Raw genomic sequence first — 57529 nt, 5'->3', positions numbered from 1 at the left:
GTCGCGGTCGGGAAACGTCAGCGGGTCGGCCGTCGTGGGCTCCAGCTCGATGTCCCTGCGCCCGGGAAAGAGCATCCGGTCTCCCGCATGGGCGGTGTGCACCACGAAGTCCACCAGTCTTCGCAACGCCTCGCCGAGATCCGGTGGTGCGGCGTGCTCCTGGCCGTACAAGCGCACGAGGTCGTGCATCGACCAGCGGTCGGGCGCGTGTTCCTCGATGAGCGAGACCCGTTCCAGCGCACGGAGAGCGCTGCGAGCCTCCACTGTGGACGTTCCGATGAGTGCTGCGGCACAGGTCGTGTCGAGGTCTTCGCCCGGCACCGCGGCGAGCAGTCCGAACGCGCGGGCGTGCGCCGGTTCCAGCGTGCGGTGTGACGATGCGAGCACCGCTGTCAGCGATGCGCCGGGAGAGCCGAGATCCAGGGCACGGAGCCGGGTCGACGTGTCGCGCAGTTCCTCCGCGAGCGACGACAACGGGAAATCCGGCCGTGCCTGTGCCTGCCCGGCGATCACCGCGAGTGCGAGCGGCAGGCCCGCGCACGCCGTGACGAGCGTTGTGACCGCGTCTGGTTCGGCGGCCACTCGCACCGCGCCGATTCGGTCGGCCAGAAGTCGGCGGGCGTCCTGCGGGGCGAGCTCGGCCAGCGGAACCGTGCGGGCGCCGCTCGTGGTGATGAGGCTGTGCAGGCGGTTCCTGCTGGTGATCACGACCGCGCACGACGGAGTGCCCGGCAGCAACGGGGTGACCTGATCGGCGCTGATCGCGTTGTCCAGCACGAGCAGCATGCGGCGGCCGGCGATGGTGCTGCGGAACAACGCGGCCCGCGCCTCGACGGCGTCCGGCACTTTGGTGACACCGAGCCCGCTCAGCAGCCGGTGCAGTGCCTCGGCGGAAGACACGGGTTCACCTGATGGTGTGAACCCCATCAGGTCGACGTGCAGCTGTCCGTCCGGGAAGAAGCGCGCGTCACGGTGTGCCCAATGCAGTGCGAGCGCGGTCTTGCCGATGCCGCCGGGGCCGCTGATCACCACCTGGCGCGGGCCGTCGGCGGTGAGCACCGCGGTCAGCGTGGCCAGTTCCTCGCTGCGGGCGCTGAACGACCACGGTGCGGCAGGCAGCTCGCGTGGCCGTTCGAGCTGGGCGAGCAGCCGTTGGTACAGCTGCCTGGTTTCCGGATCTGGATCGACACCGAGTTCGTCGGCGAGGCGTCGCCGCAACGTCGCGTACACCCGCAGGGCCTCGCTTTGCCTGCCATCTGCCGCGAGCGCGCGCATGAGCTGCCTGGTCACGCGCTCGTCATGCGGGTGTTGCTCGGTCAGCTCACGCGCAGATGCCAGCACGGGTGCGTGCTCGCCCTTCCCGAGCTGTGCCTCGTTCAGGTCGAGTACGACCGCGAGGCGCTCGGCGGCCAGTGCGGTCCGTTCGTGTTCGAGCCCTGCCACTCCGGCGAACGGCTCACCTCGCCACAGCGCCAGAGCCTCCTCCGGCCGGCCATCGGCGACGAGCGCACGGAACTGGTGCACGTCGACGGACTCGGGCGCGACCTCCAGCACGTACCCGTTCAAGCGCCGGGTGATCAGCACGTCGTCGGGAAGGGTCGGCCGCAGCCGGTACACGTAGTTCTGGAGAGCCGCGTTGGGCTTCCTCGGTAGTCGTTCGCCCCAGATGGCGTCAATCAGCACGTCTGTGTGCACGACGCGGTTGGCGTTCAACAGCAGCAGCGACAACACAACGAGTGCACGTCCGTGCCTCACGACCAACGGAGAGCCGTCGACCGAGATCTCACCGAGTACCTGGAAGCGCGTCACGTCCCTATGGTCGCCTGGCATCCAGTTCGGTTGCCTCTTCGGGCGTCGGCGCGGTGCCACCGAGGTGCGCCGGGACCCACCAGGCACCGGGCTCGTTGGGATAGTCGGCCTGTGCCTTGTCCAGCAGGTCCTGCATCCGCTTGCGCAGCAACGCGTCGCCGGAGTCACCGGGGGAGGCCTCGAACGGCTCGCCGATGAGGATGGTGATCGGCACGTGCCGCTGTGTGAGGTCCTTGGGCCGGCCCTTGGTCCACAGGCGCTGGGTGCCCCACAGCGCGACGGGGATGAGCGGCACGCCGGCCTCGTGCGCCAGGCGGTTCGCGCCGGACTTGATGTCCTTGACCGTGAACGAGCGGCTGATGGTGGCCTCGGGGAAGATCCCGACGACCTCGCCGGTGCGGAGCGCGGACAGGGCCTGCTGGAAGGAGGCCTGGCCCGCGCTCCGGTCGACGGGGATGTGGTGCATGCCGCGCATGAGCGGCCCTGCGATCTTGTTGGCGAAGATCTCGTGCTTCGCCATGAACCGCGTGAGGCGCCCCGAGGGACGTGCGCCGTAGCCCGCGAAGATGAAGTCGAGGTAGCTGACGTGGTTCGACGCCAGCACGGCTCCACCGGTGCGCGGGACGTGGTGCGCCCCTTCGACGGTGATCCGCAGGTCGAGCAGCTTGAACGCGAGCTTCGCTGCGGCGATCACCGGGGGATATACGCGATCCGACATGCTCCGAACGGTAGCTGGCAGGGGCTACTGACCGGTAGCGGCCCTTTCGTTGTCTCGGATGACCCTCGGCACACCCGCGAGGTCCTCGTCGTTGCACAGCAACTTGAGGTCGTAGTACGGGTTGCCCTTGGTGTCGTCGTAGTCGAGATGAACTGCGATGACGTCCACGGGCTCACCCAGCCACTCCTGCGTCTGCCGCAGCCAGGCGGCGGCACGTTCGAGGGCAGTGGGCAGATCATCGTCACGGAATTCGACCGGCCGGTACGGAACGCCCTGGACCTGGTCCCGGTTGTTCGTCGGCAAGGGCAGGTCGACGGCCACCCCGGATTCGTTGAGATCGAGTTGGATCGTTTCCTCACTCACTGTAGAAGAGTCCCCCACCCTCACCAGCCCTGCAAGCCCGAATCTGGGTTGCGCCCCGGCTGCCACTCCCGAGTGTGAGGCGTACCTCAGGTTGATCTCTTCAGGAAGGCTATGTCGCGCTTCAGCTTGGTGATCCGGTCGTGGGTGGGCATGAGGGTGCGCAACAGTGCCGCTTGGAGCTGCTCCAGCTCGTTGATCGCGCCCTCGACGTCACCCGTCTTGTAGCGCAGATTGGCCAGCAGTTCACGGGTCTCCAACGTGTCGGCGTGGTCTGGGCCGAGCACGCGGATCTGGTCTCGCAGCAGGGGCTCGCAGACGCGGATGGCCTTGCCGAACTGAGACGCGGTGCCGAGCAGCATCGCTAGGCTCAGGCGGACGCGGAGGGTTTGGCGATGGTCCGCGCCGGCCACTTCCGTGTGGTCTTCCACGAGTGCTTTGAACTCGGTGATCGCTCGCGTGAAATCGCCCGCGTGTGCCCTGGCGTTGGCCAGATCGATCCGAGTCAGGAGCGTGTCCGGGTGCCGGGCACCCAGCACTCGGCTCTGATCCTTGGCGAGCAGTTCGAACTCGCGGATGGATCCGGGCAGGTCACCTGTGTCCTGAAGGCTCCCCGCCAGGCTGTTCCGGGTGGACAGGGTGTCGGGATGGTCGGCACCAAGCACTGCCTGCTGGTCAGCCACGAGCTTCTCCAGTTCTTGTGAGGCACCGAGAGGATCACCTGCTGTTCCACGCAGGCATGCGAGACTGTTGCGGCTGGAGAACGTGATCGGGTGCAGCGGCCCCAACGCCTCCAAGCAGTCGTGCAGTACGAGTTCCCTCTCCTCCAAGGCTCTTTTCACGTCGCCGGCTTTTGCCAGCCAGTGGGCAAGATTGCTCCGAGTCAGCAAGGTGCGGGGGTGAACCGGGCCGAGGATTCTGCTCAGATCGTCCGCGAGTTCCTGGAACTCGCTGATGGCTGCTCGTACGTCCTCGACCGATCCGCGCAACCCTGCGAGATTGTTGCGGGTGGTGAGCGTGGTCGGATGCTCAGGCCCGAGCACCCGGATCTGGTCAGCGACCAGCGCTTCGCAGTCCGCCAAGGCTCCTTCCTCGTCCATTCCGTCGCGCCTGCAGCCTGCCAGGTTGTTCCGAGCGAGCAGAGTATCCGGATGATCTTTGCCCTGAACGGCGATCAGGTCGGACAGCAGTTGCTCATAGCCGCTGGCCGCTGCGGCGAAGTCGCCTGCTGTACGTGCGCAGTGAGCCAGATTTGCGCGGGTGCCAAACGTTTGGCGCGCGTTTGGACCCAGGATTCGTGTCTGATCTTTGAGCAGGTCCTCGAATTCCTTCGTCGCGCCATCGATGTCACCTGCCTCCAACCGCCACACAGCTCTGCTGCCCCGTGCCCACAGCGTCTGGATGTGATCCACACCCAGCACCCGGATGCAGTCGTCCCGCAGCCGATCGAACTCCTCGATGGCTCCGATCGCATCCCCGGCCTCCCCGCGCCAGTTGGTCATGTGGTTGCGGATGGCAAGGATGCTGGGATGGTCGCTGCCCAACAGCGGCATTGCGCGATCGAGCAGGCGCTCGTAGTGCTTGTGTGCCTCGGTGACGAAACCGGTCTTGCCCAGATGCTCTCCGTAGGCGAACAGCAGAGGGTGGCAGCCGGTTTCGACGACTTCGGACAGTGCCACTTCTCCGAGCGCGCACGCGTTGGCGTGCAACGAAGACAACAAAGGGGCATTGCCTTCGTGGTTCGGCCACAGAGCGTGGAGAGCGTCAGCCGCAGTCTGGGCGCTTGCTCGAAAATCGTCTGCTGTCAGGTCGTCACGGGTGGCACGCTGGATGAGAGCGTGCATGGCACCTGATTCCATGAGGCTGAGCCGTTGCAGGCAGTGCAGCGCGTCCGCGGCGGCTTCGGCGTCGACTTCGTGTCCGGACACTTCGGCCAGCCGCGCGGTGACCGGCGGGCTCGTCAGCACTTCCACGGGAATGCCGTTGGGGTCGAGCAGCGAGGCGATCTGCAGCAGCGGCCGAGCGAGTCCGACCGGCTTGAGCGAGTTCGCCAGCTCGATCGACAGCGACCACGTGACGTCGATCGTAGCCTGGTGGTCGTCCGGCAGAGCCGACGGCTCCGGCACGAGCGCGCTGAGTTTCCGGCGCTGGTCGCGGAATCGGGCGACGTAAGCGGCGCAGGTCAGGTCGCGGTCGACGAGGTACGCCACTGCCTGGGCGAGGGCCAGCGGGAGGTGCCCGAGGGCCTGCGCCAGCTCTGCGCTGCCCTCGCGCAGATGGGGGTGGGCGGCCAGTTTGGCGTCGAGGTAGGCCTGGGCCTGCTCGCGCGTGAAGACCTTGACGTCGACGAGCGTCGAGTCGGTGCGAGCGAGTGCGGAATCCGTGCGGCGGGTGGTCACCACGATCTGGCCGGTGTCGGTGACGGGTGGCCACAGGTCGCGCAGCATGGACGGGTCGGCGACGTCGTCCAAGACGATCAGCCATCGTCGTGGCGTGGTCTGGAGCCACGACAGGATTACGGTGTCCGCGTCGGAGGTCGCGATCTGGAGGAGCGCGGCGGCGTCGGCGTAGCCCGCCAGGACGGCCTCGCGGCTGGTGGCGGTGATCCACACGACGAGGTCGACTTCAGGGTCCTGCTGGGCAGCGCGCGCGTGGTGGGCGGCCGTTTGGGTTTTGCCGACGCCTCCCATGCCTCGGAACACGGTGAGACCGGGCGAGACGGGCGCCGGGCGGTCCTGGTAGCAGTCGGCCTGGCGGGGGACGACGCCCACGTGCACGGGCCAGGAAACGCCTGGTGACGTGCTGGTATGCGTGTCGGGGAGCAGGTTGCCGAGCCGGTTGGCCGCACCGCGGATCTCGGCGGAGATCAGCGGGCGTGAGGGCTCGGACATCCGCGCCATTTTACGCGACCGAAAACTCCCTCGCGTCCGGACGGCGTGGGAGCAACCATTCCTTCCATGTACGACATCCGTTTCGCCGAACCTGGCGACCTCGGCGCCACGATGGCGCTCCTGGTCCGGCTCCAGGCCGACTCAGCGCACCACATCGGCTACCTCGGTGAGACAGTCGAAGAGCTCCGCGCGGAGCTCGCCGAGTTCGAGCCCAGCTGGGCCGACTGCACGGTGGTGGCCGTCGACGCCGACGACAACATCACCGGCATGCTCAGCGTGGAGATCGACCCGGAGCTGGGCCGCGCGTGGCTGCACGGGCCGTTCGTCGACGTACCGGTCAACCACCCGGCGGGCAGCCGCATCTGGGACCAGACCGCCGACGCGATGTTCCGGCGCGCCGCCGAGCTCCTCACCGGCATCACCGATCTCGAGTTGTACGGGCACACCGCCCACCGGCGGCTGGCGGCGTTCGCCGAGCGGCACGCCTTCAGCGCCGGCAAGGCGAGCGCCATCCACATACTGGACAACGGGGAGTTGCGCACGTTGTTGCTGCGGGACGCGAAGTGTCCCAGCGAACGCGAGATGCGCGTCCTGCCCACCGACAAACACGTGCACGAGGCCGTGGCCGTGCTGCACGAGCGATGTTTTCCGCGGACGTACCTGTCCGGCAAGCAGCTCGTCGAGTCCAAACCGGAGACGCGCACGGTCGTCGTCGCGATGGACGGTGAACGCGTCATCGGGTACGCGGCGGGCAAGGCCCAGCCCGAGGAGTACTACGTCGACTTCGTGGCCGTGGAACCCGATGTTCGCGGCCAAGGTGTCGGCGCGGCGCTCGTCACCGAGCTGCTGTGGAAGCTCGCGGCCGAGCACGGGGCTCGACCGCAGGCAGCCGCGTCGATCTACTCGGGCAACGAGTCGTCGCAGAACATGTTCGCCCGCCTAGGCTTTCGACTTCACATCGAGCTCGTCGCCTACCGCCACACCGCGTGAATGCCGCAATGACAGCAATCCACCCACCAGCAACGTGACCGCCACCCCCAGGGGCGTGTTCCACCAGCTCGTCAACGATTTCAGGTCACCTGTCGCCTTGCCGAAGTTCACCTGAGGCGTGCTGCCGGCGAACTTGACGCCGAGGATGACGAAACCGACGACCAGCACTGTCGTCACAAATGCGATGATCGCGTCCGCCTGCGTGACGCGCTTGAAGATGAGGCCGAGGAGGAAGGCCCCGAGCAGCGCGCCGTAGGTGTAGCCGGCGATGCCGAGCGCCTGTACCACGATCGGGTCAGCCGTGGTCTTGTTCGAGGAGGCGAACAGGCCCGCGCAGACGATCAGCAGTCCCGCCCACACCAGGGTCCAGATCCGGCCGTGGCGCAGGCGTTCGTCGTCCGTCATCGGGGTCTTGCGGACGCGTTCGTAGACGTCCGTCACGGTCGAGGAGGCCAAGGCGCCCAGCGACGACGACAGCGCGGCCGCGAGGATGCCGGCGATCACGAAGCCGGAGAGTCCCGACGGCAGGTCGTTGACGATGAAGTGGGCGAAGAGCTCGTCCTTGTTGCTGAGCTTCAGGTCCTTCACCGGGTCGACGCCGTTGTAGAACGCCCACATCATCACGCCGATGAAGAGGAAGAACGCGAACTGCAGGAACACTACGACACCGGAGGCGATCAACGCCTTCTGCGCGGACTTCACGTCACGCGTGGCCATCAACCGCTGCACGATCATCTGATCCGCGCCGTGCGAGGCCATCGACAGCAACGCGCCACCGAAGAACGCCGCGATGAACGGGAACGAGCCCGTCAGCGGTGACGAGGCGAAGTCGAAGAGCTGGAACTTGTTGGCGTCCGCGGCCTTCGAGAACCAGCCGTCCGGCAGCTGACCGGCCAGCACCCAGATCACCACGACGCCGCCGAGGACGTACCAGAGCATCTGGATGGCGTCGACCCACACGACCGCGCGGGCGCCGCCGAAGAAGCTGTAGAAGACCATCGCGATGCCGAGCGCGAGCACGATGGCCCAGTACGAGACCGTGATCCCGTACTGCGCCAGCACGACCTTGATCGGGATGGCCGTCGCGAAGAGCCGGATGCCGTCCGCGAGCAGCCGCGTGAAGAGGAACGTCACGGACGCGGTGGCGCGCATGCCGTTGCCGTACCGCTTGCCCAGGAACGCGTACGCCGTCACGAGATCACCGGCGACGTACTTCGGCAGCAGCACGAAGCTGACGATGATGCGGCCGACGATGTACCCGAGCGCGAGCGTCAGGTACGTCATGCCGCCCTGCGCGGGCGTCGCCATGTAGGCGATCACCGGCACGCTCAGCACGGTGAGCGTCGACGTCTCCGCGGACACCACCGACAGGCAGACGACCCACCACGAGATGCGGCTCTCGCTGACGAAGTAGTCGGTGGACGACTTCTGCCTGCCGCCGATCCACGTGCCGAGCAACGGCATGCCGACGAGGAACAGGGCGATGATCGCGAGATCTAGTCCAGCCACTTCGGTTCCCCCACTTTCAGCTTGGACACCGGACCGGTGACGGGCTCCGGCAGCCGCAGCGGCCCGTTGCCGGGCGTGATGCTGCCGAGCAGCCGCGGTCCGGACGCGCCGGTCGCGGACGGCGTGTTGCTCGCGATCCCGTGCCACGTCAGGAATCCGAGCAGTGCGGCGAGGTAGGCCTCCTTGCCGTCGCGCGGCAGGCCCAGCGAGTCGCTGATCTTGAGCGGGATCGGGTCCAGCGCCTTCGTGAGCGCCTCGACGAGCACCGGGTTGCGCATGCCACCGCCGGACGCGACGACGGTGCTCGCGTCGTGCGCGCGGCAGGCGTCCGCGATGGTGCGGGCGGTCAGCTCGGCGAGGGTGCGCAGCATGTCCTCGGCCGGCACCGTCGGAAATCCGTGCAGGTACTCGGCGTTGAAGAGCTCCTTGCCCGTCGACTTGGGCCAGGGCTTCGAGTAGTACGGGTCGGCGAGCAGCTTCTTGAGGATGTCCTCGCGAACGATCCCTCTTCGCGCGAACTCGCCGTTGGTGTCCTGGCGCTGCTGGCCGTTGGAGATGACCTCCATGACGGCGTCCATCAACGCGTTGCCGGGCCCCGTGTCGTAGGCGATCGGCGGGCTGTCCGGCCGCACCACGGTGATGTTCGCGATGCCGCCGATGTTCAGTGCGATCGAGGTGGTGTCACCGGCCAGCCACAACGCGTCCAACGTCGAAGCCAGCGGAGCCCCTTGACCGCCCGCCGCGACGTCGCGCACCCGGAGATCGGCGATGACGGGCACGCCGGTCCGCTCGGCGATCCACGCCGGCTGTCCGAGCTGCAACGTGCCGAGGCAGTCGCCGTCCTGCACCTCGTGGTGCACGGTCTGGCCGAGTGAGGAGATCAGGTCCGCCGGCAGGTACCCGGCGGCGACTTCGCCGAAAGCCTGCCCGAGCGACGTGTCGAAGGCGCACACTTCAGCGAGGTCCCTCGGCCTCTCCAAGAGGTCCTTCGGGAACGGGTGCTCGGCGCACTGCACCGGCACGAGCTCGACGACGTCGCCGTGGATCGACAGGTCGGCGACGGCGACGTCGATGCCGTCCATCGACGTGCCGGAAATCAGTCCGATCACCCTCACGACGTGTGGTCTATTCCACACTCTGGTCGGATGCAAGTGCTTCGGTGAAATCTTCGCCTAATTGAGCAGTAGATGGTTTACAGGTCACATGCGGCCTTGTGAAACCATGAGCCCGTGTCGACGTCTTCCCTTGTCCTGATCCTCGTCGTCGTGGCGGTCGTGCTGATCGCCGCGCTGGTGACCGGTGTGGTGCTGACGCGTCGCCGTCGCATCAGCCTGACCCAGAAGGAGGAGGCGCCGAAGCCCGGCGGCTACCAGGCTTCGTCCGGTATCTCGCTGGCGCCGGCCGCGCCCGACGCCACCGAAGCGGAGGCGGTCACCGCGGCCGAGGCGGACACCGCGCCGGTCGAACACCCGGTGGCCGAACGGACCGAGGTCGACGGCCAGCCGGGCGTGGGCGACGACGCCTCCGTGCCGCGCGACTCGGTGAAGCGCGGCTTCGTCGAGGTCGACCTGCCGGAGGAAGCCTCAGAGGTCGAGGAGATCGAGCCCACGGCCGGTCGTCTCGAACGGCTGCGCGGCAAGCTCTCGAAGTCGCGCAACGCGTTCGGCTCCTCGTTGCTGGGTCTGCTGGGCGCGGGCGACCTGGACGAGGACTCGTGGCAGGACGTCGAGGACACGCTGCTGATCGCCGACCTGGGCGCGGCCACGACCACCGAGATCGTCGACACGCTGCGGACGAAGATCGCCGGCTCCGCGGTCCGTACCGAGGCCGAGGCCCAGGCGTTGCTGCGTTCGGTCCTGGTCGACGCGCTGCACCCCTCGATGGACCGCTCGCTGAAGGCGCTGCCGCACTCCGGCAAGCCCGCCGTGCTGCTCGTCGTCGGCGTCAACGGCGTCGGCAAGACCACCACCACCGGCAAGCTCGCACGTGTGCTCGTGGCGGACGGGCGCACCGTGCTGCTGGGTGCTGCTGACACGTTCCGTGCTGCTGCTGCCGACCAGTTGGAGACCTGGGGCAAGCGGGTCGGTGCGGAGACGGTGCGCGGTCCCGAGGGCGGCGACCCGGCTTCGGTGGCGTTCGACGCGGTCAAGCGCGGCATGGACGCCGGGGTCGACACGGTGCTGATCGACACGGCCGGGCGGCTGCACACCAAGGTCGGCTTGATGGACGAGCTCGGCAAGGTGAAGCGCGTGGTCGAGAAGCAGGCCGTGGTGGACGAGGTGCTGCTGGTGCTGGACGCGACGACGGGTCAGAACGGGCTCACGCAGGCGCGGGTGTTCGCCGAGCAGGTCGACATCACCGGCATCGTGCTGACCAAGCTGGACGGCACGGCGAAGGGCGGCATCGTGTTCCAGGTGCAGCGCGAGCTGGGCGTGCCGGTGAAGCTGGTCGGTCTCGGCGAGGGTGCCGACCACCTGGCGCCGTTCGAGCCGGGCGCCTTCGTGGACGCGCTGCTCGGCTGACCTACATCCGCTCGGCGAGGTCGCGCGCGACCTCGACGGCGATCTCCCGCGTCCGGAGCGCGAGCGGGGACTCGGTGCGGCCGGCGGGCCAGTACAGCGACAGCTCGCGAGTGGGCGCCGGCTTCAGCGGGTGGATGCTGAGCCGATCGTCGGACCAGGCGTCGTGTGCGTGCAGGGCGAGCCACGGCAACACCGCCCAGCCGATGCCTGCCCGCACCATCGACAGGATGGTCTCGTGGCCCGTGGTGCGGAACACGAACCGCGGCTGCGCGCCGGCTTGCGCGAGTGTCCGCTCCAGCCAGCGCTGGTAGTAGGTGGGCGGCCAGGCGACCATCGGAGCGTCGTCGAGCAGCTTCGTCCGCACCGGGCCGGCCGGGACCGTGCCCGCGCCCGTCACCAGCAGGTACTGCTCGTCGAAGAGCTTCACCTGCTCGACGTCGCCTTCGACCGGGCCGTCGTGGAACAGCAGGTCGAGATCCCTGAGCCGAGGCTCCTCCGCGTTCACGTCGGACAGCCTGATGTCGCAGCCGGGATGTTCTTCCAGCAGCCGGCGGATGACGACCGGCAGGATCAGGGTGGTCACGCCCTGGAAGGTGCCGATGTCGATCCGGCCGTTGCCCGCCAGGAAGCGGTCGACGGCGTCGGTCAGCGCCTCCGCCCTCTGCAGCAGCTCGCGACCGTGGGCCAGGACCACCTCGCCCAGAGGCGTGATCCGGACGGGTTTCGGCCCGCCGGGCCGGTCGAACACCGGGCCGCCGACGGTCTTCTCCAGCGCGGCGATCTGCTGGCTCACCGACGACTGGGTGTAGCCGAGCCGGGCCGCCGCCTGGCCGAACGTTCCTTCCTCGGCGATCACGACCATGGCCCGCAGGTGTCGCAGTTCGACGTCCGCCATGTGATCGAGCATAAGTGATGGCGATTGAGTCCATCGGAAGTCATCGCTTTTCGTGATGCACTTGCGGACCTAGCGTGATTGCCATGACGACCTCGATGAAGATTCGCCCGAGCCGCCCGGACCTGGGGTTGCCCGACCTGGTCTGGGCACTGGCGGCCACGCACTTCGTCGGCAGGGCCGGTGGTGTGGTGCGGTCGTTCCTGGTGCTCTACCTGACACAGGCGCAGCACCTCTCGCCCACGACCGCGGGCGCGGTGGTCGCGGCTGTCGGCGTGGGCGACATCGGCTCCCAGTTGCTCGGTGGCTGGCTGGGAGACCGGATCGGCCGGCGCAACACGATGCTCGTGGGGTTCGTGGGAGCCGCGGTGGCGCTCGCCGCACTCGGCTCGGCGGACTCGATGCCCGAGATCTGGGTGGCCGCCGTCGCCGTCGGGCTGACCGTCGAGCTGCACCGCCCGGCGGGATCGGCCGCGGTGGCCGATCTGCCCGCGCAGCAACGGATCCGCGCGTTCGGGTTGCTCTACTGGGCGGCCAACCTCGGCTTCTCCGTCGCCACGGTGGCTGCCGGGATCCTGGCCAGGCACGGCTACGGGCTGCTGTTCTGGATCAACGTGCTGGCCTCGCTGGTCGCGGCGCTGATCGTCTGGCGTCAGGTGCCGGAAACCCGTCCGGCGGGATCAACGCGGACCCGGCAGGCGCTGTTGCCGCACGTGCTCCGGGACCGGCGGATGATCGCGATGATGGCGGTGCACGTCGGCTACTTCACGTTGTTCCTGCAGACGTTCACGACGTTGCCGCTGCTGATGACGGCCGATGGTCTTGGTCCCGCAACCTACGGCGCAGTGCTGGCGTTGAACGGGATCGCCATCGTGGCCCTCCAGCCGGTGGCGGTGCGGCTGCTCGCCGGGCGCAGTGGCAGCGCGGTGTCGGCGGTCTCGATGCTGCTGGTCGGCGCCGGCGCCGCGCTTGGTGCCGTGAGCCACGGCAGCGCCGCCTTCGCCGCATCGGTCCTGATCTGGACCCTCGGCCAGATCGGTATCGCGGTCAGGTTCGGCGACACCTTCGCCGACCTCGCGCCGGCCGAGCTGCGCAGCAGGTACATGGGTCTCGCCTCGACCACCTGGAGCGTCGGTGCGGTGCTCGGCCCGCTGGCCGGAACCGCGTTGCTCGAGCTGGGCGGACCGGCCGTGCTCGGATCAGCCTGCGCGATCGGTGGGATCGCGCTCTTCGTCGCTCGGAAGGCGTTGTCATGACCAAGATGCGTTCGGCGCTCTGGCTGCCGATCTTCGACGAGCTCGCCGAACCCGCGGTCGTCGCGCGGCTGGCGGTAGAAGCGGAAGAGGCGGGCTGGCACGGGTTGTTCGTGTGGGACCACCTGCGCTGGCAGGCACCGGTCCGGGAGGTCGCCGACCCGTGGATCACCCTGACCGCGGTCGCCTGCGCCACCGAACACCTGCGGATCGGCCCGATGATCACGCCGCTCGCCCGGCGGCGGCCGGCCAAGGTGGCCAGGGAGACCACGACGCTGGACCGGCTCAGCGGTGGGCGGCTCACCCTCGGCGTCGGTCTGGGCAGCGACCGGTTCGGCAACGAGCTGTCGAAGACCGGCGAGTCGCTCGACGATCGGCAACGAGGCCGGATGCTCGACGAGTCCCTGGAGATCCTCACCGCCGCGTGGTCCGGCGAACCGGTCCACCACCACGGCGAGCACTACACCGTCGACGACGTCGAGTTCCTGCCCCGGCCGGTCCAACGCCCCGGCGTGCCGGTGTGGGTCGCGGGATTCCCGGGAAACCGCAAGCCGATGCAGCGAGCGGCCCGGCACGACGGGTTCTTCCCGGTCAACCTCGAACACCCGGACCAGGTCGCCGAGATCGCTGCCACCATCGCCGAACTCCGCGACGATCCGACGGCGCCCTACGACATCGCCGTCGCCCTCCCGACCGGCACCGACCCGGCGCCGTACGCCGCGGCGGGCGCCACCTGGTGGCTGACCGACGTCTCGCCGGGCGACACGCTGGACCAGGTGCGCGGCCTGCTCCGCGACGGCCCGGTCTGAAGGACGCGCCGCTCGGCTGATCTTGTCGGACCTGGTGAGTACGTTGGGTCGCGGGGGACCCGAAGGTCTGCACTGCTCCCCGGAAGTCGGACTGGTGATCCAGGTATGAGGTGCCGTCGCCGACGCTGGTGCGGAGCTGGGCGCGCGCAGTGCGGACCACCTGGCCTTCACACCCCAGTCCAACTTTCGGACAGCAGTGCAGTTTTCGAGGGGTACCCCTGCGTCAGCTTGCCCGGTCGGCGAGCCTCTTCGCCACGGCCAGCACTTCCGGCAGGATCCGTGACACCGCTTCCTTCGTGAGTCGCCCCTCCGGTCCCGACACCGACACGGCGGCGAGCGTCGGCCCGCCGATCACCGGCACCGCGATGCACCGGACGCCGAGCTCCTGTTCGGACTCGTCCAGCGCGTACCCCCGCTCGGCGATCTCGTCCAGCTCGTCGAGCAGCCCGCCAACGTCCGTGATCGTGTTCGGCGTGTAGGCGGGCAGGCCGGTGCGCTCCAGGAGCTGCCGGACCTCCTCGCGCGGCAGCTGGGAGAGCATCGCCTTGCCCACGCCCGTGCCGTGGGGGAGCAGGCGGCGGCCCACCTCGGTGAACATCCGCATCGAGTGCTTCGACGGCACCTGCGCGACGTACACGACCTCGTCGCCGTCCAGCACGGCGAGGTTTGCGGTCTCCTCCACCGAGTCAACCAACTGCGACAGGAACGGGCGGGCCCACGTCCCGTACTGCCGGGAAGCCGTCTCGCCGAGGCGGATCAGCCGCGACCCGAGGGTGTACCGCCGGTTGCTGTTCTGCCGCACATACCCCAGCGTGACAAGGGTGCGGATGAGCCGGTGGATCGTGGGCAGGGGCAGGCCGGAGGTCGTCGCGAGCTCCGAGAGCGAGGCCTCTCCTCCCGCGTCGGCCAGGCGTTCGAGCAGGTCGAAGGCTCTCTGCAGGGACTGCACGCCACCAGTGGACACGTGCGGCTCCTCTCATTGCAGTTCCGCAATGCAAAAACTATAGTCCACACAGCAAAACCGAGAGAGGTGGATCCAGGTGCAGGTCCTCACCCAAGAGGCTCTTGAGTTCGTCGCGAAGCTGCACGAGGCGCACGCCGCGCGCCGGGACGAGCTGCTCGCCCTGCGCAAGGAGCGGCGCCCTCTCGGGTTCCTGCCCGAGACCCAGGACATCCGCGACGGCGAGTGGCGGGTGGCGCAAGCGCCCGAGGCACTCCGGGACCGGCGCGTCGAGATCACCGGGCCCACCGAGCGCAAGATGACGATCAACGCGCTCAACTCCGGCGCCAAGGTGTGGCTGGCGGACCTCGAGGACGCGAACACGCCGCACTGGGACAACGTCGTGCAGGGACAGGTGAACCTGTACGAGGCGGCGCGCGAGACGATCGAGTACACCTCGCCGGAGGGCAAGGAGTACAAGCTCAAGGGCGGCCCGTACCCGACGATCGTGGTGCGGCCGCGCGGGTGGCACCTCGACGAGCGCAACCTCCAGTTCGGTGGCAGGAACGCAGTCGGCGCGCTGGTCGACTTCGGACTGCACTTCTTCCACAACGCGGAGCTGGGCAGGCCCTACTACTACCTGCCGAAGATGGAGTCGCACCTCGAAGCGCGGCTGTGGAACGACGTGTTCACCACGGCGCAGAAGCTGAAGGGCATCCCGTACGGCACGATCCGCGCGACGGTGCTCATCGAGACGATCCCTGCCGCGTTCCAGATGGAGGAGATCCTCTACGAGCTGCGCGACCACGCGTCGGGGCTCAACGCCGGGCGCTGGGACTACTTGTTCAGCGTCATCAAGTACTTCCGGGACGCCGGTGCGGACTACGTGCTGCCGGACCGCAACAGCGTGACGATGACGGCGCCGTTCATGCGCGCGTACACCGAGCTTCTGGTAAAGACGTGCCACAAGCGCGGGGCGTTCGCCATGGGTGGCATGGCGGCGTTCATCCCGAACCGGCGCGATCCGGAGGTCACGGAGAACGCGCTGCGCAAGGTTCGTGAGGACAAGACGCGCGAGGCGACCGACGGGTTCGACGGGTCGTGGGTCGCGCACCCGGACCTGGTGCCGATCTGCCGCGAGATCTTCGACGGCGTGCTCGGCGACCGGCCGAACCAGATCGACAAGCAGCGGCCCGAGGTCAGCGTCACGGCCGAGCAGCTGCTGGACTTCAAGTCCGCGGGCGGTGCGGCGACGCGGGCGGGGCTGGAGAGCGCCGTGGACGTCGGCGTGCGGTACATCGCGTCGTGGCTGGGCGGCAACGGCGCGGCGGCGATCCACAACCTGATGGAGGACGCGGCCACGGCGGAGATCTCGCGGTCGCAGATCTGGCAGTGGATCAACAACAAGGTCGTGCTCGACGACGGCACGCAGGTCACCGCCGACGCCGTCCGGGAAGTCCTGGCACGCGTCGGCAAGGAGCTCGAGGGTCCGCACGTCGCGGCCGCCGTCGAGCTGTTCGAACAGGTCGCGTTGTCCGAGGACTTCGTCGACTTCCTGACGCTGCCGGCGTACGAGCGCATCTGATGTACGAGACGTCGCTGTCGCCCGAGGACGTCGCGCGGGTGACCGCGCGACTGTCCACTGTGGAACGCAGCTGGCCGGCGGGCCGTCAGCCCGTGCACACGTGCTACGTGCCCGCCGGGCGCATCATCGCGACCACGATCGCCGACTGGGGCCGCGAAGCTCTGGAGTCGATCGAGCCCCAGTTGCTCCCGGAACTGCCGGACGGCGTGCTCGACCGCGTGCGCGCCAAGCTCGCCAGGGAGCCGATCGAGGACCTGCGGATCGACTTCGAGGACGGCTACGGCGCGCCCGAGGACGACGTCGAGGACATGGACGCCGAGAGCACGGCGCACCTCGTGTCCCGCTGGCTGGAGGAGGGCACCGCGCCGCCGTCGTTCGGGCTGCGGATCAAGTCGTTCGACACCAAGGCGTTGCGCGAGCGCGGACTGCGCACACTGGACATCTTCCTGACAGCTCTGGGAGAGGTTCCGCCAGGTTTGGTGATCACCTTCCCGAAGGTGACATCAGTCGACCAGGTCGAGGTGTTCGGCGAGGTGCTGGACCTCTTCGGCAAGGAACTGAAGTTCGAGATCCAGGTCGAGACCACTCAGTCCATTGTGGACCACGAGGGACGGCTCGCGATCCCGCGGTTCATCGAGGCGGGCAGAGGTCGCGTGACAGGTCTGCACTTCGGGACCTACGACTACACGGCGGGCTGCGGGCTGTCCGCGGCGCAACAACACCTGGCACATGGCGCGTGCGACTTCGCGCGCCACGTCATGCAGGTTTGCGCTGCTGGAACCGGGGTGCGGCTGTCCGACGGCTCCACCAACGTGCTCCCCGTCGGCGACCAGAAGCAGCACGGCTGGGACACGCACTACCGGCTCACCCGGCGATCACTGGAGCACGGTTTCTACCAGGGTTGGGATTTGCACCCGGCACAATTGGTGACACGTTATGCGGCCGTTTACGCCTTCTACCGCGAGGGTTTGGAAGCCGATGCGGCACGGTTGAAGTCCTATGTGCAGCGCGTCTCAGGAGGCGTTCTGGACGAACCGGCGACGGCTCAGGCGCTTTCTTCCTTCTTCCTCCGTGCGGTGGACTGCGGTGCGCTCGATCCGGTGGAAGTGCAGGTCGCAACAGGTCTGGACGAGTCAGCACTGAGGGGCCTCGCCACCCGATCAGGCTGACCGGGTCATCACCCGTTCGTGTGGTTCTGTCAATGGGTGTCGAATGTTCCCTGCAATGGGTGCAGGGTGGCTCGCATGAGCATGCGCGCTGGTCTCTGGACCGGGCTACCCGACCTCGACGTGGCGGAGCACAAGTACCAGGTCGTCGCGTGTGAGGCGGATGTGGACACGTTGATCGGCCTGCTCGGCAGGCCGGAGTGCAACGACGGATCGCTCGACCACTTCGGCAGGCCCCTCACCGCCGAGGGCGACCCGGACCACAACGTGGTGCTCGCCGTGCGCGGCGCGTGGGGCTACATGTACTACGTCGACAACATCTTCATGGGCTGGCCGAAGGGCTCGGAGGAAGCGCCGTACGTCAACGAGAAGTACACCGACTTCCCGCCCGGCGTCGGTGTTCCACTCGACCTGTACAAGCAGCTGCTGATCGAGTTCATGACGACCGGCGAACGGCCGACGGGTGTGGACTGGTACAGCGAGGCGGATCTCTTCCACTCGTGGCGCGACCAGCAGATGTCGTTGCGCGGGACCGAAAACCGCTGACTCTCAGCTGAGCGCTGGTTCAATGGAGCCATGAAGGCCGTGGTGATCGGTGGGGGAATCGCCGGCTTGTTGGCGGCTCGCGTGCTCGGCGAGACGTACGACGACGTGGTGGTCCTGGAACGCGACAAGTTGTCTGACCAGCCTGAATGTCGGGCTGGTGTGCCGCAGGGCAGACATGTGCACGGGTTGCTCGTGCGCGGCGGCGAGATCATGGAGGGGCTGTTTCCCGGCCTGTACGACGAGCTCGTGCAGGCCGGCGCGCACCTGATGGACGCGGGGGAGATGCGCATCCTCAACCCGCTGGGGTGGGTGGCCTCGACCACGACCGGTCTGCCGCTGCTCGTGGTGAGCCGGCCGTTGCTGGAGACGCACATCCGCCGCCGGGTCACTGCGAAGATCGTGGACGACACGCATGTCACCGGGCTGTCGTTCGACGGCTCCACTGTGGACGGTGTGCTCACCAGGAACGGCCGAGTTGACGCCGATCTCGTGGTCGATGCGTCCGGGCGGTCGTCCAAGCTGCCGGCCTGGCTGGCCGCGGCGGGGATCGAGGTGCCGGAGCCGAGCGAGGTCGACTCGCGGACCGGGTACGCGACCAGGATCTACACGGCGCCGGAGGAGTTTCCGGTGGTGGTCGCCGAGTCGCTGGCGTCACCCGACACGTCGCGCGGCGGCATCGTCATGCGCATCGAGGGCGAGCGGTTGATGGTCACGGCGCAGGGGGCCGGTGGTGATCACCCGCCGCGGGATCCCGAGGGGTTCCAGGGGTTTCTGGACTCGTTGCGCGGGCCCATCGCCGAGCTGCTCGCGGATGCCGAACCGGTCACGCCCGTGTACCTGTTCGCGCGGACGGCCAGTCGGCGTTACGCGTTCGAGCAGGTGCAGAAGTGGCCGGCTGGGCTCGTGGCGGTCGGCGACACGGTGTGCGTGTTCAACCCCGTGTACGGGCAGGGGATGACGGTGGCTGCACTGGAGGCGCTGTTGTTCCGGCAGCACCACGACTTCAGCGCCAAGGGGTGTCAGGAGTTCCAGCGCAAGGTCGCGAAGACGGCTCAGGGACCGTGGGCGCTGTCCAGCAACGCCGATCAGGGTTGGCTGGACAGCACCCACGAGCCTGGGCCGGTCATGCGCGCGTTCGGCTGGTACATGAAGAAGTGGCAGGTGTCGTTGGTGCACGACCAGGACATGTTCCGGCGGTTCGTGCGCGTCGTGCACCTGGTCGACTCGCCTGCCGCGCTGTTGAACCCCGTGGTGTTCAGAAGGCTGGCAAAGTACTCCAGGCAAGACCCGCGTCGGGCGCGTCGTCGCGCAGCACGGAACCCTCGATGAGGCCGTACGGGCGGTCGGCGGCGTAGAAGACCTCGTTGTTGTTCTCGAGGTCGAACGCGCTGAGGTCCACCAGGAAGTGGTGCTTGTTCGGCATGGAGAGCCGTACCTCGGCGACCTCGGGACGCGCGTTCAAGACAGCCTCGCCCATCGCGTACAGCGTCTGCTGCAGCGACAGCGAGTGCTTGTCCGCGAACGTCTTCAGCATGATCGACCGGATCTCGGTGAACGACTTCGCCCAGTCGACGTCGGTGCCCACGTAACGCCAGCGCGCGGTCACCGACGTCGCCAGGATTCGGTCGTTCGTCTCCTTCAAGGTCGTGTACGGGTCCTTCGGATAGCCGTGGAACTCCGACCCGGTCGACTTCAGCACCACCAGGTCGCGCACGCCCGACACGACCCAGGCCTGCGAGCCCTCGATTGTGACGGCCGTGGTGCGCTTCTCGTCCGACCCGTGCACGAACGCGTGGTCGTGACCGTCGATGCGCTCCCACGCGTGCTCGTCGATCAACACCCGAGCGCCCGTGATGGCCTCCTGCGTCGAGACGAAGTGCCGGCCCAGACGCAGCGCGAAGTCCTCGATCTCACCGACCGGCGCCTCCTTGGCGAAGGCGTAGACCGTGTTCTTCTGCGTGTCCGTCGCGAGCACCTTGGCGTTGTCGCCGGTCAGGTGGGTGTCCGCGAGGTCGCCACGCAGCGACGTGCTGACCGTCAGGTCCTTGATCGTGTGCACGGAACCGTTGCGCGACACCGTGACGAGGCGGTTCTCCGCCTTTCCGTACTGGTTCGGGCCCAGGACGATGGCCATGTTGTTCAGCTCCCGATCAGCTTCTGCAGCCGCAAGGCGGCGATCTTCGCGAGTTCGTCGTTGACGACGCGGAGCTCCACATCCGGCGGGTTGTCCATCCGCGCGGACAGGTTGTCGAGCATCTCCGCACCGCTCAGGCCGGTCGCGCACACCAGGTAGATGTGCCCGAACCGATCCTCGTACGCGGCGTTCGCAGCCGCCAGGCGATCAGCCTGGCTGCTGTCCACACCGGACTGTTCGGACCGCGACCACCTCGCCGACACCCCACCTGTCTTCTGTCGTTCGCCGATGCGCGGGTGCCCGGCGATGGCGCCGAGCACCTCCTCGTCGGAAAGTCCTTGTGCAGCAACGGAAGAAGCTGCGAGGAGTGCATCCATCGACGCGTACGGCCTGCCCGCCGCTATCGCGTCGACCCAGCGGGGTACCGCGAGGCACTCGGTGAGCAGAGGCCGCAGTTCGTCCTCCGGGGCGCTGTTGAAGCTGTCCACGGCTCTCCAAGTTTCTGTATCGCGGAAACTAACTTCCACATTCTTGACCGCAGCCAAGTGAGATGTCTAGTGTCTCCGTAGAGCGAAATTCAACTTCCGCAATGTGGAAGGACCCGCCACCTATGTACGACGTAAACCTCTCGATGTTGTTCACCGAGCTGCCGTTGCTGGACCGGCCGGCAGCAGCACGGGCCGCCGGGTTCGACGCGGTCGAGATCTGGTGGCCGTTCGCGGACGCCGTACCCGAGACGCGCGAGATCGAGGCGTTCGAGAGCGCCATCGAGGACGCCGGCGTGCGCCTGGTCGGCCTCAACTTCTTCGCGGGCGACATGCCGGCCGGTGACCGCGGACTGGCGAGCTGGCCGGGCCGGGAATCGGAGTTCCGGACGAACGTCGAGGTCACCGTCGCCATCGCGGCCCGGCTCGGCTGCCGCACGCTCAACGCCCTGCACGGCAACTTCGAGACCACCGCGCAGACCATCTCGAACTACCGCTTCGCCGCCGACGTCGCCGCCGAAGCAGGCGCGCAGATCGTCGTCGAACCGCTCAGCGGCGCGCCCGAGTACCCGATCAAGACCGCCCAACAGGCGTTCGACGTCATCGACGAGATCGACCGCGGCAACGTGAAGCTGCTCGCCGACCTCTACCACCTCGCCACGAACGGCGACGACCTCGACACCCTCGCCGACCACGTCGACCGCATCGGTCACGTGCAGATCGCCGACGCTCCCGGACGCGGTGAGCCCGGCACCGGTGAGCTCGACCTCTTCGGGCACCTCGCCAAGCTCCGCGCCAACGGCTACACGGGCTTCGTCGGCGCCGAGTACAAGCCCGTCACCCACTCCTTCGCTTGGAGGGACCACGCATGACCCGCCCAAAGGGATCCACTGTTGCTTTCATCGGACTCGGCATCATGGGCTCGCCGATGGCGGCCCACCTCGTAGCCGCCGGGCACGACGTGACGGGCTTCGACCTCAGCTCCGCCTCCCTGGAAAAGCTGATCGCGGACGGTGGCAAGGCCGCCGCGACCGCCCAGGAGGCCGTGAGCGGCGCCGAGGTCGTCATCACGATGCTGCCGAACCACCCGCAGGTCGAGGCCGTCATCAACGAGGTCACCTTCGACGACGGCACGCTGCTGATCGACATGAGCACGATCCGCCCGTCCACGTCGATCGAGATCGCGCGCAAGCTCACCAACGTCCGGGTGCTCGACGCGCCCGTCAGCGGCGGCCAGACCGGCGCGGTCCAGGCGTCTCTCAGCATCATGGTCGGCGGCAACGAGGCCGACTTCGCCGCGGCACGGCCGTTCCTGGAGATCGTCGGCAAGACGATCGTCCACGTCGGACCGCACGGCGCGGGCCAGGTCGTGAAGGCCGCGAACCAGCTGATGGTCGGCGGCATCTACGCCCTGGTCGCCGAGGCGATCGTGCTGCTGGAGGCGTCCGGCGTCGACCCGAAGGCGGGCCTCGACGTGCTCGCGGGCGGTCTCGCGGCGAACCGGATCTTGGACTTGAAACGCGAAACCATGATCGCGCGCGAGTTCCAGCCCGGCTTCCGGATCGACCTGCACCACAAGGACATGGGCATCGCACTGGACGCGGCACGCGCCGCCGACGTCGCGCTGCCGGTCACCAACCAGATCGCCGCACTGGTCGCGGCGGCACGCGCGCAGGGTTACGGGTCGCTCGACCACTCCGCGCTGCTCAAGGTCATCGAGAACTTCGCGGGAAGGGCCTGACACATGCCGAAGATCCCCGTCATGCAGGCGGTCGTCGAGGTCCTGAAGTCCGAGGGCATCGACACCGTGTTCGGCTGTCCCGGTGCCGCGATCCTGCCGCTGTACAAGGCGATGGAGCAGGACGGCTCCATCGAGCACCTCATCGTGCGCCACGAAGAAGGCGCCACGCACATGGCCGACGGCTGGTCGCGCACGACCGGCAACGTCGGCGTTGCGATCGGCACGTCCGGTCCGGCCGGCACGAACATGATCACCGGCCTGTACACCGCGCAGGCCGACTCCGTGCCGATCCTCTGCATCACCGGCCAGGCCGCCGTGTCGAAGCTGCACCAGGAGGCGTTCCAGGCCGTCGACATCGTCTCGATCGCCGCGCCCGTCACGAAGTGGGCGGTGCAGGTCAAGGAAGCCGCGCAGATGCCGTGGATCTTCCGCGAGGCGTTCCGGATCGCCCGCTCCGGTCGGCCGGGCCCGGTGCTGATCGACCTGCCGATCGACGTGCAGAAGCAGGAGATCGAGTGGGACTCCTCGATCGACGAGCCGTTGCCGGTGCCGAAAAGCGCTCCGAGTGACGCACGCGTCGAACGCGCGCTGGAGATGCTGCTGGCCGCCGAACGGCCACTGCTGCTCGCCGGTGGCGGTGTCATCCTCGGCGAGGCGTCCGCCGAACTGCTGGACCTGGCCGAGTTCCTGCAGGTCCCGATCCAGGCCACGTTGATGGGCAAGGGCGCGATCGACGAGGACCACCCGCTCTACGCGGGCATGACCGGCATCCAGACGTCACAGCGCTACGGCAACGCGTCGTTCCTCGAGTCGGACCTGGTGCTGGCTCTGGGCGCACGGTTCGGCGACCGGCACACCGGCGACCTCGCCACCTATCGCGGCGACCGCAAGTTCATCCACGTCGACGTCGAGCCCACGCAGATCGGCAAGGTCTTCGGGCCTGACCTCGGGATCGTCGCGGACACCAAGCTGTTCCTGCAGGCCCTGCTGGCAAAGGCGAAGCAGCACGGCCCGCGGGCGGCCGGCGGGTGGGTCGACCGCTGCCAGGAGCTCAAGCGGACCCTGTTGCGGCGCGAGGACTTCGACACCGTGCCGGTCAAGGCGCCGCGGGTGTTCAAGGAGATCAACGAGTTCTACGGCCCGGACACCTACTTCGTCACGGCGATCGGGCTCTACCAGATCTGGTCCGGCCAGCACCAGAAGGCGCACCAGCCGCGGCACTACCAGGTCTGCGGTCAGGCCGGCCCGCTCGGCTGGGAGATCCCGGCGGCCATCGGGGTCAAGAAGGCGCGACCGGATGCCGAGGTCGTCGGCATCGTCGGCGACTACTCCTTCCAGTTCCTGGTGGAGGAGCTCGCGGTCGGTGCCCAGTACGACGTGCCGTTCGTGCTGATCATGCTGAACAACGAGTACCTCGGCCTGATCCGGATGGCGGAGGACCACGGTGGCTACGACATGAAGTACGAGGTCGACATCCACTACGACACCACGGGCTCGGACAACGTCAAGATCATGGAGGCCTACGGGTGCTCGGGCATCCGGGTGGCTGATCCGGGCGAGATCCGCAGCTCGCTAGAGTGGGCGCGCAAGGAAGCCGATCGCACGCAACGGCCGGTGCTCGTCGAGATCATGATCGAGCGCGAGGGCAACACCGCGAACGGCACGTCCATCGCGGCCATGCGGGAATACGAGCCCATCCCGTGATCGTCGTAGCGCCGGACAAGTTCAAGGGATCGCTCACCGCCCCGCAGGTCGCCGCCGCAGTCGCGCGCGGCCTGCGGGAGGCGGTCCCGGACGTGGCCGTGCGCCTCCTCCCGGTGGCGGACGGCGGCGACGGCACCGTCGACGCCGCCGTCGCCGCCGGGTTCGTGAAGGTGGGGCGCTGGGTCACCGGCCCGGTCGGCAAGCCGGTGCCAGCGTCCTTCGCGGTCCGCGGCACGACCGCCGTGGTCGAGGTGGCGTCGGCGGCCGGGCTCACGTTGCTCGACGAGCCGGCGCCGCTCGACGCGACCAGTCACGGCGTCGGTGAGCTGCTGAAAGCCGCGCTCGACGTCGGCTGCACCACCATCGTGCTCGGGCTGGGCGGCAGCGCGTGCACGGACGGCGGCGCGGGGATGCTGGAGGCGCTGGGCAAGGCGTCGTTCGACGGCATCGACCTGGTGCTGGCCTCGGACGTGGACAACCCGCTACTCGGGCCCACTGGCGCTGCGGCGGTCTACGGGCCGCAGAAGGGCGCCTCACCCGATCAGGTCGAGATCCTCGAAGTCCGGCTCGAGGCGTTCGCCCAGCGGATCGGGCTGGACCATGCTGGACGGCCAGGAGCAGGTGCGGCAGGCGGTATCGGGTTCGCCGCGCTCGCGGTGCTCGGCGCGCGGTTCCGGCCGGGCATCGAGGTGGTGCTGGAGCTGGCCGGGTTCGCCGAGGCGGTCGCGGACGCGTCGTTGGTGATCACCGGAGAAGGGTCGCTGGACGCCCAGACGCGGCACGGCAAGGCGCCGTTCGGCGTGGTCAAGGCCTCGGGTGACGTGCCGGTGGTCGCCGTGGCCGGCCAGTGCTCGGTCGAGCCAGGCGACCTGGGACTGAAGGCCGTCTACGCGCTGTTGGACGTCGAACCGGACATCACGAGGTGCATGGCCCAGGCTGAGTCGCTCCTCACCGAGCTCGGCGGTCGCATCGCCCGCCACTGGGTGTCAGAGTGAGCGGCATGGACCTGGTCTTCCGCGCCCGCAGGGTCATCACCCCCCAGGGCGAGATCGCGTGCGACGTCGGTGTGGTCGACGGCAGGATCGTCGCTGTCGAGCCGCACATCGACTCGCCGAACGTCGTGCACCTCGCCGACGACGAGGTGCTGCTACCCGGTCTGGTCGACACCCACGTGCACGTCAACGATCCCGGCCGCACCGAGTGGGAGGGCTTCGAGACCGCCACGCGCGCGGCCGCGGCCGGTGGCGTCACGACGATCATCGACATGCCGTTGAACAGCATCCCGCCGACCGTGGAGCTGGCCGCGCTGGAGATCAAGCGCAAGGCCGCCGCGAACGTGTCGGTGGACGTCGGGTTCTGGGGCGGCATCGTCCCCGGCAACCTGGCCGACCTGAAGCCGCTGCACGAGGCCGGCGTCTTCGGCTTCAAGTGCTTCCTGCTGCACTCGGGCGTGGACGAGTTCCCGGCCGTCACCACCGCCGAGCTCGAAGTCGCGCTACGAGAGTTGGCGACGCTCGACGCGTTGACGATCGTGCACGCCGAGGACGCGCACACAGTGCGCGATTCGGAGCCCGACTACGCCGGATTCCTGGCGTCGAGGCCGCGCGAGGCCGAGAACAAGGCGATCACCGACGTCGTGGAGCTGACCCGCAAGACCGGCGCACGGACGCACATCCTGCACCTCTCGTCGTCGGACGCGTTGCACATCCTCGAAGGGGCGCACCGCGACCGGCTGCCGGTGACCGCAGAGACCTGCCCGCATTACCTCACGTTCACGGCGGAGGAGATCCACGACGGGCAGACGGAGTTCAAGTGCTGCCCGCCGATCCGCGAGGAGGCCAACCGCGAGGCGCTCTGGCAGGGCCTGCGCGACGGCGTGATCGACCTCGTCGTGAGCGACCACTCGCCGAGCACGGTCGAGCTGAAGGAAGGCGACTTCGCCACGGCGTGGGGCGGCATCGCGTCGCTGCAGCTCGGCCTGCCCGCGGTGTGGACGGGGGCGCGGCAACGCGGCTTCCACCTCACAGACGTCGTCCGCTGGATGGCGACGCACCCGGCCCGCCAGGTCGGGCTGGAGACCAAGGGCGCCATCGAGGTCGGCAGGGACGCGGACCTCGTGGTGTTCGCGCCGGATCAGACGTTCGTGGTGGACAAGAACGCGCTGCACCACCGCAACCCCGTCACGCCGTACCACGGTCGGGAACTGCACGGCGTCGTGCGCCAGACGTGGTTGCGTGGCAAGGAAGTTGGCCAGACGCAAGGCAGGTTGCTACGTAGAGGAGAAGCATGACGGAGTGGACCCGGCTGCCCGATCTCGCCTCGCGCGCGGTCGGGGGTGGTGTGGTGTGGGCGAACGACGAGCTGTTCGCCGAGCGGGAGAACCTGATCAAGCCAGCTGAGCCGGTCTACCAGACCTACACCTTCGGCCACAAAGGGCAGATCTACGACGGCTGGGAGACCCGGCGCCGTCGTGACGCCGGTGTCGACCAGGCGGTGATCCGGCTCGGCATGCCCGGCGTCGTGCGCGGGATCATCGTTGACACGGCGTTCTTCAAGGGCAACTACCCGCCGTTCTGCTGGGTCGAGGGCGCGCAGGTCGACGGCCACCCGGCCGCCGACGAGATCACCGAGTGGTTCCCGCTGGTCGAACGGTCGGCGCTGAAGGGCGACGACAAGCACTACTTCGACGTGCGCGAGGGACGGCGCGTCACGCACGTACGGCTCACCATCGACCCGGACGGCGGCGTCGCCCGGCTACGCGTGCACGGCGAACCGGTCGCGGATCCACGGCTCCTGATCCCGGGCATCGACCTGGCCGCGTTGGAGAACGGCGCGGTCGTCACGGGCTGCAGCAACATGTTCTACAGCTCGCCCAACAACCTCATCGCACCTGGTCAGGCCACGGTCATGGGCGAGGGCTGGGAAACCGCGCGCCGGCGTGACGACGGCAACGACTGGGTGTCGCTCCGCCTCGCCGCAGCCGGTGTCGTGCAGTTGGTCGAGCTCGACACGAGCCATTTCAAGGGCAACGCGCCGGGCTGGGCGTCGGTCAGCGGCTGCGACGAGCGCAAGGATCCCGACGCGTGGTTCGACGTGCTGCCGCGCACCCGGCTGCAGCCAGACACGCGACACCGGTTCGTCGTGGACAGTCCAGAGGTGACACACGCGCGGCTGGACATCTACCCGGACGGCGGGATGGCAAGGCTCCGTCTGATCGGAACTCCTACGAGCGACGGCCTAGCGCGCCTGCGGTCGGCATGGGCTGAAAGCAGTAGCTGAAAACGGTTGTCCGACCGCGGTCGGATTTTTCGCCATACCTCAGTCGGTTGCCGGTGCAACGCGGTCGATGAAAGCGTTTTCCTCCCGCAAGATCAGGATCCAGGGAGGAAATGCATGCGACCGATGACGCGCGTCTTCGGGGCCGCGCTCGCGAGTGCCACAGTGGTCTTGGGCATGACGCCGCTCGCGTTCGCGGCTCCGGCGCACCAGGTCGGCGCGATCGACTGGAAGCCGTGCGCCGAGGCACCGGCGGTCGACTGCGGCTTCTTGACGCTGCCGATCGACTACGCCAGGCCGGACGGTGAGAAGTTCCAGCTGGCCGTCTCCCGCCGCAAGGCGAACGACCAGTCCCAGCGGGTCGGTGCGCTGGTCGTCAACCCCGGCGGACCGGGCTCGTCGGGTGTCGACTTCGCGATCACCGCAGACCAGTACTTCAGCAAGGAGATCGTGGACAGGTTCGACGTCATCGGGTTCGACCCGCGTGGTGTCGCGCGCAGCCAGCCGATCAAGTGCTCGGTCGAGGCGGTGCAGCGGTCGCACACGAACCGCCCGAAGACCGTGGCCGAGTACGACCAGCTGGTCGCCTACAACAGGCAGCTGGGTGAGGACTGTCGCAAGCACTCCGGCCCGATCTTCGACCACGCCTCGTCGAGGGACGCCGCGGACGACATCGATTCGATTCGTCGTGCACTGGGCGAGAAGAAGATCAACTACTACGGCGTCTCGTACGGCACGATCATGGGCCAGCAGTACGCGGAGCGGTACGGCCGCAACCTCCGCGCCATGGTCATCGACTCCAACATGGACCGCAGCCTCGGCGCCTGGAAGTTGCTCGAGACCGAGGCGCGCGGCGGGGAGGAAGTGTTCACCGAGTGGATCAAGTGGAACGACCGCACGCCGTCCTCGCCGTTCCACGGTCAGGACCTGCGGGGGATCTGGAAGGGCCTGCTCGCCAAGGCCGCCCGCGGCGAGCTGAAGGACCCGCTGACCGGCTCCGTGCTCCTCCCTGAGATCCTCGGTGTCCGTTTCCTGAACTACAGCCACGTCCCGGCGTGGAAACTGTTCTCCGACTTCGTCGTGAAGCTCGTCCAGGGCACCTCGGCGCCCGCCAAGGCGTTCGCCGAGGGTGAGACGTTCGAGTACCCGATCCAGGGCCTCGTCTGCAACGACTACAACCTGCGGCTCGGCTCCTTCGCCGAGTATCAGGTCCTGAGCGACGTCGAGAACCGCTTCGCGCCGAACGCCCCCATCGCGCCGTTCGCCAACCTCGCCGTGACGGGCTGCGCCGGGCTCCCGAAGGCCACGAACCCCCCACATCCGCTGAAGATCAAGAATGCGCCGAAGATCCTGCTGACCAACGCCAAGTACGACCCGGCGACGAGCTACGAGTGGGCGTCCAACGTGCACCGTCAGGCCCGTGACGCCACCGTCTTCGTCACCTACGAAGGCTGGGGCCACGGCGTCTACCGCCGAAGCGACTGCACGAAGAAGATCAACGACGAGTACCTGGTGTCGCTGAAGCTGCCGCGCAACGGCACCACGTGTGCGGCAGTCGAGCCAACTCTTAGGAGTGATGCGCCAGTACACCTACGAGTGATGTGGGCCAAAAATACTAGCTGAGAGTGGTTGTACGACCACAGGCTGATTCTTTTACCAACCTCGGTTGGTTGTTTGCGTCACACCATCGGTGGAAGCGTTCCCTCCCGCAGTGCTTGGGATCTAGGGAGGAAATCCATGCAACCGATGACGCGCGCCTTCGGAGTCGCGCTCGCGAGTTCTGCATTGGTACTGGGCATGTCACCGCTCGCGTTCGCGGCTCCGGAAGGGCAGCCGGAGTACGAGGTCGGCGCGATCGACTGGAAGCCGTGTGCGGAGGTGCCGACGATCGACTGCGGCTTCCTCGAGCTGCCGATCGACTACGCCAAGCCGAACGGTGAGAAGTTCAAGCTGGCCGTGTCCCGCCGCAAGGCGAACGACCCGGCCGCGAGAATCGGCTCGATGGTCATCAACCCCGGTGGCCCCGGCGGCTCCGGCGTCGACTTCTCGTTCGGCGCCGACCGCTACTTCAGCAAGGAGATCGTCGACAAGTTCGACGTCATCGGGTTCGACCCGCGTGGCGTCGCGCGCAGCCAACCGATCAAGTGCTCGGGTGACGTGCTGCAGAAGCAGCCTTCGGAGTACCCGAAGAACGCGGCCGAGTTCGACCAGCTGGTCGCGTTCAACAAGGAGCTGCGCGCGGACTGCCGCAAGGTCTCCGGCCCGATCTTCGACCACGCCTCGACCGCGGAGGTGGCTCAGGACATCGACGCGATCCGTCGTGCCCTGGGTGAGAAGAAGATCAACTACTACGGTGTCTCCTACGGCACGATCATGGGCCAGCACTACGCCGAGCGGTACGGCAAGAACATCCGCGCCATGATCATCGACTCCAACATGGACCACAGCCTCGGCACGTGGAAGTTCCTCGAGACCGAGGCGCGTGGCGCGGAGGACATGTTCAACGAGTGGGTCAAGTGGAGCGACCGCACGCCGTCGTCGCCCTTCTACGGCAAGGACCTGCGCAAGATCTGGAAGGACCTGCTCGCCAAGGCCGACCGCGGTGAGCTGAAGGACCAGAACGGCAACGTCATCACCGGCGAGCGCCTCGGTGGGAACATCGTCGGCATGGGCTACGGCCCGGCCTTCAAGCCGTTCGCCGACTACGTCGCGACGCTCGTCTCCGGTGCGCCGGTGGCCGCGAAGTTCGCCGAGGGTGAGACGTTCGAGAACCCGTTCGCGGGTGTCTTCTGCAACGACTACAACCTGCGCGTCAGCTCGTACGGCGAGTACAAGGCGCTCAACGCCATGGAGAACCGCGTCGCGCCGAACTCTCGCGGTTCGTCGATCGGCCACGGCGCCATGATGGGCTGCGTCGGGTTCCCGAAGGCCACGAACCCGCAGCGTCCGCTGAAGATCAAGAACGCACCGAAGATCCTGCTCACCAACTCGCGCTACGACACGGCGACGGTCTACGAGTGGGCCGTCAACGCGCACAAGCAGTCCCGTGACACCACCGTCTTCGTGACCTACGAAGGCTGGGGCCACGGCGTGTACGACCGCAGCGAGTGCACCCTGAAGATCAACAACGAGTACCTGGTGTCGCTGAAGCTGCCGCGCAACGGCACCAAGTGCGCCGCGGTCGAGCCTCCTGCCGCTGAGGCGGGCGTGCTGTCGGCCAAGCCGAAGGTTCCGGCCGGCCCGTTCTAAACCCGACCCGTTCTGAACGATGAAGGGAACCTTCCACCACAAGTGGAGGAAGGTTCCCTTCATCGTGTCGGAGCGCGTGCGCCCTCGGTAACCAGACCGGCGCCGTGAGGTGGCCGAATCGTGACCGTGAACCCCGCGAAACGCGGACGTAACACGCCCACGTCGACAGTTCACCTCCACGAAACGTTCCACGTAAGTGCGTGAAACAGGACGTCTCGATGCTCCCTGCAACCGACGTGCAGTGGAGGTCGAAGTGGATACAGGGGACACCGCCTGGGTGCTCACCAGCGCCGCCTTGGTGCTGCTGATGACGCCGGGCCTTGCCTTCTTCTACGGAGGCATGGTCCGTTCGAAGAGCGTGCTCAACATGATGATGATGAGCTTGGGCGCGATGGCCGTTGTCGGTGTCCTGTGGGTGCTCTTCGGGTACTCGACGGCATTCGGCGCTGACGTCGGCGCGGGCCTGCTCGGCAAACCGTTCGAGTTCTTCGGTCTCGACGGGCTGCTGGGCGCGGACTCGCTGGCCGGCAAGATCCCGAGCACGGTGTTCGTGGCGTTCCAGGCGATGTTCGCGATCATCACGGTCGCGCTGATCTCCGGTGCGATCGCGGACCGCGCCCGGTTCGGCCCGTGGCTGCTGTTCGCCGGCCTGTGGGCCACGGTCGTGTACTTCCCGGTCGCGCACTGGGTGTTCGACTTCGACGGCAAGGACGCGGCCGGCAACGTCGTCGACCCCGGTGGCTGGATCGCCAACAAGCTCCTCGCGATCGACTTCGCCGGTGGTACCGCGGTGCACATCAACGCCGGTGCGGCTGGTCTGGCTCTCGCGATCGTGCTCGGCAAGCGCGTCGGCTGGCCGAAGGAGCCCATGAAGCCGCACAGCCTGCCGCTGGTCGTGCTCGGCGCCGGTCTGCTGTGGTTCGGCTGGTTCGGCTTCAACGCCGGTTCGGCCCTGGGTGCGAACGGCACCGCCGGTGTCACGTTCATCAACACGCTCGTCGCCACCTGCGCCGCGATGCTCGGCTGGCTGCTGACTGAGCGCATCCGCGACGGCAAGGCCACCACGCTCGGTGCCGCGTCCGGTGTCATCGCCGGTCTGGTCGCCATCACGCCCGCCTGTTCCGCGGTCACCCCGGTCGGCGCCATCGCGATCGGCGCGATCACCGGTGTGCTCTGCGCCCTGGCCGTGTCGCTCAAGTACCGCTTCGGCTACGACGACTCGCTCGACGTGGTCGGCGTGCACCTCGTCGGTGGTCTCTCCGGCACGATCCTGATCGGTCTGTTCGCCAGCGAGGCGGCCCCGGCCAAGATCAACGGCCTCTTCTACGGCGGCGGTGTCGACCAGTTGTGGCGCCAGGCCGTCGGTGCCTTCGCGGTCCTCGGCTACTCGTTCGTGCTGAGCCTGCTGCTCGGTTACCTGGTGAAGCTCACCGTCGGGTTCCGTGCGTCTGAGGAGGCGGAGGTCGCTTCGATCGACGAAGCTGAGCACGCTGAGCGCGCCTACGAGTACGGCAGCCTCACCAGTGCGCGTGGTACCGGCAAGCCGAGCGTGACCGCGGGTGCGACCGCGGTTCTCGAGGGGAGCAAGAAGTCATGAAGCTGGTCACCGCGATCATCAAGCCGTTCACGCTCGACGACGTGAAGAGCTCCCTGGAACAGCTCGGGGTGCTGGGCATGACCGTCAGCGAGGTGCAGGGCTACGGCCGCCAGAAGGGCCACACCGAGGTCTACCGCGGCGCCGAGTACTCGGTCGACTTCGTGCCCAAGATCAAGATCGAGGTCGTCATCGACGACAACCAGGTCGACAAGGTCCTGGAAGCGGTGGTCGAGGCCGCGCGCACCGGCAAGATCGGTGACGGCAAGGTCTGGGTCACCCCGGTCGACACCGTAGTGCGCGTGCGCACGGGCGAACGTGGATCGGATGCGCTGTAGCGCTGTGACCGCCAACCATCGCCGCGTCTTCCGGCGCTCAGCGGGGCACCTCGCGGCGCCGGCCCCCCGCCCCCGTACAACCAGTACGAGGGCGGGGGGCCGACACCGCGATGCACCCATCTGACCGTCGAAATACGAGGCAAAGGCTGACAGTCACAGCGCTAGATAACCTTGGGGAGACGGTCCGTGGAGAACAACGAAACGGCCGTCGTCACGGCTGACGACCTGGTGCGAGCACGCGAACGGCTGCTCGTGCCAGGTCGTCGTCGCTTGGCCGCCGAACCACTGCGCGAAGCACTCGTGGACCTGCACGAGTTCTGGTTGACCAAACACGCGGGGGGAGCGGGGATATCCGGAACGGGTATCGCGCTCGTGGCGGTGGGCGGGCTGGGGCGGCGCGAACTGGTGCCCTATTCCGACCTGGACCTCGTGCTGGTGCACGCCGGGGTCAAGAACATCGACGAGATCGCCGAGAAGCTCTGGTACCCGCTGTGGAACTCCGGCATCGGCCTCGACCACTCGGTTCGCACGGTGGGGGAAGCCCTGCGGGTCGCCGCCGGTGACCTGCGAACGGCGTTGGGACTGCTGGACATCCGGCACATCGCCGGCGACCAGGAGATCTCTGCCAAGCTCGCCGAGAGCGCGCGGCAGGCGTGGCGCGGCAACGTGCGCAACCGGCTGGACGAGATCGCCGAGTCGTCGCAGAAGCGCTGGGCCCGCAGCGGCGAGATCGCGCACCGGGTCGAACCCGATCTGAAGCACGGACGTGGCGGTCTGCGCGACCTCACGATCCTGGACGCGCTGTCGGTGGCACAGCTGGTGGACCGGCCGTCCGCTGACGTCGGTGAGGCCCGCAAGCTGCTTCTGGACGTGCGCACCGAACTTCGCCGTGTCGCGAGCAAGCCTCGTGACGTGCTGCGGGCGCAGGACGGTGACGAGGTGGCCTCCGCTCTCGGTCTGGCCGACCGATTTGCCTTGGCGCGCTCGCTTTCTTCTGCCGCACGCACGGTCGTCTACGCGTTCGACGTGGCTACGCGGGCGGCTCGGGCGGCCGCGCCGAAACGGGGGCTCGGGGCGTTCCTGCGCGGACAACCGCCGCGCAGACCGTTGGACGAAGGCGTTGTGCTGCACGGGTCTGAGGTTTCTCTTGCCCGTGACGCGATTCCCAGCCGTGATCCCGCGTTGTTGTTGCGCGTGGCCACGGCGGCGGCGCGGTCGAAGCACCCGATCGCGTCCGGCACGTTGACACGGCTCGCGGACTCGGCGCCGGAGCTGCGGCAGCCGTGGCCGCGCGAGGCCCGTGAGGAGCTGCTGGCGTTGCTGGGCAGCGGCAGCGGGCTCGTGGACGTCGTGGAAGCGTTGGACCGCACAGGTTTGTGGGGCCGGCTGTTCCCCGAGTGGGGTGCGGTCCGGGATCTTCCGCCGCGCGACGCCGCGCACATGTGGACGGTCGACCGGCATCTCGTGCAGACGGTCGCGCACGCGGCTCGGCTGGTGACCACCGTGTCGCGGCCGGACCTGTTGCTGCTCGGCGCGTTGATCCACGACATCGGCAAGGGACGGCAGCAGGACCACTCCGAGGTGGGTGCCGCGCTGGCGACCCAGATCGGTGAGCGGATCGGGTTGTGGCCGCAGGACGTCGAGACGTTGTCCGCGATGGTCCGGCACCATCTTCTGTTGCCGCACACCGCGACCCGGCGTGACGTCGAGGACGAGGCGACCGTGCACCGGGTCGTGGAGACGCTCGGTGGCGACGCGGTCCTGTTGGAACTGCTGTACGCGTTGGCGGAGTCGGATTCCCTCGCCACCGGTCCGGGTGTGTGGACGGACTGGAAGGCCGCGCTGCTGGCCGACCTGGTCAAGCGGTGCCGCAAGGCCATGGCCGGTGAGGCGTTGCCCAAACCGGAACCGCTCGACCCTGCGCACGTGGCCATGGCGGAACGCGTTGCGGCGTCCGGGAAACCGGACGTGCTGCTGGAGAAGCAGGACCACGCGGCGATCGTGACGGTGCTCGCGCCGGACCGTCCGGGCATGCTGTCCAAGGCGGCGGGCGTGCTCGCGTTGAACTCGCTGGAGGTCCACGCGGCGACGTTGCGCTCGCACGGTGGCGCGACGGTGGACACGTTCACCGTGTCGCCGCGGTTCGGTTCGCTCCCGGACGCGAAGCTGTTGCGCGAACAGCTGTCCAGGGCGATCGAGGGCTCGCTGCCGTTGGCGGACAAGCTGGCCGCCAAGGAACGCGACTACGGCGGCCCGCCGCTCGACCCGCCGCCCGCGAAGGTGCTGTGGTTCGACGACGAGGCGACCGGCGCGGTGGTGCTGGAGCTGCGCGCGGCCGACCGGATCGGGCTGCTGCACAAGGTGGCCGGCGCGTTGGAGCAGTGCGGTGTCGACGTGCAGTGGGCGCGCGTGTCCACGTTGGGCGCGACGGTCGTCGACTCGTTCAGCATCACGGCCACCGATCTGGACCGGCGGCGAATCGAACGGGCGGTGCTCGACGCGGCCAGGTAGCGGTTGAGTAGCTCTACGCACAACCACTCGGGGGTGCTCACGCTCCTTTGCAGTTCCGGCACCCGGCAGTCTTGTGGTGTCCGGAAAGCGTCCTCGAGGGGTGGACCACTTTCTGGACGGTGGACCCGGCCGGGGCAGGCCGGCGGTGGACGGTGGCGGTGCCGGGGGAGGCGCCGTGCACTCCGCCGCCGGACGCTCCGGCCGGTTTTCTCTTTGTTGACAACGAGACAGCTTCCTGGACAACGGCTGCGCGACCGGGGCAGGGTGGTGGGTAAGGGATTCGCGAAGCTGGGGGTTGCATCGTGAAGAACAAACTGTCATCTGTCCTGGTCGTGGCCGTTGCCGCGACCTTCCTGTCCGCTCCGTCCGCGCAGGCCGCCGTGGCCGTGGAGGATCTCGGCACATTGCCGGGTGATCTCCGCAGCGCCGCGCTGGACATCAACGAACTCGGCTCCGTCGCGGGGGTTTCGTACGGCACCGGTGTCTCGCAGCACGCGGTGCGATGGGACCGCAACGCGCCGATCAAGAAGTTGAACGACCTGGGCTTCGACTCGGGCACGTCTGCCATCAACAGGCACAGCACCGTTGTCGGCTACGTCATCGACTCGGCGAACGAGGCCCAGCCCGCCCGCTGGGACACCAGTGGCGCGCTCACCGTGCTGACGGTGCCAGGTGCGGTGCGCGGAGTTGCTTACGACATCAACGACTCCGGCTCCGTCGCCGGTACCGCCACGATCAACGGCGTCTCTCAGGCCGTCGTCTGGGACAGCGCCGGGGTGGCGACGGTGCTCGGGGCGGGCCAGGGCAGTCACATCACCAACACGGGCACCGTGATCGGCTACTCCGGTGACCAGCCGGCCCGCTGGACCGACGGCGGCGGCCTCTACGTCTACGACAACCCCGGCGCCTTGCTGCTCGGCCACAACCAGGCCGCTGACGCCGTGGGCACGTCCGGCGGCGAGGGCGTGCTCTGGCTAGGCCGCCGGCGCGCGACGCTGGGTCCGGACACGAGCCCGCGCGACATCTCCGACACAGGCTGGGCCGTGGGCGTCGCGAGCTCACGCGCGGTTCGCTGGGAGGCCTCGGAGTTCACGTCGGCTGAGTTCCTGGCCCCGGCTCCGTCAGCAGCCGCCGAGGTCAACGACGCGGGTGTGATCGGGGGCACCGTCGGCTCGTGGGCGGCGACCTGGAACGCGGCTGGTGCCCAGACGATGCTGCCGGTGCTGTCCGGCTCGAACCGTAGCCAGGTGACGGGCTTGTCGGAAAACGGCCAGGTCATCGGCGTCGCAGGTTTCGCCAACGGCACCTACCGGGCAGTCGTGTGGCGCTGAACCCTGTGCATTTCGTGATTAATCGGACCAAACTGAACGAGAGGGAAGGTCAACACGTCTTCTAGGACATGACCGCCGTGTTGAACACGAAGACCACCGCCGTCCGAGTGCAGCCCCGCTCACTCGTCGTCCTCGCCGGGATCCCCGGCGCGGGCAAGACGACGCTGCTCACCCGTCTGGACGCGGACGAGCCGGTCACCGTGCTCGACTCCGACCAGGTGCGCATGTGGCTCGAACCACGCGTGCCCCTGCCGTACAAGTACTGGCGCGTCTTCGTCCACCTCTCCCATCGGATGCGGGTGTTCTGGGCAGCGATCTTCTGCGCGGGCCTGCTGGTGGTGCACGAGCCGTCCACCCGTCCCGGAACGCGTTTCATGCTCGTGCTGGCCGGCCTGCTGTCGGGGCGTGCCCGCCACTTCCTGTGGCTGGACGCCTCGGCGGCCCAGGCCCTGGACGGCCAGATCGCCCGCCGCCGGGTGGTCCGGACTCACGCTTTCGAGCGACACGTCCGCCGCGGCTCGTCGATGCGCTCGCGCTTCGAGGCGGGCTGGGTGCCGTTCGGCTTCATGAGCGTGACACTGCTCACCCGTGCGGGAACCGCAGGTGGTCTGCGCATCATGGTGTCGTGATCAAGGCCGTCCTCTTCGACTTCGCAGGCACCCTGTTCGGGCGTCCCACCTACCGCTGGCTCTCGCCGCCGCACCTCTCCGTGCTGCGCGCGCCCGCACCGTTCGTGGCGCGCATGAACGCTGCCGAGCGCGCGGTGTGGGAGGCCCGTGATCTCACGCCGCTGGCCAACCGGTCGGCCTACTGGACCTTGTTCCGGCTGGCCGGGCTCACCATGCCGGACTCGCTCTTCCAGCGGCTGCACGATCCGGCGTTCTGGCTGCCCTACCCGGACGCTGCCGCCGCTCTGGGGGTGGTCAGGCCGTTGAAGGTCGGGGTGCTGAGCAACATCTCGTGGGACATCCGGTCGGTGTTCTCGCGGGAGTCGCTGACGGTGGACGCGTTCGCGCTGTCGTTCGAGATCGGCGTGTCGAAGCCGTCGGTTCGGGCGTTCGAGGCGGCCTGCGTTCGGCTGGACGTAGAGCCCTCGGAGTGCCTTTACGTCGGCGACGATCCCGTTGCGGACGGGGCCTCGGTCGCGGCCGGGCTGAAGTTCGCGCAGGTTCCGACGGCTCCGGTGGGGCGGCGGCCGCCGGTCCTCCTGGAGGCCTTGGCCCGCCACGGCATAGCGGTTGGCTAGTCTGGAGGGCGTGTTCTCCACGCTTTCCGACCGGCTGACCACGGTTCTCCAGAGCCTTCGCGGCAAGGGCCGGCTCAGCGACGCCGACATCGACGCGACCGCGCGCGAGATCAGGGTCGCCCTGCTCGAGGCCGACGTTGCGCTGCCCGTTGTGCGCAACTTCATCGGCAAGGTGAAGGAACGCGCCAAGGGTTCCGAGGTCCACCAGGCGCTGAACCCGGCGCAGCAGGTCGTGAAGATCGTCAACGAGGAGCTGGTCAACGTCCTCGGTGGCGAGACGCGCCGCCTGAACCTCGCGAAGAACCCGCCGTCGGTGATCATGCTGGCGGGTCTGCAGGGTGCCGGTAAGACGACGCTCGCCGGCAAGCTCGCGAAGTGGCTGAAGGGGCAGGGCCACACGCCGCTGCTCGTCGCGGCCGACCTGCAGCGCCCGAACGCGGTGACGCAGCTCCAGGTCGTCGGTGAGCGCGCGGGCGTACCCGTCTTCGCTCCCGAGCCGGGCAACGGCGTCGGCGACCCGGTCGCGGTGTCGCGCCGCGGCATCGAGGAAGCCAAGGCGAAGCAGCACGACATCGTCCTCGTCGACACGGCCGGCCGGCTGGGTGTCGACGAGGAGATGATGAAGCAGGCCATCGACATCCGGGCCGCGGTCAACCCGGACGAGGTCCTGTTCGTGGTCGACGCGATGGTCGGTCAGGACGCGGTCAACACGGCCACGGCGTTCCGCGACGGCGTCGGCTTCACCGGCGTGGTGCTGACCAAGCTCGACGGCGACGCCCGCGGTGGTGCCGCGCTGTCGGTCCGCGAGGTCACCGGCCAGCCGATCCTCTTCGCGTCCAACGGCGAGAAGCTCGAGGACTTCGACGTCTTCCACCCCGACCGGATGGCCTCGCGCATCCTCGGCATGGGTGACGTCCTCACGCTGATCGAGCAGGCCGAGCAGCACTTCGACCAGGAGCAGGCCGAGAAGGCGGCGCAGAAGCTGCACACCGGCCAGCTCACGCTCGAGGACTTCCTGGAGCAGATGCTCGCCATCCGCAAGATGGGCCCGATCGCGAACCTGCTCGGCATGCTCCCCGGTGCCGGTCAGATGAAGGACCAGCTCGCGATGCTGGACGAGAAGCACCTCGACCGCATCCAGGCGATCATCCGCGGCATGACCCCGGCGGAGCGCGACGACCCCAAGATGATCAACGCCTCCCGCCGGCTGCGCATCGCGAACGGCTCGGGCGTCAAGGTCAGCGACGTCAACGACCTGGTCAACCGCTTCTTCGAGGCCCGCAAGATGATGGCGTCGATGGCCGGCCGGATGGGCTTCGGCGGCGGTGGCGGCGGTCGTGGCAAGAAGGGCAAGAAGGGGAAGAAGGGCAAGGGCGGACGCGGCCCGACGCCCCCGAAGATCAAGGGCGGCTTCCCGGGGATGTTCCCCGGTGGCATGCCAGGCGGCATGCCCGGCATGCCTCCCGGCGGTGGCCTGCCGAACCTCGGTGGTGGCATGAACGAGCTGCCGCCCGGCTTCGACCCGTCGAAGTTCAAGTTCGACGGCGACGACAAGAAGAAGTGACCATGCACCTGCGCGGCGTCGTCCTCCCCGACGGCGAACCGCGAGACCTGTGGGTCGTCAACGGCCGTGTGCGCACCCAGCCGGTGCCGGGCGCGACGACTGTGGTCGACGGCGGGTTCCTGGTGCCGGGCCTGGTCGACGCGCACTGCCACGTCGGCCTGGGCCCGCAGGGTGGCGTTGAGCTGCCCGAAGCCGTTGAGCAGGCGGTCACGGACCGCGACGCGGGCACGTTGCTGATCCGCGACTGCGGCTCACCGATCGACACGACGCCGTTGCAGGAGCGCCTCGACCTGCCGCGGATCATCCGGTCGGGCCGCCACCTCGCCCGCCCGAAGCGCTACCTCCCGCACATCGGCGTGGAGATCGAGTCGGATCTCCCGTCCGCCGTGGCCGAGCAGGCCGCGTACGGCGACGGCTGGGTGAAGCTCGTCGGCGACTGGATCGACCGCGGCGTGGGCGATCTCGCTCCACTGTGGACGGACGCAGAGCTGACGGACGCGATCAAGGTCGCGCACGACGCCGGTGCCCGCGTGACGGCCCACGTGTTCGGCGAGGACGCGTTGCCCGGCCTGATCAACGCCGGCATCGACTGCATCGAGCACGGCACGGGCCTCACCGACGACACGATCTCGCTGATGGCCGCCAACGGCACCGCGCTGGTGCCCACGTTGATCAACATCGAGACGTTCCCCGGCATCGCGGACCGGGCGAGCAAGTACCCCGCGTACGCCGACCACATGCGCTCGTTGCACGCCCGCGTTTCGACCACCGTGGCGTCGGCGATCGAGGCGGGCGTGCCGGTCTACGCGGGCACCGACGCGGGCGGCGGCATCCAGCACGGCCGCATCGTCGACGAGATCGTTGCGCTGCACCGCGTGGGCATGAGCGCTGTCGACGCCATCGGTGCCGCGTCGTGGAACGCCCGCTCCTGGCTGGGTTTCCCGTCTCTGGTGGAAGGCGCGGCCGCGGACGTCGTGGTCTACGACGAGGACCCTCGCCTTGACCTCGACGTCCTGCGGTCGCCGCGCATGATCATGCTCAGGGGCAGGATTCTTTAGCTCTCGAAGTGGGCCATCGCGCCCACCTGGTACGCCCCGCCCTTCTGCTGCGTGATCACGGCCATCCGGTTGGCCGCGTTGATGAGCCCGACCAGGCACACCAGCGCGGCGGTCTGCTCGTCGTCGAAGTGCTTGGTCAGGGCCGTCCAGGTGTCGTCGCTGACGCTCACGTTCTCGGTGCCCTCCTCGGCGAACGCCAGTGCGGCCTGCTCGGCCTCGGTGAACACGGTGGTCTCCCGCCACCCGGCCACCAGGTGCAGCCGCATCGGGTCCTCACCGGCCGCGACCGCCTCCTTGACGTGCATGTCGAGGCAGAAGCCGCAGCCGTTGAGCTGACTGGCCCGCAGGCTGACCAGCTCGATCACGGTCTTCGGCAACGTCGACTGGTGGAGCACGGTGCTGAGCCCGGCGAACCGCTTGGCGAGCATGGTGCCGGTTTCGGTGCCGAACAGGTTGAGACGCATGTTCTTGCTCCCTCGTGGTGTGGCTTGAACGACCACGAGATGCCGGACTTCTGGATTTTGTGACTGTGACTCAGCCCACTGTCACAAACCGCGGCCGGCTGGTGTCTTGTGACCATGGATGCCGCAACCGACTCGTTCGTCAGCCACCGCAACCTGCTCTTCACGATCGCCTACGAGATGCTCGGCTCCGCCGCCGACGCCGAGGACGTGCTGCAGGAGACGTGGCTGAAGTGGGCGGGCGTCGACCTGGGCATCGTCGAGAACCACCGCGCCTACCTGGTCCGCATCGTCACCCGCCAGGCCCTGACGCGGCTGCGGACCTTGGGCCGCCGCAAGGAGTCCTACGTCGGCTCGTGGCTCCCCGAACCGCTGCTGACCACTCCCGATGTCGCCGAGGACGTCGAACTGGCCGACAGCGTCTCGATGGCGATGATGCTGGTCCTGGAAACCCTGACCCCGACCGAACGCGCTGTCTTCGTGCTGCGCGAGGTCTTCGACCTGGACTACGACGAGATCGCCCTCGCCGTCGACAAAACCCCGGCCGCCGTCCGCCAGGTCGCCCACCGAGCCCGCTCTCACGTGGCCGCCCGCCGCCCGCGCGGTGTGGTCTCCCAGGACGAGACCCGCGACGCCCTGGCCGCGTTCAAACGCGCCACCGAGACCGGCGACCTGCAGCAACTCCTGGACCTGCTGGCCCCGGACGTCGTGTTCCTCGGCGACGGCGGCGGAGTGAAGCAGGCCGTGCCGCGCCCGGTGGTGGGGGCGGACAAGGTCGCCCGCCTGCTCATCGGCGGCCTGACCAAGTTCACCGGCTGGACGATGGAGCCGTGGCGCGCAAACGGGCACCCGGCGTTGATCGTCAGGTACAACGGCGAGCTGGACACCGTGATCGCGCTGCGCATCGACAACGGGCTGATCAGCGGTCTCTACGCGGTGCGCAACCCGGCGAAGCTCTCGCACATGGAACGGGAGACGGCCCTGCGCCGCTGAGGTTCCGGCGCGCGCCGTGTGGTGTTTGCGCGCGCACGGCTGTCCGCAGCGTCTCGCCGCCGCACGCGAGGGGTGGCGACGGTCTTGCCTGTGTGGGTCTGGCGGGCCGTGCGGCTTCTGCGCGCACGGCCGTCCACAGCAACTCGCTGCCGCATGCAACGGTCTTGCCTGTGCGGTTCCGTCGCGCCGTGCGGCTCCTGTGCGCGCACGAGCCCCGCCCGCAGCAGCTCGCCGCCGCACGCGACGCGCCGCAACGGTCTTGCCCGTGCGGGTTCGGCGGGCTGTCTGGTGCCGCGCGCACCTGTGCTGCCCACACATCTCGCCGCCCCACACGACGTGCCGCAACCGTCTCGCCTCTGAGCTCCCGGCGCGCCGTGCGGCTTCTGCGCGCGCACGAGCCCCACCAGCAACGTCTCGCCACCGGACGTTCCGACGAGCCGTGTCGTCCCCACGCCCGCAAGCCCGCCCTCGGCACCCAACCTGCACCAATGGCCCCGCGCCACCGAGGTTTACCCCACCCCTCGCGCGCCGATCCGTTCACCGGAAGAAGGGACATCCACCCGGCCCCGATCTGACCATCTTTTGGCCAGATGCTTGGCCGGGATTCCGTCGGTGCAGCAGGCTAACCTCGGACTCGGGGCGGCTGATCGCGGTCCCCACTCCACTCGTATCGCGAGGCCCCGGTCGAGCATCGGTGCTTCAAAAGCCGTCGATCGCGAGGTGAGCCGATCTTGAGTGCACCACAGACAACACCGCCGTGCGCTGTGCATCTGCAGGTACGCGCGGCGTGACTAGATTGCAGAGCGTGAGTGAGCCGGAGTCCCCGAAGCCGAGCCGAGGCTTCATCGAGAGCGTGCGGGACATCAGCCGCAACCCGGAGCCGGAGCGGGTCGGCCAGCGCTGGGGATTCGGCGCCTTCATCCTGGTCGAGGCCGTCTTCATCCTGAGCGCCGTCTTCATCACGGCGGTGGGCAAGAGCCTCGGCGCGAACCTCGAGAACTCGACCGCGCTGGTGCTGATCGGCTCACTCGTGCCGATCATGCTCGCCGCCGGCCTCGCCATCGCGATCACGTACGTGAGAGGCAACGGTCCGGTGATCGACCTGCGCCTCAGCCTGACCAAGGAGGACATCGCCACCGGTCTCAAGATCGGCGTCGGCGGGCTCGTCCTCACCCTGGCCGCGGCCAACCTCTGGGCCAGCATCGTCGGCGCGGAGAACGCCACGAGCGCGGTGGGCGAGCTGTTCACCGACGCGAACCTGCCGCTCTCGGCCGCCATCACGATGTTCCTCTACATGAGCTTCATCGGGCCGATCTGCGAGGAGATCATCTTCCGCGGCCTGCTCTGGGGCGCCGTCGAACGCCAGGGCTGGAGCAGGTGGGCCGCGTTCGTGCTCACCACCGTGATCTTCGCGGTCAGCCACCTCGAACCCCACCGCACGTGGTTGCTGCTCGTGATCGCCATCCCGATCGGCATCGCGCGCCTCATCACACGACGCCTCGGGGCGAGCATCGTGGTGCACGTGATGAACAACTTCCTCCCCGGCCTCACGCTCCTCCTCGTCTCCGTGGGGGTCATCTGATGGACCTCAACAGCGACCTCGGCGAGGGCTTCGGCATTTGGAAGCTCGGCGACGACACAGCGCTCCTGGGGATCATCACCAGCGCGAACGTCGCGTGCGGCTTCCACGCCGGCGACCCGTCGACCATGCGCAAGGTGTGCGAACAAGCCGCGCAGAACGGCGTCAAGATCGGCGCGCAGGTGAGCTACCGCGACCTCGCGGGGTTCGGGCGCAGGTTCATCGACGCCGACCCGATCGAGCTCGCCGACGAGGTCCTGTACCAAATCGGCGCGCTCGACGCGTGCGCACGAGCAGCAGGCACCGAAGTCGTCTACGTGAAGCCGCACGGCGCCCTTTACAACGCGACGGTGCACCACGAAAAGCAGGCAGAAGCCGTGGTCAACGGCACCAAGGCGTTCAAGGACCTCCCGATCCTCGGCCTGCCCGGCTCCCAGCTGCTCAAGAAGGCGACGCAGAACGGCCTCAGGCCGGTCCAGGAAGCGTTCGCCGACCGCGGCTACACCCCGCAGGGCACGCTGGTCCCGCGCAGCGAGCCGAATGCCCTGCTCACGAACACCGCGCAGATCATCGAGCGCGCGACCAGACTGCTCGAGGGAGAACTCGTCGCGGTCGACGGCACGATCATCAAAACCCAGGCGGAGTCGCTGTGCGTGCACGGCGACACGCCGGGCGCGGTCGAGCACGCGCGAGCCGTGAAAGACGCCCTCAAGACCGTCAAGGCGTTCGTCTAGCGACCCGATTCGGATCCACCAGCCCCCATCTGGCAGAATTGCCGGTTGTCCGCCGCGGTCGGCCCCTCTGCCCGGGCCGCGGCTGTGCGAACCACCAACACAGAGTTCAAGGAGTACCAGGCCCGTGGCCGTCAAGATCAAGCTTCAGCGTCTCGGCAAGATCCGTCAGCCGTACTACCGCATCGTGGTCGCCGACGCGCGCACCCGTCGCGACGGCAAGGCGATCGAGACGATCGGCAAGTACCACCCGAAGGAAGAGCCGTCGTTCATCGCGGTCGACTCCGAGCGCGCGCAGTACTGGCTGGGTGTCGGCGCGCAGCCGACCGAGTCGGTGCAGCGTCTCCTCGAGATCACCGGTGACTGGCAGAAGTTCAAGGGCCTGCCTGGCGCCGAGGGCACCCTCAAGGTCAAGGAGCCGAAGGCTTCCAAGGCCGACCTGTTCGCCGCCGCTCTGGCCGCCGCGAACGAGGAGCCGATGACCGAGGCCACCACGCCGAAGGCGAAGAAGGCCAAGAAGGCCGACGAGGCCCCCAAGGCTGACGAGGCCACCAAGGACGAGGCGTGAGTTTGTTGGCTGACGCCCTCGAACACCTCGTTCGCGGCATCGTCGACCACCCGGACGACGTCCGGGTGAACCTCGTCACGACCCGCCGCGGCCGCACCCTCGAGGTCCACGTCCACCCGGACGACCTCGGCAAGGTGATCGGTCGTGGCGGTCGCACCGCGACGGCTCTGCGCACCGTGATGGCCGGTATCGGCGGTCGTGGTGTGCGGGTCGACGTCGTCGACACCGACCGCTGAGAACGAGCTTTCAGGGCAAATGGACGTAGTTGTCGGCCGTGTGGCCAAGGCGCACGGGATCACCGGCGAACTCGCCGTTGACGTGCGCACTGACTCTCCCGAGATGCGATTCGCGATCGGGGCGACGATGCAGGCCAAGCTGCGCGACGGCACGTCTCGAAGCCTCACTGTGTCAGCCGCCCGGCCTCATGCCGGGCGGCTGCTCGTGCGTTTCGAAGAAGTCGTGACGCGCGACGTCGCGGAGTCGTTGCGCGGCACGTTGTTGCTGGGCAGCACCGACGACCTGCCGCCGAACGAAGACCCCGACGAGTTCTACGACCACGAGCTCGAAGGGCTCACGGCCGAACTCGTCGACGGCACGAAGATCGGCACTGTCAAGGAGATCGTGCACGGTCCCGGTGGCGAGCTGCTCGTCGTCATCCGCGACAGCGGCGAGGCGCTGATCCCGTTCGTGCGCGAGATCGTGCCGACCGTGGACGTCCGCGGCGGCCGTGTCGTGATCGACCCGCCAGAGGGTCTGCTCGATGCAGATTGACGTCGTCACGATCTTCCCCGAGTACCTGGCGCCGCTGCGTGCCGCGTTGCTCGGGAAGGCGATCGACAAGGGCCTGATCAGCGTCGGTGTCCACGACCTGCGGGACTGGACCCAGGACGTGCACAAGGCCGTCGACGACAGCCCGTACGGCGGCGGGCCCGGCATGGTCATGAAGCCGGACATCTGGGGCCAGGCGCTCGACGACGTGTGCACGGACTCCACCCGCCTCATCGTGCCGACGCCGGCTGGACGTCCGTTCACTCAGGCGCTCGCGCACGAGTACGCGAGCGAGTCGCACCTTGTGTTCGCGTGCGGTCGCTACGAGGGCATTGACCAGCGTGTTGTCGATGACGCCGCACGGCGCGTGCGCGTCGATGAGGTGTCAATCGGCGACTACGTGCTGGTCGGTGGCGAGGTGGCCGTGCTCGCGATCGTGGAAGCGGTCGCTCGGCTGCTGCCCGGCGTGCTCGGCAACCCGAAGTCGCACGCCGAGGACTCGTTCCAGGACGGCCTGCTCGAAGGCCCGAGCTACACGCGGCCGGAGGTGTGGCGCGAGCTCGCCGTGCCGGACGTGCTGCGCTCCGGCAACCACAAGCTGATCAACCGCTGGCGGCGTGACCAATCGCTCGTCAGGACCTTCCAAAGGCGTCCTGACCTGCTGGAATCGTTGCCGGAGGATGCGTTCGACAAGCACGACCGCGCCCTGCTCGCACGCCTGCGCGAGAGCGAGCAGTAGCCCGATTTTTCGTACAGCGGGGCTGCATGGCAAACTAGAACGGTTGCCGCAGCCGGTTGTCATATCGGCGTGCGCTCCAAGCCGACCCCCATCATGTCGTGCACAGCCATGGAACATGCTCTGGGGAGTTCACAGACACACGTGAGGACCACCGATGAACATCCTGGACGCACTCGACGCCCAGTCGCTGCGCTCTGACATCCCGGCTTTCCGCGCGGGTGACACGCTGAAGGTCCACGTCCGCGTCATCGAGGGCTCGCGCGAGCGCGTCCAGGTGTTCCAGGGCGTCGTGATCCGTCGCCAGGGCGGCGGCATCCGCGAGACCTTCACCGTCCGCAAGGTCTCCTTCGGCGTCGGTGTCGAGCGCACCTTCCCGGTGCACTCGCCGAACATCTCCGAGATCGAGGTCGTCACCCGCGGTGACGTGCGTCGCGCCAAGCTGTACTACCTGCGCGACCTGCGCGGCAAGGCCGCCAAGATCAAGGAGAAGCGCGAGGCCAAGCCGGTCTCCTGATCGGTGGCTTCGAGCCCAGAAGACTTCGAGGACGCCTCCGCACCGGACGAACCGGAGCGGGGGCGTACTCCTGTCTGGAGAGAAGTTCTCTACGTCGTCGTGACGGCCGTCGTGCTGACGGTGCTGATCCAGGCGTTCGTGGCGCGGGTCTACGTGATCCCCTCGGCGTCGATGGAGCGCACGCTGCACGGCTGCACGGGCTGTGAGAACGACCGGGTGGTGGTCGACAAGGTCACCTACCGCTTCAGCGACGTCGAGGCGGGCGAGGTGGTCGTGTTCCGCGGCCCCGAGGCGTGGACTTCGAACGAGTTCCGCGTGGCGTCGTCCACGAACCCCGTTGCGCGCGTTGTGCAGAACATCGGTTCGTTGCTGGGCATCGCGCCCGCGAACGAGCGCGACTTCGTCAAGCGCGTCGTCGCGCTGCCCGGCCAGACGGTGATGTGCTGCGATGAGCAACACCGTCTTGTCGTGGACGGCAAACCGCTCGATGAGCCGTACATCTACTGGCAGCCCGGCACTTCACCGGCGAACCACGAGCCGTTCGCTCCCGTGCGCGTCCCTGAAGGGCGTTTGTTCGTCATGGGGGACAACCGGATGAACTCCACGGACTCCCGCAAACAGGGCGGTGGGGGCGTGGCGGGCACGATCCCGATCGAGAACGTCATCGGGAAGGCGCGCTACATCATTTTCCCGAGAGATCGGTGGAGTGTTGTGTCCGATCACAACCCTCAGCCCCTAGGCTGATCTCGTGGTTGACGTCGATCCAGAGCAGAACCCGTCCAGCGACGAGCCGACTTCGGACGCTTCGGAGAAACGTTCGAAGAAGAAGAAAAAGGGCAACTTCTGGAAGGAACTGCCGGTCCTCATCCTGGTCGCGTTCGGCCTCGCGATCGGCATCCAGATCTTCCTCGGCCGCGTCTACATGATCCCGTCGGAGTCCATGGAGGCGACGCTGCACGGGTGCACCGACTGCTACGGCGATCGGGTGCTGGTGGACAAGGTGACCTACCGCTTCACCGAGCCGTCGCCGGGTGACGTGGTCGTGTTCCGCGGGCCGCCGTCGTGGCAGAACGACTTCGTGACCGACGAGCCGGGCAACCCGATCTCGCAAGGCCTTTCGTGGCTCGGGTCGCTGATCGGTCTGCCGTCGGCGAACGAGGAGGACTTCGTCAAACGCGTGATCGCCGTCGGCGGGCAGACCGTGAAGTGCTGCGACGAGCAGAACCGCGTGACGGTGGACGGCAAGCCGCTGGACGAGCCGTACAAGCACTTCGACGCGGGCACGCCGGCCGAGCAGGAGTCGTTCGAGGAGCTCAAGATCCCGGACGGGATGCTGTTCGTCCTCGGCGACAACCGCAACCACTCGTGCGACTCGCGCTGCCAGGGCCAGGGCGGGGTCAACGGGCTGGTGCCGGTGGACAACGTGATCGGCAAGGCGCGCGTGATCGTGCTGCCTCCGTCGAGGTGGGGCGGGGTGACGGACCACAACCCGCAGACCGTCGCGATGGGTGCGCCGGGATGGCAGCAGAGCGTTCCGATGGGCGTGGGTATCGTCGCTGCGTGGCCGCTTCTGCTGCTCGGACGTCGAGTGCGAGACCGATTCCGCCGATGACCATGCTGTTGCCGCCCCGCGCGGTCGTGCGGGGCTCGTCGGGGAACTGGGCGTTGCAGGGCACGCTGGAGCGGCGTGGTCTGGGGCCGGTCGCCGGCGTCGACGAGGCGGGACGGGGACCGTGTGCCGGGCCGTTGGTGATCGCGGCGTGCGTGCTTCGGCCGGGTGACGCGGCGCGGTTCGAAGGGCTGAACGACTCGAAGCTGATGACCGCTTCGGCCCGCGACCGGATGTACGACCTGGTGCTGAAGCGTGCCGTGGATCACTCCGTGATCGTCGTGTCGCCTGCGGAGATCGACTGGCTGGGTATCCACGTCATGAACCTCGAGGGCATGCGGCGCGCGGTTGCGCAGATGGCGACGCATCCTGGGTACGTGCTGACAGACGGTTTCAAGGTGCCGGGGATGCCCGCGCCGAGCGTCGCGGTGATCAAGGGCGACCAGGCGGCGGCGTGCGTCGCGGCGGCATCTGTGCTGGCCAAGGTCACGCGAGACCGGATCATGGCCGATCTGCACGAGCGTTATCCCCAGTACGGCTTCAACGAGCACAAGGGCTACTGCACGCCGGATCACACGGCGGCGTTGATGGAGCACGGCCCGTGTGCGGAGCATCGCTGGTCGTATGTAAATGTGGCAGCGGCGGCTACGAAGCACGGACTCGCCGCGCCGCACAGGGTGGCGCGCGGCACGGCCACGACCGCCGTGGTCCAGAATGAGGCAGCCCCGGTTGACGCCGGGGAGCTCGCGACGAGGGAGGGCGCGGAGCAGATGACCCGCGCGGAGGCGTAATGAGTGCAGAGGATCTCGAGAAGTACGAGACCGAGATGGAGTTGTCGCTGTACAAGGAGTACCGCGACATCGTCAGCCAGTTCTCGTTCGTCGTGGAGACCGAACGGCGTTTCTACCTGGCCAACTCGGTGGACGTGCAGGTGCGCAACGCCGACGGCGAGGTGTACTTCGAGGTGCGCATGTCGGACGCGTGGGTGTGGGACATGTACCGCCCCGCACGGTTCGTCAAGAACGTTCGTGTCATCACGTTCAAGGACGTGAACGTGGAGGAGCTGGACAAGCCCGACCTGCGCCTGCCGGAAAGCGGGCCGTTCCCCACGTAGTGCTTCGATCGTGGGTGGTTTCCGGTGCTCAGGCGCCGGAAACCACCCACGATCTGCGCTTTCAGCTCCGGACGCCCGCCCTAGCACACCCCACCGACATTTCCGCCGTTTCAACATCGACAACGGCCGACTTGTCCACAGCCGCCGAGTTGTCCACAGATTCCCCTCAGCCCGGCCACCCACCCCTCCCCACCCTGCAAGGTCGTACCCAACGACCCGCAGGGAGGCGAGAACAGTGGTGGTACAGGCACTGGTCGAGACCAGGCAGCAGGAGCTGGGCCGTCAGGGCGAGGACCTGGCGTGCGGGTACCTGGAGGGGCAGGGTCTCGTCGTCCTGTCCCGCAACTGGACGTGCCGCGACGGTGAGCTCGACGTCGTGGCCGTGGAGGGCGACCGCCTGGTCGTCTGCGAGGTCAAGACCCGGTCCGGCCCGGTCTGGGGTCGCCCGGACGAGGCGGTCGACCAGCACAAGCTCTCCCGCCTGCGCCGAACAGCCCTGCGCTGGCTCGCCGCGCACGGCGTCGGCTGGTGCCAGGTCCGGGTAGACCTGATCTCGGTCACCTGGCCGCCAGGCGGCGATCCGCAGCTGCAACACCTGCGGGGAGCCTGAGATGGGCCTGGCGCAGGCGTGGTCCGTCGCCCTCTACGGCGTCGACGGCCTGGCGGTCGAGATCGAGGCCGACGTGGGCGTGGGCCAGCCCCGCACCCACCTGCTCGGCCTCCCCGACGCCTCCTTGCACGAGTCGAAGGAGCGCGTCAAAGCCGCCGTCCGCAACAGCCACGAGGAGTGGCCGAAGCAGCGCATCGTGCTGGGCCTCTCCCCGGCCAACCTGCCCAAGGGCGGCAGCAGCTACGACCTCGCCATAGCCTGCGCCACCCTGGCCGCAGCCGGCTCCGTCCCGCCCGACCGCCTGTCCAGCACGGTCCTGCTGGGCGAACTGGCGCTGGACGGCCGAGTCCGCCCGGTCCGCGGCGTCCTGCCCGCTCTGCTGGCCGCCCGCCGAGCAGGCCTGCTCACTGCGATCGTCCCGGTGGACGCCCTGCCGGAAGCAGCCCTGGTCGACGGCCTGGAAGTCCACGGCGCGCTGACCCTCGCCGAGGTCCTGGCCTGGCTCCGCGCCGAGGACGTGACCCTGCAACCCCTGCCTCCCCAGTCCGAGCCCTCAGCGTCCCCAGCCGTGCCAGACCTGGCCGACGTGGTGGGCCAACCAGAAGCCCGCTGGGCCCTGGAGGTGGCGGCAGCAGGTGCCCACCACCTGCTCCTGACGGGCCCGCCCGGTACCGGCAAGACCATGCTGGCCGAACGCCTGCCGGGCCTGCTGCCACCCCTGACCCGCGAAGACGCCCTGGCGGTCACCGCGGTCCACTCGGTGGCAGGCCTGCTCTCGTCCGACTGCCCGCTGGTGGCCACCCCACCGTTCGTGGACGTCCACCACACGACGTCGATAGCCGCCCTGATCGGCGGCGGCAGCGGCATGGCCAAACCGGGCGCCGCCTCCCGCGCCCACAAGGGCGTGCTCTTCCTGGACGAGGCGTGCGAGTTCGGCCAGAAAACCATCGACACCCTCCGCACCGCCCTGGAGTCGGGCGAAGTCCGCATCCCGCGCCGCGACGGCATAGCCCGCTACCCGGCCCGCTTCCAGCTGATCCTCGCCACCAACCCCTGCCCGTGCGCCCCGCCGAAAGAAATCGACTGCATCTGCACCACCACAGTCCGCCGCCGCTACCAGGCCCGCCTCTCCGGCCCGCTGCTGGACCGCGTAGACCTCCGCGTCCGAATGAGAGCCACCACAGCCATGACCAACGCCGACGCCACCCCACCCGAACCCACCGCCATCGTCCGCGAACGAGTCCTCAAAGCCAGATCCCGAGCCGCCACCCGCTGGTCCGCCAACGGCCACACCTGGCCCACCAACGCCCAAGTCCCAGGCCCGGCCCTACGCCGCGAGTTCGCCCTGCCGCGCACCTCCACCACCCTGCTGGACCGAGCCCTCGCCACCGGCGCCCTGACGGGCCGAGGCGCCGACCGCTGCCTACGCGTCGCCTGGACCCTCGCCGACCTGGCCGAATCCGACCGCCCAACCGCCGACCACGTAGCAGCAGCCCTCCAATTCCGAGAACGCCGCTCAACCTGACCGCCCCCAGCCCGAGCCATCGCCAAACGGCCGCGGGACCAACCGCGCCCGCCCAAACCCGCACCACGCGAACGGCCACCCCGGCCGCCAAAGCCGCCAGGCGTGGAGCCCACCCCCTCTCCACGCCTGGCCCCACCAACACCCAACAACCACCAGCCCGCGCCCCCGGCACCCCCCAAGCAGCCGGTCGCGCAGCAATCGAGCCCCTGCTCCGCGACCGGCCCTGGTCGAGCGGGCCGCCCGCACACCCCCAGCGGGCGTCCCGCTCCTCCAACAACCCCAGATCACTTGGCTCGCCCGAGACCCAAGCCGGCTCCCAACCCAGGCTCGCGCCCGCCGACGAACACCCCCAAGCAGCCGGTCGCGGAGCACCCAAGCCCCGACTCCGCGACCGGCCCTGGTCGAGCGGGACGCCCTCAAACCCCCAGCGTGCGTCCCGCTCGACCCACCACCCGCGCACCAAACGCCCACCCGCATCGGCGAATCCGTTCCAGCCACCCAAAGCCGCCGGGCACGGAGCCCCACTCCCACTCCGCGCCCGGCACCCAGACGGCCCAGCGCAGGCGGGCTACCCGCTGTCCGCGCACAACTCCCGAACAGGAGCCCGACCATGACCCCACTTCTCGCGCCAGCTGCCTCCTCCGCGGCGTCCGCCGTGCCCGCGCTTCTCCAGCTGCCGTCCACAGTCCGGAGGCGATCGTCAGGTGCCAGCCCGCCGGGTCCCTGGCGTCCGGATCCCTGGTACCGGTGGCTGCCTTGGTGGTGGTTCCGGTGACCACTCCATCCACCGATGCCATCCGCCTGGCCAGGGCCTACCTGTCCCGCGTGGCCGAGCCGTATCCGGCGGCGCTGGCCGCGCTCGTTGCCGAGGTCGGTCCGGTCGAGGCCGCGGCGATGGTGCGTGCTGGTGAGGTCTCGCCGTCCGTTGCCAGTCAGACGTCGGCCCGCAGAACTGAGGAGCGGGTCTGCGAAGACCTTGAGCTCATTGGGAAGCGCGGTGGGCGGCTGCTCATTCCGGAGGACGACGAGTGGCCGCGGTGGCCCTTTGTGGCGCTTGGGGGTCCGGCGGCGCAGCGGTGTGGGGGTGAGCCGTTGGCGTTGTGGGTGCGCGGGCCGCACGACCTTGCGGAGGCCACGGACAAGGCCGTGGCGGTTGTCGGGTCGCGTGCTGCCAGTGGGTATGGCGAGCACGTGGCCGGCGAGTTCGCTTACGGGTTGGCTGAGGCGGGCGTGACGGTTGTGTCCGGGGCTGCGTACGGGATTGACGGTGCGGCTCATCGGGGTGCGCTTGGTGCCGGCGGGCTGACGGTTGCGGTGTTGGCGTGCGGGGTGGACTTCGCTTATCCCGCTGGGCATCAGGGGTTGCTCGGGAAGATCGCGCGGGAAGGGCTGATCGTCAGCGAGTACGCGCCTGGGGTTTCGCCTGCGCGGCATCGGTTTCTCATGCGGAACCGGCTCATTGCGGCGTTGGGTGGCGGCACTGTGGTGGTCGAGGCCGGGCGGCGCAGTGGGGCCAAGAACACGGCTGCGATCACGTTGGCGTTGGGGCGGCCGTTGATGGTGGTGCCTGGGCCCGTCACGTCGGCGAGTTCGGTGGGGTGTCACGAGTTGTTGCGGGACGGGCAGGCGGTTTCGGTCAGTTCGGTGGCCGAGATCGTGGAGTCGGTGGGGCGGTTCGGCGACGACCTCGCCACCGAGCCCGCCGAGAAGGACAGCGACCTCGGGGCGCCGCACGGGGAGGCCATGCGGGTGTACGAGGCCCTGGGGAAGCGGTGCGGGGTCAGTGACGAGGTGGTGTCGGTCGAGTCCGGAGTGCCGTTGGAACGGGTTCGGGCGTTGTTGCCCGAACTGGAGCTTGCTGGGCTGGCGCTGCAGGGTGACGGCGGCTGGCAGAAGGTGGAGGTGCGCTGATCAGCTCTGGGGTTCGCCGGGCTCGCGGCCTGGGGCGTGGTTGTTGTCGCGCAGTACGAGGGCGGCGACGACGGCGTCGGCCAGCGCTTCGGCCCTCTGCTGCTTCATGCCCAGGGAGAGGGCGCGTTCCAGGGCGATCTGGCGCACTTCGGCCAGTTGTGTGGTGGTGAGCGGTGTGGACGGCAGTTCGAGTGGCTCGTCGCGCTTGCCGCGGACCTTGCGCCACGCCTTGCGCACGGCGTTGCTGGTGCCGTCGCGCACGGCCTTGCCGAGGCTGTCGGAGACCGCGGTGATCACGCTGCCGGACACGAGGGCGATCACGGGCGTCGCCATCGCCACGATGTCGCCCAGGCCGAAGCCCAGCGGGTCGTCGTGGGCGCTGCGCAGCCGGCGTTCGGCCTGCTCGGGGTTCTCCAGGTAGGGAGCGGCGACGAGGTCGAACGAGGACAGCTCCTCAGGAGCGATCTTCCGCACGACCCGGCGGGCTAGCTCATCGGCTGTTCGGACGGTGGTGCTGGCTACCATCGCTACTCCGAAAGGTGATCTGTACGTGCCACCAAACCCCTGGTCGTCACAGGGAGTTGAAACGTTATCGCGTTCGCGATCATGAGAGCGCTCTCAACTGGCGCGAGGGTGTGGCGATACTTGACCAAACGCCCCGACTGGCGCAGCGTCTTGGCCTATGTCCCCGCCGCCGCATGGTCGGACACGCCGTGTCGATCTCGTTCGCCTGCGCGAAAAGCTGCCGGCGTCGGTCGCGGACGTGTTGCGGCAGTACGAGCGGCACCTGACGTTGGAGCGCGATCTGTCGCCGCACACCGTGCGCGCGTACATCGGTGATTCTGTGGCGTTGCTTGGACATGTCGCTGGGAATAGTCCTGAACAGGCCGACATCGGCCGCATTGACCTGACGAGCTTGCGGTCATGGCTTGCCGCGCAACGCACGGCAGGCGCGAGCCGCACCACGCTCGCGCGCCGGGCTGCTGCTGCGCGCACGTTCACCGCGTGGGCGCATCGCGCTGGCCATCTGGCCGCAGATCCCGGGCCTCGCCTTGCTGCTCCACGGCCGCACCGGACGTTGCCGTCCGTGTTGCGCGCGGACCAGGCGAAGGACGCGATGACCGCCGTATCCTCTGGCGCTTCCGAAGGCGATCCGGTTGCGCTGCGTGATCAGGCCGTGGTGGAGTTGCTGTACGCCACAGGTATCCGCGTGGCCGAACTCTGTGGTCTTGATCTCGACGACGTGGACTACTCCCTAAGGGTGATTCGAGTTCTGGGCAAAGGTGGACGCGAGCGCAGCACGCCGTTCGGCGTGCCGGCGGAGCGAGCGCTGCGGCGGTGGCTGGACGAGGGCCGAAACGCCCTGGTAGCACCGGATTCGCCGCCCGCGTTGTTCCTCGGTGCCCGCGGCGGCCGGCTGAACCAGCGGGCCGTTCGCACTCTGGTGCACGAGGTGGTCGCCGTGGTACCGGATGCGCCGGACATCGGGCCGCACGGGTTGCGCCACTCCGCTGCGACCCATTTGCTGGAAGGAGGAGCGGACCTGCGCACCGTCCAAGAACTGCTTGGTCACGCTACGCTCGCAACGACTCAGCTTTACACACACGTCACTGTCGAACGGCTGAAGGCGATCCATGACCGAACCCACCCCCGTTCCTGACGCCGCAGGGGGAGGATCGCGTACGGCGACCGTGCCCCCTGAACCCGTCGTGCCCGCACCAGTTTCGAAGCAGGCGAGCAACGGGCACCGTCAGAACGGCGCGCCGCACACGGAGGCGAGCACCGGGGCGACCGCGGAGCCCGGTGCGGACACGCATGTCAACGGCACGCCCACAGCCGTTCCGACTGCCGTGACGCGCGCGGACGCCAGGTCTGGTGACGACGTCGAGGCCGGCATCGTCGCGCTGTGGCGCAGCTACGGCGAGTCGCACGACCAGGGCCAGCGCGATCGCCTGGTGCTGCACTACGCGCCGCTGGTCAAGTACGTCGCGGGCCGGGTCGGCACCGGCCTGCCCGCCCACGTGGACGTGGCCGACCTGATCCAGTCCGGCATCTTCGGCCTGGTCGACGCGATCGAGAAGTTCGAGCCGGAACGCGGCCTCAAGTTCGAGACCTACGCCATGCAGCGCATCCGCGGCGCGATCCTCGACGACCTGCGCTCCCAGGACTGGGTGCCGCGCTCGGTCCGCAGCCGGGCCCGCGACGTCGAGCGCGCCCTCGAACGCCTCGGCGCCAAGCTGCAGCGCACGCCCACCGACCGCGAGCTCGCCGCAGAGCTCAAGATCGGCCTGGCCGAGCTGCGGGAGCTGTACGGCCAGCTCCAGCTCACCAGCGTCGTCGCCCTGGACGAGCTGATCGCCCCGAACAAGGGCGGCTCCTCCCTCGCCGAGTCGCTGCCGGACGACGCCGCGGAAGACCCGGTGGCGTCGCTCGTCGACCAGGACAGCCGCCGTCAGCTGGCCGACGCCATAGCGCAGCTGGCCGAGCGCGACCGCGTGGTCGTGACCCTCTACTACTTCGAGAACCTGACCCTCGCCGAGATCGGCAAGGTCCTCGGCGTGACCGAGTCCAGGGTCTGCCAGCTGCACACCCGTGCCGTCCTGCGCCTGCGCACCAAGCTCAACGAGCAGTCCGAGGCCTGACCGCACCTTCTTCCTCACCCGCAACCCGGCCGTAGCCGGGCTGCCACCCGCTCGTACCGTCACGCCGCCGCACGTCGGGATCGCTCCGCGCGGACGCGTTCAGAAGCCGTACGAGCCTCACGAACATCGCTTCAAACCTCTTTCCGCCCCTTGCCAGGGCTAATTCACTCGAACGGGTGGGTGTTGGAGTAGCTCCAAGCACGCCGCGTACCCGTCACAGCCAGTGCACGAGCCGGTCGGTCCGGCTTCGAACGCGGGTCATGGCAGGGCAGGGACGAGGGAGCGGGTTGAGCTGCGGATCTGCGTGTCGGCCAGGTGGGCCGGGAGGCGGGCGCGTGTGGACCGCCTCCCGGCGCCTGTCGGGCGCGTGCGGCGTGCAACGGGGTCGCGCCGCTGATCGACCGCCTGGGGGTGCGGCGGGATAGCGCCCGATCGGGCCGCTGCGGGCGGGGCAGCATCGCCGGGCAGCGGAGGTCGAGCTTCAGGCCGCCTGCGTTGCGGACGTGTGCGTTGGACAGGTGGGTCGGGAGGCATGCGCGTGTGGACCGCCTCCCGGCGCCTGTCGGGCGCGTGCGGCGTGCAACGGGGTCGCGCCGCTGATCGACCGCCCGGGGTGCGGCGGGAAAGCGCTCGATCGGGCACGCTGCGGGCGGGGGCAGTATCGCTGTGCAGCGGAGGCTTCGGGCTTTAGCCGCCTGCGTTGCGGATCTGCGTGTCGGCCAGGTGGGCCGGGAGGCGGGTGCGCGTGGACCGCCTCCCGGCGCCTGTCGGGCGCGTGCGGCGTGCAACGGGGTCGCGCCGCTGATCGACCGCCTGGGGGTGCGGCGGGATGGCGCCCGATCGGGCCGCTGCTGGCGGGGGCAGCATCGCCGGGCAGCGGAGGTTGCGGAGCCCTAGCCGCCTCGCGATGGCGTTGCGGGGTTCAGCGGGAGCAGGCGGATGCGGCCCGACGCCACCAGCCGCAGCGGGTCGAGGTATTCGGTGCCGCGGCGGACGCCCCAGTGCAGGCACGGTGAGGGGCAGTGGCCCTCCTGGAGGTGGCCGATCACCTCGCCTCGGCGCACCGGGCGACCAGCGGAGACGGCTGGCGCGATCGGTTCGTAGGTCGTGCGCAGGCCGCCGCGATGTTCCAGCGACACGAGGGTCCGGGCCGCGACTGCCCCCGCGTAGACGACCACGCCGTCGCCTGCTGCCAGGACCGGGGAACCGGCGGGTGCTGACAGGTCCACGCCTCGGTGACCTGGCCCGAAAGGTGACGAAGGGGCCTGGAACGCGCGCACCACCGGGTGGGGTGGCGGCAGCGGCCAGGAGAAGCGGGCTGGGGAGGGGGCCAGGAGGGTCGTGAGCACCAGGGCGGTGGGGAGGAGGGGCATGGGTCAACAGTCGGCCAGGGGGGTGGTGGGGACCAGCGGGTATCGGGGAACTGTGGATTACTCGCGGGTTGTGGATAACTCGCCGAGGGGGCCAGGGGGCGATTCGAAGTTTGTCGGGGGTGGGGAGTAGACTTTTGGGCGCGTCCCGTGTGTTCGCGGGACGACTTCGCG

54 protein-coding genes (1 of these 54 only partly in view) are annotated in these 57529 nt (G+C 68.5%); 41 read left to right on the top strand and 13 right to left on the bottom strand.

Features of this window, described 5'->3' with window-relative positions; all coding sequences use genetic code 11:
- The 4 genes from DI276_RS04000 to DI276_RS03985 form a co-directional block, all read right to left on the bottom strand.
- Window positions 1-1809, bottom strand: partial view of an AfsR/SARP family transcriptional regulator gene (locus DI276_RS04000; RefSeq protein ID WP_198680449.1) — the 5' portion only. It extends 825 nt beyond the left edge of the window; only the first 1809 of its 2634 coding nucleotides appear in the window; the start codon lies at window positions 1807-1809; the stop codon falls past the left edge of the window.
- A 4-nt stretch (window positions 1810-1813) separates the two neighbouring features.
- Entirely contained in the window at window positions 1814-2527 is a 714-nt protein-coding gene (locus DI276_RS03995; protein WP_112261904.1) for a lysophospholipid acyltransferase family protein, read from the bottom strand.
- 24 nt (window positions 2528-2551) lie between these two features.
- Window positions 2552-2890, bottom strand: a complete 339-nt coding sequence (locus DI276_RS03990; protein WP_112261903.1) for a hypothetical protein — start codon at window positions 2888-2890, stop codon at window positions 2552-2554.
- Window positions 2891-2976: 86 nt separating this feature from the next.
- Window positions 2977-5778, bottom strand: a complete 2802-nt coding sequence (locus tag DI276_RS03985) for a tetratricopeptide repeat protein (protein WP_198680448.1) — start codon at window positions 5776-5778, stop codon at window positions 2977-2979.
- Between the two features lie 66 nt (window positions 5779-5844).
- Between DI276_RS03985 and DI276_RS03980 the strand changes: the two genes are divergently transcribed.
- Window positions 5845-6768: a GNAT family N-acetyltransferase gene (locus tag DI276_RS03980; protein WP_112261901.1), complete on the top strand. Its 924-nt coding sequence runs from the start codon at window positions 5845-5847 to the stop codon at window positions 6766-6768.
- On the opposite strand, the gene DI276_RS03975 is transcribed toward DI276_RS03980, so the two are convergent.
- Both DI276_RS03975 and DI276_RS03970 read right to left on the bottom strand, forming a co-directional pair.
- A complete protein-coding gene (locus tag DI276_RS03975; protein WP_112261900.1) occupies window positions 6718-8277 on the bottom strand; it encodes a sodium:solute symporter in 1560 nt (519 codons plus the stop codon). The genes DI276_RS03980 and DI276_RS03975 overlap by 51 nt on opposite strands.
- Entirely contained in the window at window positions 8265-9386 is a 1122-nt protein-coding gene (locus DI276_RS03970; protein ID WP_112262199.1) for an anhydro-N-acetylmuramic acid kinase, read from the bottom strand. Before DI276_RS03970 ends, DI276_RS03975 begins: the two co-directional genes overlap by 13 nt.
- Window positions 9387-9506: 120 nt before the next feature.
- Here DI276_RS03970 and ftsY point away from each other — a divergent pair, with 120 nt between their 5' ends.
- On the top strand, window positions 9507-10799 hold the full coding sequence (gene ftsY, locus DI276_RS03965; RefSeq protein ID WP_112261899.1) for a signal recognition particle-docking protein FtsY: 1293 nt from the start codon (window positions 9507-9509) through the stop codon (window positions 10797-10799).
- A 1-nt stretch (window position 10800) separates the two neighbouring features.
- Here the strand turns inward: ftsY and DI276_RS03960 are convergent, their stop codons facing one another.
- Complete coding sequence (locus DI276_RS03960) at window positions 10801-11694, bottom strand: LysR family transcriptional regulator (RefSeq protein ID WP_112262198.1); 894 nt, start codon at window positions 11692-11694, stop codon at window positions 10801-10803.
- A gap of 83 nt (window positions 11695-11777) precedes the next feature.
- Between DI276_RS03960 and DI276_RS03955 the strand changes: the two genes are divergently transcribed.
- Together DI276_RS03955 and DI276_RS03950 are read left to right on the top strand one after the other, a co-directional pair.
- Window positions 11778-12947 (top strand): MFS transporter, encoded by a 1170-nt coding sequence (locus tag DI276_RS03955; protein ID WP_112261898.1) that lies wholly within the window; start codon window positions 11778-11780, stop codon window positions 12945-12947.
- Window positions 12944-13753 carry an LLM class flavin-dependent oxidoreductase gene (locus DI276_RS03950; protein ID WP_112261897.1) on the top strand — a complete coding sequence of 270 codons (810 nt, stop codon included), beginning with the start codon at window positions 12944-12946 and terminating at the stop codon, window positions 13751-13753. Before DI276_RS03955 ends, DI276_RS03950 begins: the two co-directional genes overlap by 4 nt.
- 223 nt (window positions 13754-13976) lie before the next feature.
- Here the strand turns inward: DI276_RS03950 and DI276_RS03945 are convergent, their stop codons facing one another.
- The gene (locus DI276_RS03945) at window positions 13977-14717 is read right to left on the bottom strand and encodes an IclR family transcriptional regulator (protein ID WP_112261896.1); all 741 of its coding nucleotides are present in this window, start codon (window positions 14715-14717) and stop codon (window positions 13977-13979) included.
- Window positions 14718-14793: 76 nt separating this feature from the next.
- Here DI276_RS03945 and aceB point away from each other — a divergent pair, with 76 nt between their 5' ends.
- From aceB to DI276_RS03925, 4 genes are all read left to right on the top strand, one after another.
- Entirely contained in the window at window positions 14794-16278 is a 1485-nt protein-coding gene (gene aceB / locus DI276_RS03940; protein ID WP_232836435.1) for a malate synthase A, read from the top strand.
- Window positions 16278-17447, top strand: coding sequence for a DUF6986 family protein (locus DI276_RS03935; protein ID WP_112261894.1), 1170 nt, complete (start codon window positions 16278-16280; stop codon window positions 17445-17447). Before aceB ends, DI276_RS03935 begins: the two co-directional genes overlap by 1 nt.
- 75 nt (window positions 17448-17522) lie before the next feature.
- Window positions 17523-17990: an Imm1 family immunity protein gene (locus DI276_RS03930; RefSeq protein ID WP_112261893.1), complete on the top strand. Its 468-nt coding sequence runs from the start codon at window positions 17523-17525 to the stop codon at window positions 17988-17990.
- A gap of 30 nt (window positions 17991-18020) precedes the next feature.
- Window positions 18021-19319: an FAD-dependent oxidoreductase gene (locus DI276_RS03925; RefSeq protein ID WP_112261892.1), complete on the top strand. Its 1299-nt coding sequence runs from the start codon at window positions 18021-18023 to the stop codon at window positions 19317-19319.
- Here the strand turns inward: DI276_RS03925 and pucL are convergent.
- On the bottom strand, window positions 19246-20124 hold the full coding sequence (gene pucL / locus DI276_RS03920; RefSeq protein WP_112261891.1) for a factor-independent urate hydroxylase: 879 nt from the start codon (window positions 20122-20124) through the stop codon (window positions 19246-19248). The two genes, DI276_RS03925 and pucL, sit on opposite strands and share 74 nt — an antisense overlap.
- Before the next feature lie 5 nt (window positions 20125-20129).
- Entirely contained in the window at window positions 20130-20651 is a 522-nt protein-coding gene (gene uraD / locus DI276_RS03915; protein WP_269814225.1) for a 2-oxo-4-hydroxy-4-carboxy-5-ureidoimidazoline decarboxylase, read from the bottom strand.
- Window positions 20652-20734: 83 nt separating this feature from the next.
- Here uraD and DI276_RS03910 point away from each other — a divergent pair, with 83 nt between their 5' ends.
- The 16 genes from DI276_RS03910 (at window position 20735) to DI276_RS03835 (ending at window position 40221) form a co-directional block, all read left to right on the top strand.
- On the top strand, window positions 20735-21481 hold the full coding sequence (locus tag DI276_RS03910) for a hydroxypyruvate isomerase family protein (protein ID WP_232836434.1): 747 nt from the start codon (window positions 20735-20737) through the stop codon (window positions 21479-21481).
- Window positions 21478-22350, top strand: a complete 873-nt coding sequence (locus DI276_RS03905) for an NAD(P)-dependent oxidoreductase (protein WP_112261888.1) — start codon at window positions 21478-21480, stop codon at window positions 22348-22350. Before DI276_RS03910 ends, DI276_RS03905 begins: the two co-directional genes overlap by 4 nt.
- Window positions 22351-22371: 21 nt before the next feature.
- Window positions 22372-24054, top strand: coding sequence for a glyoxylate carboligase (gene gcl / locus DI276_RS03900; protein WP_456298519.1), 1683 nt, complete (start codon window positions 22372-22374; stop codon window positions 24052-24054).
- Window positions 24051-25049, top strand: a complete 999-nt coding sequence (locus tag DI276_RS03895; RefSeq protein ID WP_198680447.1) for a glycerate kinase family protein — start codon at window positions 24051-24053, stop codon at window positions 25047-25049. The genes gcl and DI276_RS03895 overlap by 4 nt, the downstream gene beginning before the upstream one ends.
- A gap of 5 nt (window positions 25050-25054) precedes the next feature.
- Window positions 25055-26344: an allantoinase AllB gene (allB, locus tag DI276_RS03890; protein ID WP_112261886.1), complete on the top strand. Its 1290-nt coding sequence runs from the start codon at window positions 25055-25057 to the stop codon at window positions 26342-26344.
- Window positions 26341-27333 carry an allantoicase gene (alc, locus tag DI276_RS03885; RefSeq protein WP_112261885.1) on the top strand — a complete coding sequence of 331 codons (993 nt, stop codon included), beginning with the start codon at window positions 26341-26343 and terminating at the stop codon, window positions 27331-27333. Before allB ends, alc begins: the two co-directional genes overlap by 4 nt.
- A 114-nt stretch (window positions 27334-27447) precedes the next feature.
- Window positions 27448-28953, top strand: coding sequence for an alpha/beta hydrolase (locus DI276_RS03880; RefSeq protein WP_112261884.1), 1506 nt, complete (start codon window positions 27448-27450; stop codon window positions 28951-28953).
- 114 nt (window positions 28954-29067) lie between these two features.
- Window positions 29068-30579 carry an alpha/beta fold hydrolase gene (locus DI276_RS03875; protein ID WP_112261883.1) on the top strand — a complete coding sequence of 504 codons (1512 nt, stop codon included), beginning with the start codon at window positions 29068-29070 and terminating at the stop codon, window positions 30577-30579.
- 253 nt (window positions 30580-30832) lie between these two features.
- The gene (locus DI276_RS03870) at window positions 30833-32176 is read left to right on the top strand and encodes an ammonium transporter (protein WP_112262196.1); all 1344 of its coding nucleotides are present in this window, start codon (window positions 30833-30835) and stop codon (window positions 32174-32176) included.
- Window positions 32173-32511 (top strand): P-II family nitrogen regulator, encoded by a 339-nt coding sequence (locus DI276_RS03865; RefSeq protein ID WP_045310575.1) that lies wholly within the window; start codon window positions 32173-32175, stop codon window positions 32509-32511. The genes DI276_RS03870 and DI276_RS03865 overlap by 4 nt, the downstream gene beginning before the upstream one ends.
- A 186-nt stretch (window positions 32512-32697) precedes the next feature.
- Window positions 32698-35022, top strand: a complete 2325-nt coding sequence (locus DI276_RS03860; RefSeq protein ID WP_112261882.1) for a [protein-PII] uridylyltransferase — start codon at window positions 32698-32700, stop codon at window positions 35020-35022.
- Window positions 35023-35324: 302 nt separating this feature from the next.
- Window positions 35325-36353 carry a hypothetical protein gene (locus tag DI276_RS03855; RefSeq protein WP_112261881.1) on the top strand — a complete coding sequence of 343 codons (1029 nt, stop codon included), beginning with the start codon at window positions 35325-35327 and terminating at the stop codon, window positions 36351-36353.
- A 68-nt stretch (window positions 36354-36421) separates the two neighbouring features.
- Window positions 36422-36982: an AAA family ATPase gene (locus tag DI276_RS03850; RefSeq protein WP_112261880.1), complete on the top strand. Its 561-nt coding sequence runs from the start codon at window positions 36422-36424 to the stop codon at window positions 36980-36982.
- Entirely contained in the window at window positions 36979-37599 is a 621-nt protein-coding gene (locus DI276_RS03845) for an HAD family hydrolase (RefSeq protein WP_112261879.1), read from the top strand. The genes DI276_RS03850 and DI276_RS03845 overlap by 4 nt, the downstream gene beginning before the upstream one ends.
- A 10-nt stretch (window positions 37600-37609) precedes the next feature.
- Window positions 37610-39163 (top strand): signal recognition particle protein, encoded by a 1554-nt coding sequence (ffh, locus tag DI276_RS03840; protein ID WP_112261878.1) that lies wholly within the window; start codon window positions 37610-37612, stop codon window positions 39161-39163.
- Between the two features lie 2 nt (window positions 39164-39165).
- Window positions 39166-40221, top strand: coding sequence for an amidohydrolase family protein (locus tag DI276_RS03835; protein WP_112262195.1), 1056 nt, complete (start codon window positions 39166-39168; stop codon window positions 40219-40221).
- Here the strand turns inward: DI276_RS03835 and DI276_RS03830 are convergent.
- Window positions 40218-40685, bottom strand: coding sequence for a carboxymuconolactone decarboxylase family protein (locus DI276_RS03830; RefSeq protein ID WP_112261877.1), 468 nt, complete (start codon window positions 40683-40685; stop codon window positions 40218-40220). The two genes, DI276_RS03835 and DI276_RS03830, sit on opposite strands and share 4 nt — an antisense overlap.
- 114 nt (window positions 40686-40799) lie before the next feature.
- On the opposite strand from DI276_RS03830, the gene DI276_RS03825 reads away from it, so the two are divergent.
- The 15 genes from DI276_RS03825 (at window position 40800) to dprA (ending at window position 53343) form a co-directional block, all read left to right on the top strand.
- A complete protein-coding gene (locus DI276_RS03825) occupies window positions 40800-41675 on the top strand; it encodes an RNA polymerase sigma-70 factor (RefSeq protein WP_112261876.1) in 876 nt (291 codons plus the stop codon).
- A gap of 805 nt (window positions 41676-42480) precedes the next feature.
- Window positions 42481-43257, top strand: coding sequence for a type II CAAX endopeptidase family protein (locus DI276_RS03820; RefSeq protein ID WP_112261875.1), 777 nt, complete (start codon window positions 42481-42483; stop codon window positions 43255-43257).
- On the top strand, window positions 43257-43988 hold the full coding sequence (locus tag DI276_RS03815; RefSeq protein WP_112261874.1) for a LamB/YcsF family protein: 732 nt from the start codon (window positions 43257-43259) through the stop codon (window positions 43986-43988). Before DI276_RS03820 ends, DI276_RS03815 begins: the two co-directional genes overlap by 1 nt.
- A 124-nt stretch (window positions 43989-44112) precedes the next feature.
- A complete protein-coding gene (gene rpsP, locus DI276_RS03810) occupies window positions 44113-44553 on the top strand; it encodes a 30S ribosomal protein S16 (protein ID WP_112261873.1) in 441 nt (146 codons plus the stop codon).
- Window positions 44550-44789 carry an RNA-binding protein gene (locus DI276_RS03805; protein ID WP_030468017.1) on the top strand — a complete coding sequence of 80 codons (240 nt, stop codon included), beginning with the start codon at window positions 44550-44552 and terminating at the stop codon, window positions 44787-44789. The genes rpsP and DI276_RS03805 overlap by 4 nt, the downstream gene beginning before the upstream one ends.
- 19 nt (window positions 44790-44808) lie before the next feature.
- Complete coding sequence (gene rimM, locus DI276_RS03800) at window positions 44809-45324, top strand: ribosome maturation factor RimM (RefSeq protein WP_112261872.1); 516 nt, start codon at window positions 44809-44811, stop codon at window positions 45322-45324.
- Complete coding sequence (gene trmD, locus DI276_RS03795; protein ID WP_112261871.1) at window positions 45314-46060, top strand: tRNA (guanosine(37)-N1)-methyltransferase TrmD; 747 nt, start codon at window positions 45314-45316, stop codon at window positions 46058-46060. Before rimM ends, trmD begins: the two co-directional genes overlap by 11 nt.
- Before the next feature lie 154 nt (window positions 46061-46214).
- A complete protein-coding gene (gene rplS / locus DI276_RS03790; protein WP_112261870.1) occupies window positions 46215-46574 on the top strand; it encodes a 50S ribosomal protein L19 in 360 nt (119 codons plus the stop codon).
- 3 nt (window positions 46575-46577) lie between these two features.
- A complete protein-coding gene (gene lepB, locus DI276_RS03785; protein WP_112261869.1) occupies window positions 46578-47318 on the top strand; it encodes a signal peptidase I in 741 nt (246 codons plus the stop codon).
- Between the two features lie 4 nt (window positions 47319-47322).
- On the top strand, window positions 47323-48186 hold the full coding sequence (lepB, locus tag DI276_RS03780; protein WP_112261868.1) for a signal peptidase I: 864 nt from the start codon (window positions 47323-47325) through the stop codon (window positions 48184-48186).
- Window positions 48183-48974 carry a ribonuclease HII gene (locus tag DI276_RS03775; protein WP_112261867.1) on the top strand — a complete coding sequence of 264 codons (792 nt, stop codon included), beginning with the start codon at window positions 48183-48185 and terminating at the stop codon, window positions 48972-48974. Before lepB (DI276_RS03780) ends, DI276_RS03775 begins: the two co-directional genes overlap by 4 nt.
- Complete coding sequence (locus tag DI276_RS03770) at window positions 48974-49297, top strand: DUF2469 domain-containing protein (protein WP_030468024.1); 324 nt, start codon at window positions 48974-48976, stop codon at window positions 49295-49297. The genes DI276_RS03775 and DI276_RS03770 overlap by 1 nt, the downstream gene beginning before the upstream one ends.
- A gap of 235 nt (window positions 49298-49532) precedes the next feature.
- The gene (locus tag DI276_RS03765; protein ID WP_232836433.1) at window positions 49533-49907 is read left to right on the top strand and encodes a YraN family protein; all 375 of its coding nucleotides are present in this window, start codon (window positions 49533-49535) and stop codon (window positions 49905-49907) included.
- Between the two features lies 1 nt (window position 49908).
- Window positions 49909-51432, top strand: coding sequence for a YifB family Mg chelatase-like AAA ATPase (locus tag DI276_RS03760; protein WP_112261866.1), 1524 nt, complete (start codon window positions 49909-49911; stop codon window positions 51430-51432).
- A gap of 771 nt (window positions 51433-52203) precedes the next feature.
- Complete coding sequence (gene dprA / locus DI276_RS03755) at window positions 52204-53343, top strand: DNA-processing protein DprA (protein ID WP_112262193.1); 1140 nt, start codon at window positions 52204-52206, stop codon at window positions 53341-53343.
- Here dprA and DI276_RS03750 read toward each other — a convergent pair whose 3' ends face one another.
- A complete protein-coding gene (locus tag DI276_RS03750) occupies window positions 53344-53868 on the bottom strand; it encodes a hypothetical protein (protein ID WP_157984503.1) in 525 nt (174 codons plus the stop codon). It abuts the gene before it with no gap.
- A 157-nt stretch (window positions 53869-54025) separates the two neighbouring features.
- Here DI276_RS03750 and DI276_RS03745 point away from each other — a divergent pair, with 157 nt between their 5' ends.
- Together DI276_RS03745 and DI276_RS03740 are read left to right on the top strand one after the other, a co-directional pair.
- Window positions 54026-55003 (top strand): tyrosine recombinase XerC, encoded by a 978-nt coding sequence (locus tag DI276_RS03745; RefSeq protein WP_112261864.1) that lies wholly within the window; start codon window positions 54026-54028, stop codon window positions 55001-55003.
- Entirely contained in the window at window positions 54978-55985 is a 1008-nt protein-coding gene (locus DI276_RS03740; RefSeq protein ID WP_198680446.1) for a FliA/WhiG family RNA polymerase sigma factor, read from the top strand. The genes DI276_RS03745 and DI276_RS03740 overlap by 26 nt, the downstream gene beginning before the upstream one ends.
- A gap of 893 nt (window positions 55986-56878) precedes the next feature.
- On the opposite strand, the gene DI276_RS03735 is transcribed toward DI276_RS03740, so the two are convergent.
- On the bottom strand, window positions 56879-57214 hold the full coding sequence (locus DI276_RS03735) for a M23 family metallopeptidase (RefSeq protein ID WP_232836432.1): 336 nt from the start codon (window positions 57212-57214) through the stop codon (window positions 56879-56881).
- Between the last annotated feature and the right edge of the window lie 315 nt (window positions 57215-57529).

The organism is Lentzea terrae, from assembly GCF_003265345.1.
Lineage (GTDB): Bacteria > Actinomycetota > Actinomycetes > Mycobacteriales > Pseudonocardiaceae > Lentzea > Lentzea terrae.
The sequence above is the reverse complement of the archived record's forward strand: the minus strand, read 5'-3'. Positions and strand labels throughout refer to the sequence as shown.

What these genes read in the sequence shown, in the direction of transcription:
- DI276_RS03995 (WP_112261904.1), bottom strand. Translation starts at nt 2,527, where the DNA reads ATGTCGGATCGCGTATATCCCCCGGTGATCGCCGCAGCGAAGCTCGCG.
- DI276_RS03985 (WP_198680448.1), bottom strand. Translation starts at nt 5,778, where the DNA reads ATGTCCGAGCCCTCACGCCCGCTGATCTCCGCCGAGATCCGCGGTGCG.
- DI276_RS03980 (WP_112261901.1), top strand. Translation starts at nt 5,845, where the DNA reads ATGTACGACATCCGTTTCGCCGAACCTGGCGACCTCGGCGCCACGATG.
- DI276_RS03960 (WP_112262198.1), bottom strand. Translation starts at nt 11,694, where the DNA reads ATGGCGGACGTCGAACTGCGACACCTGCGGGCCATGGTCGTGATCGCC.
- DI276_RS03955 (WP_112261898.1), top strand. Translation starts at nt 11,778, where the DNA reads ATGACGACCTCGATGAAGATTCGCCCGAGCCGCCCGGACCTGGGGTTG.
- DI276_RS03950 (WP_112261897.1), top strand. Translation starts at nt 12,944, where the DNA reads ATGACCAAGATGCGTTCGGCGCTCTGGCTGCCGATCTTCGACGAGCTC.
- DI276_RS03935 (WP_112261894.1), top strand. Translation starts at nt 16,278, where the DNA reads ATGTACGAGACGTCGCTGTCGCCCGAGGACGTCGCGCGGGTGACCGCG.
- DI276_RS03930 (WP_112261893.1), top strand. Translation starts at nt 17,523, where the DNA reads ATGAGCATGCGCGCTGGTCTCTGGACCGGGCTACCCGACCTCGACGTG.
- DI276_RS03925 (WP_112261892.1), top strand. Translation starts at nt 18,021, where the DNA reads ATGAAGGCCGTGGTGATCGGTGGGGGAATCGCCGGCTTGTTGGCGGCT.
- pucL (WP_112261891.1), bottom strand. Translation starts at nt 20,124, where the DNA reads ATGGCCATCGTCCTGGGCCCGAACCAGTACGGAAAGGCGGAGAACCGC.
- DI276_RS03910 (WP_232836434.1), top strand. Translation starts at nt 20,735, where the DNA reads ATGTACGACGTAAACCTCTCGATGTTGTTCACCGAGCTGCCGTTGCTG.
- DI276_RS03905 (WP_112261888.1), top strand. Translation starts at nt 21,478, where the DNA reads ATGACCCGCCCAAAGGGATCCACTGTTGCTTTCATCGGACTCGGCATC.
- gcl (WP_456298519.1), top strand. Translation starts at nt 22,372, where the DNA reads ATGCAGGCGGTCGTCGAGGTCCTGAAGTCCGAGGGCATCGACACCGTG.
- allB (WP_112261886.1), top strand. Translation starts at nt 25,055, where the DNA reads ATGGACCTGGTCTTCCGCGCCCGCAGGGTCATCACCCCCCAGGGCGAG.
- alc (WP_112261885.1), top strand. Translation starts at nt 26,341, where the DNA reads ATGACGGAGTGGACCCGGCTGCCCGATCTCGCCTCGCGCGCGGTCGGG.
- DI276_RS03880 (WP_112261884.1), top strand. Translation starts at nt 27,448, where the DNA reads ATGCGACCGATGACGCGCGTCTTCGGGGCCGCGCTCGCGAGTGCCACA.
- DI276_RS03875 (WP_112261883.1), top strand. Translation starts at nt 29,068, where the DNA reads ATGCAACCGATGACGCGCGCCTTCGGAGTCGCGCTCGCGAGTTCTGCA.
- DI276_RS03865 (WP_045310575.1), top strand. Translation starts at nt 32,173, where the DNA reads ATGAAGCTGGTCACCGCGATCATCAAGCCGTTCACGCTCGACGACGTG.
- DI276_RS03850 (WP_112261880.1), top strand. Translation starts at nt 36,422, where the DNA reads ATGACCGCCGTGTTGAACACGAAGACCACCGCCGTCCGAGTGCAGCCC.
- DI276_RS03835 (WP_112262195.1), top strand. Translation starts at nt 39,166, where the DNA reads ATGCACCTGCGCGGCGTCGTCCTCCCCGACGGCGAACCGCGAGACCTG.
- DI276_RS03830 (WP_112261877.1), bottom strand. Translation starts at nt 40,685, where the DNA reads ATGCGTCTCAACCTGTTCGGCACCGAAACCGGCACCATGCTCGCCAAG.
- DI276_RS03825 (WP_112261876.1), top strand. Translation starts at nt 40,800, where the DNA reads ATGGATGCCGCAACCGACTCGTTCGTCAGCCACCGCAACCTGCTCTTC.
- DI276_RS03815 (WP_112261874.1), top strand. Translation starts at nt 43,257, where the DNA reads ATGGACCTCAACAGCGACCTCGGCGAGGGCTTCGGCATTTGGAAGCTC.
- rimM (WP_112261872.1), top strand. Translation starts at nt 44,809, where the DNA reads ATGGACGTAGTTGTCGGCCGTGTGGCCAAGGCGCACGGGATCACCGGC.
- trmD (WP_112261871.1), top strand. Translation starts at nt 45,314, where the DNA reads ATGCAGATTGACGTCGTCACGATCTTCCCCGAGTACCTGGCGCCGCTG.
- rplS (WP_112261870.1), top strand. Translation starts at nt 46,215, where the DNA reads ATGAACATCCTGGACGCACTCGACGCCCAGTCGCTGCGCTCTGACATC.
- DI276_RS03775 (WP_112261867.1), top strand. Translation starts at nt 48,183, where the DNA reads ATGACCATGCTGTTGCCGCCCCGCGCGGTCGTGCGGGGCTCGTCGGGG.
- DI276_RS03770 (WP_030468024.1), top strand. Translation starts at nt 48,974, where the DNA reads ATGAGTGCAGAGGATCTCGAGAAGTACGAGACCGAGATGGAGTTGTCG.
- DI276_RS03760 (WP_112261866.1), top strand. Translation starts at nt 49,909, where the DNA reads ATGGGCCTGGCGCAGGCGTGGTCCGTCGCCCTCTACGGCGTCGACGGC.
- DI276_RS03750 (WP_157984503.1), bottom strand. Translation starts at nt 53,868, where the DNA reads ATGGTAGCCAGCACCACCGTCCGAACAGCCGATGAGCTAGCCCGCCGG.
- DI276_RS03745 (WP_112261864.1), top strand. Translation starts at nt 54,026, where the DNA reads ATGTCCCCGCCGCCGCATGGTCGGACACGCCGTGTCGATCTCGTTCGC.
- DI276_RS03740 (WP_198680446.1), top strand. Translation starts at nt 54,978, where the DNA reads ATGACCGAACCCACCCCCGTTCCTGACGCCGCAGGGGGAGGATCGCGT.